The 56888-nt window shown below is 72.0% G+C and carries 49 protein-coding genes, 3 pseudogenes and 1 riboswitch (2 of these 53 running past the window's edge); of the genes and pseudogenes, 27 read left to right on the top strand and 25 right to left on the bottom strand.

The genetic code is table 11. The features are described 5' to 3' along the window. Positions 1 to 896, bottom strand: the 5' portion of a protein-coding gene (locus tag PV419_RS16920; RefSeq protein WP_319689452.1) for an SMP-30/gluconolactonase/LRE family protein. 40 nt of this gene lie to the left of the window's left edge; 896 of the gene's 936 nt are visible here — the first part of the coding sequence; its start codon is at positions 894 to 896; its stop codon lies beyond the left edge, outside the window. A 134-nt stretch (positions 897 to 1030) separates the two neighbouring features. After that, positions 1031 to 2035: a 2-hydroxyacid dehydrogenase gene (locus PV419_RS16925; protein WP_319689455.1), complete on the bottom strand. Its 1005-nt coding sequence runs from the start codon at positions 2033 to 2035 to the stop codon at positions 1031 to 1033. A 195-nt stretch (positions 2036 to 2230) separates the two neighbouring features. Then, a riboswitch (ZMP/ZTP riboswitch) is annotated at positions 2231 to 2317 on the top strand. 29 nt (positions 2318 to 2346) lie between these two features. Between PV419_RS16925 and PV419_RS16930 the strand changes: the two genes are divergently transcribed. Further along, positions 2347 to 3507 (top strand): phosphoribosylaminoimidazolecarboxamide formyltransferase, encoded by a 1161-nt coding sequence (locus tag PV419_RS16930; RefSeq protein WP_319689457.1) that lies wholly within the window; start codon positions 2347 to 2349, stop codon positions 3505 to 3507. A 173-nt stretch (positions 3508 to 3680) separates the two neighbouring features. On the opposite strand, the gene PV419_RS16935 is transcribed toward PV419_RS16930, so the two are convergent. Both PV419_RS16935 and PV419_RS16940 read right to left on the bottom strand, forming a co-directional pair. Continuing rightward, positions 3681 to 4604: an RNA polymerase sigma-70 factor gene (locus tag PV419_RS16935; protein ID WP_319689459.1), complete on the bottom strand. Its 924-nt coding sequence runs from the start codon at positions 4602 to 4604 to the stop codon at positions 3681 to 3683. Between the two features lie 28 nt (positions 4605 to 4632). After that, a complete protein-coding gene (locus PV419_RS16940; RefSeq protein WP_319689460.1) occupies positions 4633 to 5106 on the bottom strand; it encodes a carboxymuconolactone decarboxylase family protein in 474 nt (157 codons plus the stop codon). Between the two features lie 199 nt (positions 5107 to 5305). Between PV419_RS16940 and PV419_RS16945 the strand changes: the two are divergent. The 8 genes and pseudogenes from PV419_RS16945 to PV419_RS16980 all read left to right on the top strand — a co-directional run. Next, positions 5306 to 6088 (top strand): annotated as a pseudogene (locus tag PV419_RS16945) (TIGR03084 family metal-binding protein); the annotation flags it as partial. A 284-nt stretch (positions 6089 to 6372) separates the two neighbouring features. Then, a complete protein-coding gene (locus PV419_RS16950; RefSeq protein WP_319689985.1) occupies positions 6373 to 8001 on the top strand; it encodes an acyclic terpene utilization AtuA family protein in 1629 nt (542 codons plus the stop codon). Then, positions 7998 to 9608 carry an acyl-CoA carboxylase subunit beta gene (locus PV419_RS16955; protein ID WP_319689463.1) on the top strand — a complete coding sequence of 537 codons (1611 nt, stop codon included), beginning with the start codon at positions 7998 to 8000 and terminating at the stop codon, positions 9606 to 9608. The genes PV419_RS16950 and PV419_RS16955 overlap by 4 nt, the downstream gene beginning before the upstream one ends. Positions 9609 to 9623: 15 nt before the next feature. Continuing rightward, a complete protein-coding gene (locus PV419_RS16960) occupies positions 9624 to 11552 on the top strand; it encodes an acetyl/propionyl/methylcrotonyl-CoA carboxylase subunit alpha (protein ID WP_319689465.1) in 1929 nt (642 codons plus the stop codon). A 211-nt stretch (positions 11553 to 11763) separates the two neighbouring features. Further along, entirely contained in the window at positions 11764 to 12891 is a 1128-nt protein-coding gene (locus PV419_RS16965) for an acyl-CoA dehydrogenase family protein (RefSeq protein WP_319689988.1), read from the top strand. 39 nt (positions 12892 to 12930) lie between these two features. Then, positions 12931 to 14529, top strand: coding sequence for a 4-coumarate--CoA ligase family protein (locus PV419_RS16970; protein WP_319689467.1), 1599 nt, complete (start codon positions 12931 to 12933; stop codon positions 14527 to 14529). Next, positions 14526 to 15419: an enoyl-CoA hydratase family protein gene (locus PV419_RS16975; protein ID WP_319689469.1), complete on the top strand. Its 894-nt coding sequence runs from the start codon at positions 14526 to 14528 to the stop codon at positions 15417 to 15419. The genes PV419_RS16970 and PV419_RS16975 overlap by 4 nt, the downstream gene beginning before the upstream one ends. Further along, entirely contained in the window at positions 15416 to 16027 is a 612-nt protein-coding gene (locus PV419_RS16980; RefSeq protein WP_319689471.1) for a TetR/AcrR family transcriptional regulator, read from the top strand. Before PV419_RS16975 ends, PV419_RS16980 begins: the two co-directional genes overlap by 4 nt. 13 nt (positions 16028 to 16040) lie before the next feature. Here the strand turns inward: PV419_RS16980 and PV419_RS16985 are convergent, their stop codons facing one another. Further along, positions 16041 to 17141: a citrate synthase 2 gene (locus PV419_RS16985; RefSeq protein WP_319689474.1), complete on the bottom strand. Its 1101-nt coding sequence runs from the start codon at positions 17139 to 17141 to the stop codon at positions 16041 to 16043. A gap of 402 nt (positions 17142 to 17543) precedes the next feature. On the opposite strand from PV419_RS16985, the gene pdxH reads away from it, so the two are divergent. Both pdxH and PV419_RS16995 read left to right on the top strand, forming a co-directional pair. After that, positions 17544 to 18242 carry a pyridoxamine 5'-phosphate oxidase gene (gene pdxH / locus PV419_RS16990; RefSeq protein ID WP_319689478.1) on the top strand — a complete coding sequence of 233 codons (699 nt, stop codon included), beginning with the start codon at positions 17544 to 17546 and terminating at the stop codon, positions 18240 to 18242. Positions 18243 to 18626: 384 nt separating this feature from the next. Next, entirely contained in the window at positions 18627 to 20063 is a 1437-nt protein-coding gene (locus PV419_RS16995) for a PAS domain-containing protein (protein ID WP_319689479.1), read from the top strand. A gap of 16 nt (positions 20064 to 20079) precedes the next feature. Here the strand turns inward: PV419_RS16995 and PV419_RS17000 are convergent, their stop codons facing one another. After that, positions 20080 to 20835, bottom strand: coding sequence for an SIS domain-containing protein (locus tag PV419_RS17000; RefSeq protein ID WP_319689480.1), 756 nt, complete (start codon positions 20833 to 20835; stop codon positions 20080 to 20082). Positions 20836 to 21113: 278 nt separating this feature from the next. Between PV419_RS17000 and PV419_RS17005 the strand changes: the two genes are divergently transcribed. Together PV419_RS17005 and PV419_RS17010 are read left to right on the top strand one after the other, a co-directional pair. Next, on the top strand, positions 21114 to 21806 hold the full coding sequence (locus PV419_RS17005; RefSeq protein ID WP_319689481.1) for a metal-dependent transcriptional regulator: 693 nt from the start codon (positions 21114 to 21116) through the stop codon (positions 21804 to 21806). Between the two features lie 679 nt (positions 21807 to 22485). After that, complete coding sequence (locus PV419_RS17010) at positions 22486 to 23355, top strand: alpha/beta hydrolase (protein WP_319689991.1); 870 nt, start codon at positions 22486 to 22488, stop codon at positions 23353 to 23355. Positions 23356 to 23372: 17 nt separating this feature from the next. Here PV419_RS17010 and PV419_RS17015 read toward each other — a convergent pair whose 3' ends face one another. Next, a complete protein-coding gene (locus PV419_RS17015) occupies positions 23373 to 23999 on the bottom strand; it encodes an SRPBCC family protein (protein WP_319689482.1) in 627 nt (208 codons plus the stop codon). Between the two features lie 72 nt (positions 24000 to 24071). Continuing rightward, complete coding sequence (locus PV419_RS17020; RefSeq protein WP_319689483.1) at positions 24072 to 25103, bottom strand: medium chain dehydrogenase/reductase family protein; 1032 nt, start codon at positions 25101 to 25103, stop codon at positions 24072 to 24074. A gap of 152 nt (positions 25104 to 25255) precedes the next feature. On the opposite strand from PV419_RS17020, the gene PV419_RS17025 reads away from it, so the two are divergent. The 4 genes and pseudogenes from PV419_RS17025 (at position 25256) to PV419_RS17040 (ending at position 28184) form a co-directional block, all read left to right on the top strand. Then, the gene (locus PV419_RS17025) at positions 25256 to 25954 is read left to right on the top strand and encodes a TetR/AcrR family transcriptional regulator (protein WP_319689484.1); all 699 of its coding nucleotides are present in this window, start codon (positions 25256 to 25258) and stop codon (positions 25952 to 25954) included. 8 nt (positions 25955 to 25962) lie between these two features. Beyond that, positions 25963 to 26135: pseudogene (locus PV419_RS17030) on the top strand (GNAT family N-acetyltransferase); the annotation flags it as partial. A 292-nt stretch (positions 26136 to 26427) separates the two neighbouring features. Continuing rightward, positions 26428 to 26592 (top strand): NAD(P)-binding protein, encoded by a 165-nt coding sequence (locus PV419_RS17035; RefSeq protein ID WP_319689485.1) that lies wholly within the window; start codon positions 26428 to 26430, stop codon positions 26590 to 26592. Then, positions 26589 to 28184, top strand: a complete 1596-nt coding sequence (locus PV419_RS17040; RefSeq protein WP_319689486.1) for a sensor histidine kinase — start codon at positions 26589 to 26591, stop codon at positions 28182 to 28184. The genes PV419_RS17035 and PV419_RS17040 overlap by 4 nt, the downstream gene beginning before the upstream one ends. Before the next feature lie 4 nt (positions 28185 to 28188). Here the strand turns inward: PV419_RS17040 and PV419_RS17045 are convergent, their stop codons facing one another. Beyond that, the gene (locus PV419_RS17045; RefSeq protein ID WP_319689487.1) at positions 28189 to 28947 is read right to left on the bottom strand and encodes an ABC transporter permease; all 759 of its coding nucleotides are present in this window, start codon (positions 28945 to 28947) and stop codon (positions 28189 to 28191) included. Further along, a complete protein-coding gene (locus tag PV419_RS17050; protein ID WP_319689488.1) occupies positions 28944 to 29867 on the bottom strand; it encodes an ABC transporter ATP-binding protein in 924 nt (307 codons plus the stop codon). The genes PV419_RS17045 and PV419_RS17050 overlap by 4 nt, the downstream gene beginning before the upstream one ends. A 160-nt stretch (positions 29868 to 30027) precedes the next feature. Between PV419_RS17050 and PV419_RS17055 the strand changes: the two genes are divergently transcribed. After that, the gene (locus PV419_RS17055) at positions 30028 to 30708 is read left to right on the top strand and encodes a response regulator transcription factor (RefSeq protein ID WP_319689489.1); all 681 of its coding nucleotides are present in this window, start codon (positions 30028 to 30030) and stop codon (positions 30706 to 30708) included. Positions 30709 to 30805: 97 nt separating this feature from the next. Here the strand turns inward: PV419_RS17055 and PV419_RS17060 are convergent. Continuing rightward, positions 30806 to 31217: pseudogene (locus PV419_RS17060) on the bottom strand (nitroreductase family protein). 358 nt (positions 31218 to 31575) lie between these two features. On the opposite strand from PV419_RS17060, the gene PV419_RS17065 reads away from it, so the two are divergent. After that, entirely contained in the window at positions 31576 to 31926 is a 351-nt protein-coding gene (locus tag PV419_RS17065; protein ID WP_319689490.1) for an SH3 domain-containing protein, read from the top strand. A gap of 74 nt (positions 31927 to 32000) precedes the next feature. Here the strand turns inward: PV419_RS17065 and PV419_RS17070 are convergent, their stop codons facing one another. Beyond that, positions 32001 to 33146, bottom strand: a complete 1146-nt coding sequence (locus tag PV419_RS17070) for an epoxide hydrolase (RefSeq protein WP_319689492.1) — start codon at positions 33144 to 33146, stop codon at positions 32001 to 32003. Between the two features lie 52 nt (positions 33147 to 33198). Here PV419_RS17070 and PV419_RS17075 point away from each other — a divergent pair, with 52 nt between their 5' ends. Beyond that, complete coding sequence (locus PV419_RS17075; protein ID WP_319689494.1) at positions 33199 to 34149, top strand: helix-turn-helix transcriptional regulator; 951 nt, start codon at positions 33199 to 33201, stop codon at positions 34147 to 34149. A 249-nt stretch (positions 34150 to 34398) separates the two neighbouring features. Here the strand turns inward: PV419_RS17075 and PV419_RS17080 are convergent, their stop codons facing one another. From PV419_RS17080 to PV419_RS17090, 3 genes are all read right to left on the bottom strand, one after another. Continuing rightward, a complete protein-coding gene (locus tag PV419_RS17080; RefSeq protein WP_319689496.1) occupies positions 34399 to 36009 on the bottom strand; it encodes a transporter in 1611 nt (536 codons plus the stop codon). Next, positions 36006 to 36809, bottom strand: coding sequence for an ABC transporter ATP-binding protein (locus PV419_RS17085; RefSeq protein ID WP_319689498.1), 804 nt, complete (start codon positions 36807 to 36809; stop codon positions 36006 to 36008). The genes PV419_RS17080 and PV419_RS17085 overlap by 4 nt, the downstream gene beginning before the upstream one ends. 120 nt (positions 36810 to 36929) lie before the next feature. Next, positions 36930 to 37580: a bifunctional DNA primase/polymerase gene (locus tag PV419_RS17090; RefSeq protein ID WP_319689500.1), complete on the bottom strand. Its 651-nt coding sequence runs from the start codon at positions 37578 to 37580 to the stop codon at positions 36930 to 36932. 470 nt (positions 37581 to 38050) lie between these two features. Between PV419_RS17090 and PV419_RS17095 the strand changes: the two genes are divergently transcribed. Together PV419_RS17095 and PV419_RS17100 are read left to right on the top strand one after the other, a co-directional pair. Continuing rightward, positions 38051 to 39442, top strand: coding sequence for a transcriptional regulator (locus tag PV419_RS17095; protein ID WP_319689502.1), 1392 nt, complete (start codon positions 38051 to 38053; stop codon positions 39440 to 39442). Positions 39443 to 39552: 110 nt separating this feature from the next. Next, positions 39553 to 41562 (top strand): hypothetical protein, encoded by a 2010-nt coding sequence (locus tag PV419_RS17100; protein WP_319689503.1) that lies wholly within the window; start codon positions 39553 to 39555, stop codon positions 41560 to 41562. Positions 41563 to 41605: 43 nt separating this feature from the next. On the opposite strand, the gene PV419_RS17105 is transcribed toward PV419_RS17100, so the two are convergent. Beyond that, positions 41606 to 42907, bottom strand: coding sequence for an ABC transporter substrate-binding protein (locus PV419_RS17105; RefSeq protein ID WP_319689505.1), 1302 nt, complete (start codon positions 42905 to 42907; stop codon positions 41606 to 41608). A gap of 117 nt (positions 42908 to 43024) precedes the next feature. On the opposite strand from PV419_RS17105, the gene PV419_RS17110 reads away from it, so the two are divergent. Both PV419_RS17110 and purU read left to right on the top strand, forming a co-directional pair. Further along, positions 43025 to 43525 (top strand): SCO4402 family protein, encoded by a 501-nt coding sequence (locus PV419_RS17110; protein ID WP_415925322.1) that lies wholly within the window; start codon positions 43025 to 43027, stop codon positions 43523 to 43525. A 32-nt stretch (positions 43526 to 43557) separates the two neighbouring features. Beyond that, positions 43558 to 44430, top strand: coding sequence for a formyltetrahydrofolate deformylase (gene purU, locus PV419_RS17115; RefSeq protein WP_319689509.1), 873 nt, complete (start codon positions 43558 to 43560; stop codon positions 44428 to 44430). A 64-nt stretch (positions 44431 to 44494) separates the two neighbouring features. Here the strand turns inward: purU and PV419_RS17120 are convergent, their stop codons facing one another. Together PV419_RS17120 and PV419_RS17125 are read right to left on the bottom strand one after the other, a co-directional pair. Then, positions 44495 to 45853, bottom strand: coding sequence for a maleylpyruvate isomerase N-terminal domain-containing protein (locus tag PV419_RS17120; RefSeq protein WP_319689511.1), 1359 nt, complete (start codon positions 45851 to 45853; stop codon positions 44495 to 44497). Further along, entirely contained in the window at positions 45850 to 46503 is a 654-nt protein-coding gene (locus PV419_RS17125) for a sigma-70 family RNA polymerase sigma factor (RefSeq protein ID WP_319689513.1), read from the bottom strand. The genes PV419_RS17120 and PV419_RS17125 overlap by 4 nt, the downstream gene beginning before the upstream one ends. A gap of 324 nt (positions 46504 to 46827) precedes the next feature. Here PV419_RS17125 and PV419_RS17130 point away from each other — a divergent pair, with 324 nt between their 5' ends. After that, the gene (locus PV419_RS17130) at positions 46828 to 47187 is read left to right on the top strand and encodes an STAS domain-containing protein (RefSeq protein WP_319689995.1); all 360 of its coding nucleotides are present in this window, start codon (positions 46828 to 46830) and stop codon (positions 47185 to 47187) included. Between the two features lie 44 nt (positions 47188 to 47231). Here PV419_RS17130 and PV419_RS17135 read toward each other — a convergent pair whose 3' ends face one another. From PV419_RS17135 to PV419_RS17160, 6 genes are all read right to left on the bottom strand, one after another. After that, on the bottom strand, positions 47232 to 48626 hold the full coding sequence (locus PV419_RS17135; protein ID WP_415925323.1) for a type VI secretion protein: 1395 nt from the start codon (positions 48624 to 48626) through the stop codon (positions 47232 to 47234). Between the two features lie 161 nt (positions 48627 to 48787). Further along, a complete protein-coding gene (locus PV419_RS17140) occupies positions 48788 to 50314 on the bottom strand; it encodes an SCO6880 family protein (protein ID WP_319689517.1) in 1527 nt (508 codons plus the stop codon). 3 nt (positions 50315 to 50317) lie between these two features. After that, a complete protein-coding gene (locus PV419_RS17145) occupies positions 50318 to 52261 on the bottom strand; it encodes a hypothetical protein (protein WP_319689519.1) in 1944 nt (647 codons plus the stop codon). Next, complete coding sequence (locus tag PV419_RS17150; RefSeq protein WP_319689520.1) at positions 52251 to 53015, bottom strand: hypothetical protein; 765 nt, start codon at positions 53013 to 53015, stop codon at positions 52251 to 52253. Before PV419_RS17150 ends, PV419_RS17145 begins: the two co-directional genes overlap by 11 nt. A 7-nt stretch (positions 53016 to 53022) precedes the next feature. Further along, complete coding sequence (locus PV419_RS17155; protein ID WP_319689521.1) at positions 53023 to 53373, bottom strand: hypothetical protein; 351 nt, start codon at positions 53371 to 53373, stop codon at positions 53023 to 53025. Next, positions 53370 to 54239 (bottom strand): hypothetical protein, encoded by an 870-nt coding sequence (locus PV419_RS17160; protein ID WP_319689523.1) that lies wholly within the window; start codon positions 54237 to 54239, stop codon positions 53370 to 53372. Before PV419_RS17160 ends, PV419_RS17155 begins: the two co-directional genes overlap by 4 nt. Before the next feature lie 494 nt (positions 54240 to 54733). Here PV419_RS17160 and PV419_RS17165 point away from each other — a divergent pair, with 494 nt between their 5' ends. Continuing rightward, entirely contained in the window at positions 54734 to 55747 is a 1014-nt protein-coding gene (locus PV419_RS17165) for a peptidoglycan DD-metalloendopeptidase family protein (protein WP_319689526.1), read from the top strand. Positions 55748 to 56057: 310 nt separating this feature from the next. Beyond that, positions 56058 to 56477 (top strand): hypothetical protein, encoded by a 420-nt coding sequence (locus PV419_RS17170; RefSeq protein ID WP_319689528.1) that lies wholly within the window; start codon positions 56058 to 56060, stop codon positions 56475 to 56477. A gap of 80 nt (positions 56478 to 56557) precedes the next feature. Here PV419_RS17170 and PV419_RS17175 read toward each other — a convergent pair whose 3' ends face one another. Further along, on the bottom strand, positions 56558 to 56888 hold the 3' end of the coding sequence (locus PV419_RS17175) for a type IV secretory system conjugative DNA transfer family protein (protein WP_319689529.1). The gene runs 1646 nt beyond the window's last position; 331 of the gene's 1977 nt are visible here — the last part of the coding sequence; the start codon falls outside the window, past its right edge; its stop codon occupies positions 56558 to 56560.

Raw genomic sequence — 56888 nt, forward strand, 5'->3', positions numbered from 1 at the left:
CCGGTGACAGACATGACGAGAGAGTAGAGCGCGGTGTCGGCGGCGATGAACATGCGGTTCCGTTTGGCGCCGCCGAAGCGGACGTTGGCGACGGTGCCGGGGACCAGGAGGCGGCCGAGGAGCGTGCCGTCCGGGTCGTAGCAGTGCACGCCGCCGTGCATGGCGCCGGCCCAGAGCCGGCCGTCGTCGTCGAAGCGGATGTTGTCGAAGTTGCCGATCTCGCACTCGGTGAAGATCTCGCCGCCGGTGAGGGTGCCGTTCTCGTGGACGTCGAAGACGCGGATGTGGTTGGCCCGGCTGTCCGAGACGTACAGCCGGCGCTCGTCGAGGGAGAAGACGAGGCCGTTGGGGCCGCGGAAGCCGTCGGCGACCAGCCGTACTTCGCCGCTGGCCGCATCCACGCGGTAGACGTTGCAGGCGCCGATCTCGCTCTCGGCACGGTGGCCCTCGTAGTCGCTGGCGATCCCGAAGTCGGGGTCGGAGAACCAGATCGAGCCGTCGGACTTCACGGCGGCGTCGTTCGGGCTGTTGAACCTTTTGCCCTGGAAGCGGTCGGCGATGACGGTGATCGAGCCGTCGTGTTCGGTGCGGGTGACGCGGCGGTTGCCCTGCTCACAGGTGACGAGGCGGCCCTCGTTGTCCAGGGTGTTGCCGTTGGGGTGACCGGCGGGTGAGCGGAAGACGCCGACCGTCCCGGTGGTCTCGTCCCAGCGGAGCAGGCGGTCGTTGGGGATGTCGCTCCACACCAGATACCGCCCGGCCGGGACGTAGACGGGACCTTCGGCCCAGCGGCAGCCCTCAAAGAGGGTCTCCAGCTTCGAGTCGCCCGCATGGCACCTGCCCGTGCGGAAGCGCTCATCGCGGATCTCGTACAACTGCGGTTGCTCGCCGGGCATGTCGCCACCCTCACCGTCGCCTCGAATATTGATCCAACGCATCCAAACTATGCAGCAGCCCGGGGGCAGCCCCCGACCGGGCGGGGACCGGGCCCGGCGCCGGAGCCGCCGGGCCCGGGTGCCACGGCACACCGTCACCCCTTCCGCGCCGCCGGGATGGGCTGGGCGCGGTTGACGATGACGCCGTTGACGACGTTGCGGGGGGCCTCGCCCGACAGCACCCGGTCCAGGCTCTCGATCAGCCGCGCCCTGATCGCGTGGTACGCCTCGTGGGTGACGCCCGCGGTGTGCGGGTTGAGCAGTACGTCGGACCGGCCGCGCAGCGGGGAGCCGGCGGGCAGCGGCTCCTCTGTGAACACATCGAGCGCGGCCCCCGCCAACCGCCCGCTGTTCAGCGCCCGTACCAGCGCGTCCTCGTCGAGGACCCCGCCGCGCCCGGCGTTGACCACATACGAGCCCTGATCCATACGGGCCAGCAGGGCGTCGCCGACGAGGCCGCGGGTGGCGTCGCTCAGCGGCATGTGCAGGGTCAGCACATCGGAGCGGGACGCGAGTTCGTCCAGGCTCACGTACTCCCGCTCCGGCTCGGACGGCCTGGGGTCATGGACCAGCACACGGCTGCCGAACGCGTCGAGGCGGCGCGCCACGGCCCGGCCGATGTTGCCGAACCCGGCGATGCCCACGGTCAGCGCGGCCAGATCGCGCCCGCGCAGCCCCTCGGGCCCCCAGCCGCCCTCGGCGATCTTGGTGTGGCCGGCCGCGTGGTGCCGCACCAGATACAGCAGCGCGCCGACCGTCCAGTCGGCGACGGCGTCGGTGTTGAACCCGGGGAGGTTGGCGACCGGGATGCCCAGCTCGGCGGCGGCGCGGTGGTCGACCCCGTCGAAGCCGACGGCCACGGACTGCACGAGGCGGCACCGCTCCATCCCCGCCAGCAGCTCCGCGGTGATGCGGCGCTCCTTCTCCAGCGGGGCGAGGACGACGGTCGCGTCGGCCAGGGCCTCTTGGTGGTCGTGCGGGTCCTCGTCAGGGCCGATCTCGGTGATGCGCAGGTCCGGGTGGCCGGGCAGCAGCCGCCGCAGCTCATCGGAGCCCAGGTCATTGAGGTGATACAGGGTCACGAGGTGGTGGTCGGACATGGCAGACGGCTCCAGGGAGGGGCGGGTCGGGGCGCTGCGGCAGCGGCCCTGAGGACGCCATGAGTTTTCGTCACCCCCTGAGATCGTGTCAACGGTTAACCGATAACGGTTGGCTGGGCTGACTCCTGGCCGAGGCGGGCCGCCGTGGGCGGCCGGAGGGCGACCGGTCACCTGCCCTCGCCCGCGGATAGGGTGGGGCCTGGCCGCGACTGGCGAGGGTGGACGACCACCGGGGAGCGGCCCTGCCCGGATGGGTGAGCGTCGACCGCCTGGGCGCCTCCGTCAGCGATGCCCGCTGAGGAGGCCAGGACGTGGAACTGCGCTATGGAACCAACCCGCACCAGGCGGCGGCGCACGCCGCACCCGTGACGCCCGGCAGGTGGCCGGTGCGGGTTCTGCACGGACAACCGTCCTTCATCAACATGCTCGACGCGCTCAACGGGTGGCAGTTGGTTCACCAGGCGAGCCAGGCTGTCGGCCGGCCCGCAGCCGCGTCCTTCAAGCACGTCTCACCCGCCGGGGCGGCCATGTCCGGGCCCGTCGACGAGGTCACCGCAGAGCTCTACGGCATCGCCGGCGACAGTCCCGGCGCTGTGACGAGCGCCTATCTGCGCGCTCGGGATGCCGACCCGAAATCCTCCTACGGTGACTTCGCCGCCGTCTCGCACCCGGTCGACGCCGAGCTCTCCGAGCTGCTGACCGGCGTGGTCTGTGACGGCATCATCGCCCCTGGCTACGCCCCGGGCACGATCGAGCGGCTCAGCAGGAAGAAGGGCGGCCGCTTCCTGGTCATGGAGGCCGACGAGGCGTTCGTCGCCCCGGCCTGCGAGGAGCGGGAGGTTTTCGGCCTGCGCCTGGCCCAGGACCACGACGACGTGCGGCTCTCCGCTGCCCTGCTGGAGCGCACCACAGGTGGGGGTGCGCTGCCGGAGGGGGCCGTGGCGGATCTGCTGTTGGGGCTGACGGTCCTGCGCTTCACCCAGTCCAATTCCGTGTGCTACCTGCGCGACGGGATGACGCTGGGTATCGGCGCCGGCCAGCAGTCCCGGGTGGACTGCACCCGGCTGGCCGGTGCCAAGGTCGACACCTGGTGGCTGCGACGCCACCCGGTGGTTCGCGCCCTCGCCTTCCGGCCCGGCATCCGGCGCCAGGACCGGATCAACTGGCAGATCCGCTTCATCGAGGGCGACCTCACCGGGGACGAGAGCGAGCGCCTGGCGCGGGCCCTTGCCGAACCGGCCGAGGAGCTGACCTCCGATGAGCGCACTCGATGGATCGAATCGCTGGACGGTGTCGCCTTCGCCTCCGACGGCGCCTTGCCGTTCCGCGACAATGTCGACCACGCCCGCCGCCACGGCGTGCGGTACATCGCAGAGCCGGGCGGATCCATCAGGTCGGATGAGGTCGAGACTGCCTGCCGCGAGCACCGGATCGCCCTCACGCGCACCGGCCTGAGACTGTTCCACCACTGACGGCGCCCGGCGCGCCGAACGAGGCGCCGGCGCCGCCTCCTCGGGATCGCGGTGGCGGTAGCGCCCGGTCCGGGGGAGCCGCTACGGCGGCGTGCGCAGTCCGCGCATGATCATGGTGAGCCCGGCCTCGAACCCGGGGTCCAGGTCGGCGCGGAGCCGGCCCACAGTCGAGGTCAGTTCCTCTGCCGGCGGGCCCGCTTCACCTCCCGGTCGATGGCCCAGGCGTCGGCGACCGGCCCGAGGTGGCCGAGCTTGTCGGGATTGATCACCGTGCGGATGGTCTGAACCTGCCCGTCGAGCACATCGAGGACCAGGGTGTGCAGGATCTTGCCGTCCCGGTCGTGGAAGATCGCGCCGGGCTGGCCGTTGACCTCGTGCGGCTCGAACGTCACGTCGATCCGGATCATCCAGGGGAAGACCGTGCCCAGCATCCGGGCCACGTTCTCCGCGCCCATGACGGCCTTGGCCAGCTGCGGGGCCTTGCCGCCGCCGTCCCCGACCAACTGCGCGTCGGCGGCCAGCAGATTCCGCAGCCCGTCCACATCGCCGTTCTTCAGCGCGTCGAAGAACCGCGTCGCCAGCTCCTTCCGCTCCTGACGGTCCGCTGCGAACCGGGGCCGCCCGACCTCCATATGCCGCCGCGCCCGCACCACCAGCTGCCGGCACGCCGCCTCCGAACGCCCCACCGCCGCGGCGACCTCGTCGAACCCGAAGCCGAACACCTCCCGCAGCACGAACACCGCCCGCTCCAGCGGGCTGAGCCGCTCCAGCAGCAGCAGCGCCGCCATCGACACCGAGTCGGCCAGCTCCACCGACCGCGCCGGATCCTGATACGGATCGCTCAGCAGCGGCTCGGGAAACCACGGGCCCACGTACTCTTCCCGGCGCACCCGCGCGGAGCGCAGCACATCGATCGAGATCCGCGTCACCGCGGCCGACAGAAAAGCCTTGGTCGACGTGGGCCGGGTCGCGGAGCCGTCGAAGCGCAGCCACGTCTCCTGTACCGCGTCCTCGGCCTCGCCCACACTGCCCAGAATCCGATAGGCGATCGAGAACAGCAGCGGCCGCAGCTCCTCGAACTCCTCGACCTTGCTCACGCCGCGTCCCCTCTCCTTGATCCCCGTCTCAGTGGAACTGCCCGGGCTCGTAGTCACCGGCGGGCTGCTGGGTGATGATGTTCAGCCGGTTCGCCGCGTTCATGAAGGAAACCATGATCACCAGGGCGGTGAGCTGCTCCTCGTCGTAGTGCTTGGCGGCGTACGCCCACACCTCGTCGCTGACCCCGCCGGCCCCGTCCGCGACCCGGGTCCCCTCCTCCGCCAGCGCCAGCGCGGCACGCTCGGCCTCGGTGAAGACCGTGGCCTCCCGCCACGCCGCGACCAGGTTCAGCCGTACCGACGTCTCGCCGGCGGCGGCGGCCTCCTTGGTGTGCATGTCGATGCAGACGGCGCAGCCGTTGATCTGGCTCACGCGCAGCGCCACCAGCTCCTGCGTCGCGGCCGGCAGCGGCGACTCCTTGAGCGCCTTGCCCGCCGACATGAAGTACTTGAGGGCCTTGCCGGCGGTCGGGCTGGCGAAGTAGTTCAGTCGCGCGTCCATGATGTGCTCCTCCGTGGTCGTCAGTGGCTACACCCCCGAGACGAGGCAGCCCGCCACCCTGTGACATGGACGGATGTGACCTGCGTCTCCCCGCCGTCGGCGCGCATGAATGATGCAAGCACGCTTGATTGTTTCTTGCCGCGCTGCCACGCTCCCTTCCCGGGACGCACGACAAGGACCCCGACGACGGGAGCGCAGCGTGTCCGATACGGATGTCGTGCTCGGCGATCTGCTGGCCGAGGGCGAGGAGTTGGACGGCCTGGTGGCCGGGCTCGCGGCGGAGGAGTGGGCCGCGCCGACGCCCGCCGAGGGCTGGACCATCGCGCATCAGATCGCCCATCTCGCCTGGACCGACGAGCGGGCGGCGCAGGCGGCCACGGATCCGGTGGGATTCGCGGCCGAGGTGCGCACGGCCGCCGCCGAGCCGGACACCTTCGTGGACGAGGCCGCCCGGCTCGGCGCGGCGCAGCCGCCCGCCGAGTTGCTGCGGCGCTGGCGGGAGGGGCGGGAGCGGCTGCGGCGGGTGCTGGCCGGACAGCCCGCCGGGGCGCGGCTGCCCTGGTACGGGCCGTCGATGAGCGTGGCGTCCATGGCCACCGCCCGGCTGATGGAGACCTGGGCACACGGGCAGGACGTCGCCGACGCGCTGGGCGTGCGCCGCGCGCCCACCGCCCGGTTGCGGCATGTGGCCCGGATCGGCGTGCGGGCGCGGGGCTTCGCGTACGCGGTGCGCGGCCTTGAGCCGCCCGCCGAGGAGTTCCGGGTCGAACTGCGCGCCCCGGACGGGGAGCTGTGGACGTACGGGCCAAAGGACGCGGCCCAGCGAGTCACCGGGCCCGCGCTGGACTTCTGCCTGCTGGTCACCCAGCGCGCGCACCGTGAGGATGTGGCGGTGCGCGCCGAAGGGCCGGACGCGGAGCGGTGGCTGGAGATCGCGCAGGCCTTCGCGGGCCCGCCCGGCAAGGGCCGCGCCCCGGGCGGGGGGCGTCCCACCCGCGGCCCCGCCCGACCCGGCGGCGTCGCGAAACGCACCGCCGACGCCCCGCCCGCCCCGCCCGCGACGCCCGCGCCCTCCGGGCGAGGCGCCGCCGGGGGCGCCGGGGACGTCGGGGGCGCCGGGGCTGCCAGGGGCCGCGACTCGGGCCGGGCTGAGGGTCACGACCCGGGCCCCAGCGCCGGGGGCGGCGCGTGACCCCGGCGCCGACCACCCCACCACCCCTCCGCATCGGCAACTGCTCCGGTTTCTACGGCGACCGCTTCGACGCCATGCGCGAGATGCTCACCGGCGGCCCCCTCGACGTGCTGACCGGCGACTATCTCGCTGAGCTGACCATGCTCATCCTCGGCCGGGAGCGTCAGAAGGACCCGGCACGCGGCTACGCGACCACCTTTCTGCGCCAGCTCGACGACACACTCCGCCTCGCCTTGGAGCGCGGCGTGCGGATCGTCAGCAACGCGGGCGGGCTCAATCCGGCCGGGCTCGCCGACGCGATACGTACCGCCGCCGAGAAGCAGGGCCTCGCCGCCCGCGTCGCCCATGTCACCGGGGACGACCTGCGCACCGCCCGCGACTGGCCGGTCCAGACCCTCACCGCCAACGCCTACCTCGGCGGCGGCGGGATCGCCGAGTGCCTCCGGGTCGGCGCCGACATCGTCGTCACCGGGCGGGTCACCGACGCCGCGCTGGTCACCGGGCCCGCCGCCGCGCACTTCGGGTGGCGGGCGGACGACTGGGACGCGCTCGCCGGGGCGGTGGTGGCCGGGCACATCCTGGAGTGCGGTGCCCAGGCCACCGGGGGCAATTACGCCTTCTTCACCGAGCACGACGTACGCCGCCCCGGCTTCCCGCTGGCCGAGATCCACCCCGACGGCTCATGCGTGATCACCAAACACCCGGGCACCGGCGGCGCGGTGACCGTCGGCACCGTGACCGCCCAGCTCCTCTACGAGACGGCGGGCGCCCGCTACGCCGGGCCCGACGTGACCGCCCGGCTCGACACCGTACGGCTCACCCAGGACGGCCCGGACCGGGTGCGGGTGCACGGCGTGAAGGGCGAGCCGCCCCCGCCGACGCTCAAGGTGGGCCTCACCCGCCTCGGCGGCTGGCGCAACGAGGTCGTCTACGTACTCACCGGCCTCGATATCCACCCCAAAGCCGCCCTCGTACGCGACCAGATGGAGGCGGCCTTGAGCAAGCGCCGCCCTGCCGAGGTGCGCTGGACCCTGGCCCGTACCGACCACGCGGACGCCGACACCGAAGAGGCCGCCAGCGCCCTCCTCCGCCTCACCGTCCGCGATCCGGACCCGGAAAAGATCGGCCGGGCGGTCAGCGGCGCCGCCGTCGAGCTGGCGCTGGCCGGATACCCCGGCTTCCATGTCACGGCCCCGCCCGGGAAGGGCTCCCCGTACGGCGTGTTCGAGGCCGTGTACGTGCCCGCCGCCGAGGTCCCGCACACCGCCGTACTCCCCGACGGCACCCCCGTCACGGTCCCCCCACCGGCCACGGCCACCCACCTCGCCCCCGTCCCCGAACCGCCCCTGCCGCCCCCGCTCCCGCCAGGCCCCACCCGCCGCGCCCCGCTCGGCCTGGTCGCCGGGGCCCGCAGCGGGGACAAGGGCGGGGCCGCGAACGTCGGCGTGTGGGCCCGGAACGACGACGCCTGGCGCTGGCTGGCCCACACCCTCACCGTCGACCGCTTCCGCGCGCTGCTCCCGGAGACGGCCGGCCCGCCCGTCACCCGCCACGCGCTCCCCGCCCTGCGCGCCCTCAACTTCGTCGTCGACGGCCTCCTCGGCGAGGGCGTCGCCGCCCAGGCCCGCTTCGACCCGCAGGCGAAGGCCGTCGGCGAGTGGCTGCGCTCGCGTCACCTCGCCATACCGGAGGAACTCCTTTGACCCGGCTCGCCTCCGCCCTCGACCCGCACGGCGCCGGCTACTCCCCTGACTACACAGCCCACCGCGAGGCGATGCTCACCAAACTCGCCGAGTTGGAGACCGAGCACGCGAAGGCGCTCGCCGGGGGCGGCGAGAAGTACGTCGCCCGCCACCGCAAGCGCGGCAAGCTCCTCGCCCGCGAGCGCATCGAGCTGCTCCTCGACCCCGACACCCCCTTCCTCGAACTCTCCCCGCTGGCCGCCTGGGGCAGCGACTACCCGGTCGGCGCCTCCGTCGTCACCGGAATCGGAACAGTGGAAGGCGTCGAGTGCCTGATCAGCGCCAACGACCCGACCGTACGGGGCGGGGCCAGCAACCCCTGGACCCTCAAGAAGTCCCTGCGCGCCCACGAGATCGCCCGCGCCAACCGCCTCCCCGTCATCAGCCTCGTCGAGTCCGGCGGCGCCGACCTCCCCAGCCAGAAGGAGATCTTCATCCCCGGCGGCGCCATGTTCCGGGACCTGACCCGGCTGTCCGCCGCCGGAATCCCCACCATCGCCGTGGTCTTCGGCAACTCCACCGCCGGAGGCGCGTACGTCCCCGGGATGTCCGACCACGTGATCATGGTCAAGGAGCGGTCCAAGGTCTTCCTCGGTGGGCCGCCCCTGGTCAAGATGGCCACCGGCGAGGAGAGCGACGACGAATCCCTCGGCGGAGCCGAGATGCACGCCCGCACCTCCGGCCTCGCCGACTACTTCGCCCTCGACGAGCCCGACGCCATCCGCCAGGCCCGCCGCGTCGTCGCCCGCCTCAACTGGCGCAAGGCGCACCCCGACCCGGGCCCCGCCGAACCCCCGAAGTACGACCCGGACGAACTCCTCGGCATCGTCCCCGGCGACCTCAAGGCCCCCTTCGACCCCCGCGAGGTCATCGCCCGCGTCGTCGACGCCTCCGACTTCGACGAGTTCAAGCCGCTTTACGGCCCCAGCCTCGCCACCGGCTGGGCCACCCTCCACGGCTATCCGATCGGGATCCTGGCCAACGCCCAAGGGGTGCTGTTCTCCGCCGAGTCCCAGAAGGCCGCCCAGTTCATCCAGCTCGCCAACCAGCGCGACATCCCGCTCCTCTTCCTCCACAACACCACCGGCTACATGGTGGGCCGCGAGTACGAGCAGGGCGGGATCATCAAACACGGCGCCATGATGATCAACGCGGTCTCCAACTCCCGCGTCCCCCACCTCTCCGTCCTCATCGGCGCCTCCTACGGCGCCGGCCACTACGGCATGTGCGGCCGCGCCTACGACCCCCGCTTCCTCTTCGCCTGGCCCAGCGCCAAGTCCGCCGTCATGGGTCCCCAGCAGCTCGCCGGCGTCCTGTCGATCGTCGCCCGGCAGTCCGCGGCCGCCAAAGGCCAGCCGTACGACGAGGACGCCGACGCCGCCCTCCGGGCCATGGTGGAACAGCAGATCGAGGCCGAGTCGTTTCCCCTGTTCCTCTCCGGGCGGCTGTACGACGACGGCGTCATCGACCCCCGCGACACCCGCACCGTCCTCGGCCTGTGCCTCTCCGCCCTCCACACAGCGCCCATCGAGGGCGCGCGCGGCGGCTTCGGCGTCTTCCGGATGTGAGATGTGAGGAACCCCGTGATCCGATCCCTCCTCGTCGCCAACCGGGCCGAAATCGCCCGCCGCGTCTTCCGCACCTGCCGCGAACTCGGCATCGCCACCGTCGCCGTCCACTCCGACCCCGACGCCGCCGCACCCCACGTACGCGAGGCCGACGCGGCCGTACGGCTCCCCGGCGCCGCGCCCGCCGACACCTACCTGCGCGCCGACCTCCTCGTCAAAGCCGCCCTCACGGCCGGCGCCGACGCCGTCCACCCCGGCTACGGCTTCCTCTCGGAGAACGCCGACTTCGCCCGCGCGGTCACCGACGCGGGCCTCACGTGGATCGGGCCGCCACCCGAGGCGATCGAGGCCATGGCCTCCAAGACCCGCGCCAAGGACCTCATGCGCGCCGCCGGCGTCCCCCTCCTCGCCCCCGTCGACCCCGGCCAGGCCACGCCCGACGACCTCCCTCTCCTCGTCAAGGCGGCGGCGGGCGGCGGCGGGCGCGGCATGCGCGTGGTCCGCGACCTCGCGGCCCTCCCGGCCGAGCTGACCTCCGCCCGCGCGGAGGCGCTGTCCGCCTTCGGCGACGCGGAGGTCTTCCTCGAGCCGTACGCCGAGGGCGCCCGCCACGTCGAGGTGCAGATCCTCGCCGACGCGCACGGCACGGTGTGGGCGCTGGGCACCCGCGACTGCTCCCTCCAGCGCCGCCACCAGAAGGTCATCGAGGAGGCCCCGGCCCCCGGGCTTCCCGACGAGCTGCGCCACGCCCTCGACGAGGCGGCGATCGGCGCGGCCCGCGCGATCGGGTACCGGGGCGCGGGGACGGTGGAGTTCCTCGTAGGGCAGAACAGGCAACCGCACTTCCTGGAGATGAACACGCGGCTCCAGGTGGAGCACCCGGTGACGGAGTGCGTGTACGGAGTCGACCTCGTCGCCCTCCAGCTACGGGTCGCCGAAGGCGAACCCCTGCCCCCGGAACCACCCCAGACCCACGGCCACGCGGTGGAGGCCCGGCTGTACGCGGAGGACCCGGCGCGGGGATGGCGCCCGGAGACAGGGACGATGCATCAGCTGTCCATGGCGGAGGGCCCAGGCCTGCGGGTCGACTCGGGGCTCGCCGACGGCGACGACATCACCGTCCACTACGACCCGATGCTCGCCAAGGTCATCGCCTGGGCCCCCACCCGGGCCGAGGCCGTACGCAGGCTCGCGCACGCTCTGGAGCGGGCCCGGCTGCACGGGCCGGTCACCAACCGGAATCTGCTCGTACGCGCCCTCCGCCACCCCGAGTTCCAGGACGCCCGCATGGACACGGGCTTCCTCGAACGGCACCTCGACGAACTCAGCCCCACCACCGCCGACACCACCGCCCCCCTCGCCGCCCTCGCCGCCGCCCTGGCCGACGCGGCACGGCGCCCCACGACCACGTCCGTGGCCGGGCGGCTGGGCGGCTGGCGCAACGTACCGTCGCAGCCGCAGCTCAAGACCTACCGCTCCGAACCCGACGGCACCGAGCACGAGGTCCGCTACCGCCTGAGCCGCGACGGCCTCATGGCCGACGACCACCCGAACACCCGGCTGTTTGAAGCGAGCCCCCACCACGTGGTCCTGGAAGTGGACGGCGTACGACGCCCGTTCGACATCGCCGTCTACGGCACACAGGTTTACGTCGACTCACCCCTCGGCGCCCACGCCTTCACCGCCCTGCCCCGCTTCCCCGACCCCACCGCCCGTACGGAACCGGGCTCGCTGCTGGCCCCCATGCCGGGCACGGTCGTCCGGCTCGCCGAGGTGGCGGTCGGCGACCGGGTCGAGGCCGGGCAACCCATCTTGTGGCTGGAGGCCATGAAGATGGAACACCGGGTCACGGCACCCGCCGCCGGTGTGCTCTCCGCCCTGCACGCCGCCCCGGGCGGTCAGGTCGAGGTCGGGGCGGTCCTGGCGGTGGTGAACGAGACGTGAGGGGACGGGGGTGCAGGGGTGGCGCCCTGGACGCTTACGCATATGTGTGGCGCCAAGTTCCGGCCCGCTCCGCGCTTCGGAGCACCGACGCCGTAAATATGCGGTCCAGGGTGACAGCCCCGGAGGCCCCGGCCCCGCCCCGTACAGCGCACAGCGACCACAAGCCCGCACCCGGGAGGAGCCGCACGTGAAACCCGACACCAGCCCGCTCATGGACGGCCCCGAACGCACCGCCCTCCGCTCCGCCGTAGCGGCCTTCGCCAAGCGCCACAGCAGCGGCGAAACGGCCCCCGACGTCCTCTGGGCCGAGGCCGGCAAGCTCGGCTATCTCGGCGTGAACCTGCCCGAGGAGTACGGCGGCGGAGGCGGCGGCATCGCCGAGCTGTCCATCGTGCTGGAGGAGCTGGGCGCGGCGGGCTGCCCGCTGCTCATGCTCGTCGTCTCGCCCGCGATCTGCGGCACGGTGATCGCCCGCTTCGGCACCGAGGAGCAGAAGCGCACCTGGCTGCCGGGCCTGGCGGACGGCAGCAGGACGATGGCGTTCGGCATCACGGAACCGGACGCCGGATCCAACTCGCACCGCATCACGACGACGGCCCGCCGCGCCCCCGGCGGCGGTTGGCTGCTGACCGGCCGGAAGGTGTTCATCTCGGGGGTGGACATCGCGGACGCGACGCTGATCGTGGGCCGCACGGAGGACGCGCGGACGGGCCGGCTCAAGCCGTGTCTGTTCATCGTGGAGCGCGGGGCGCCCGGCTTCTCGTACCGCCACATCCCGATGGAGCTCGCGGCGGCGGAGAAGCAGTTCGAGGTGGTGCTCGACGAGGTGCCGCTGCCCGCCGAGGCGCTGGTGGGGGACGAGGACGCGGGGCTGCTGCAGCTGTTCGCGGGGCTCAACCCGGAGCGGATCATGACGGCGGCGTTCGCGCTGGGGATGGGCCGGCACGCGCTCGCGAAGGCCGTGGAGTACGCGCGCGTCCGCCAGGTGTGGAAGGAGCCGATCGGCGCGCACCAGGCCGTGGCGCATCCGCTCGCGCAGGCCCATATCGAACTGGAGCTGGCGCGGTTGATGATGGCCAAGGCGGCCCACCTCTACGACGCGGGCGACGACGCGGGCGCGGGGGAGGCGGCGAACATGGCGAAGTACGCGGCGGCGGAGGCGGCGGTGAAGGCGGTCGACCAGGCGGTGCACACGTTGGGCGGGAACGGCCTGACGGCGGAGTACGGGCTGGCGAAGCTGATCACGGCCGCGCGGGTGGCGCGGATCGCGCCGGTCAGCCGGGAGATGATCCTCAACTTCGTCTCGCACCAGACGCTGGGGCTGCCCAAGTCGTACTGACGGCACGAAGCCCCCGGACGAACAACGGAGGGATCCGACATGGCGTGGCGCAGTGAGTACCCCGATGTCCCGCTCCTGGACCTGCCCATCCACGAGGCCGTGCTGGGACGGGCGAGCGCCGAGTTCGGCGATCTGCCCGCGCTGGTGGACGGGGTGGCCGGCACGGCGCTGAGCTACGCGGAGCTGGACTGCGCCACGCGGCGGTTCGCGGCGGCTCTCGCGGAGGCGGGGGTGCGCCAGGGGGATGTGGTGGCGCTGCACAGCCCCAACTCGGTGCTGTATCCGGTGGTGTTCTACGGCGTGACGCGCGCGGGCGCGGCGGTGACCACGGTGCATCCGCTGGCGACGGCGGACGAGTTCGCGGCGCAGCTGCACGATGCGAAGGCGGAGTGGATCGTCACCACCTCGGCGCTGCTGGGCGTGGCCCGGCGCGCCGGGGAGCTGGCGGGCGGGGTGCGCGAGGTGTTCGTATGCGACGCGGCGGAGGGGTCCCGGCCCCGGCACCGATCGGTCGTGGACATGCTGGAGTGCACGGCGCCGGAGCCGGTGGTGGAGATCGACCCGGGCGAGGACATCGCGGTGCTGCCGTACTCGTCGGGGACGACGGGGACCCCGAAGGGCGTGATGCTGACGCATCGCAACCTGGCCACGAATCTGGCGCAGCTGCATCCGGTGGTGCCGACGGGGCCCGAGGACCGGATCCTGGCGGTGCTGCCGTTCTTCCACATCTACGGTTTGACGGCCCTGGTGAACGCGCCGCTGCGGGAGGGCGCGACGGTGATCGTGCTGCCGCGCTTCGATGTGGAGCGGTTTCTCGCGGCGATCGAGGAGCACCGGGCGACCGCGCTGTACGTGGCGCCGCCGATCGTGCTGGCGCTCGCCAAGCACCCGGGGGTCGCCGGATACGACCTGTCGTCGCTGCGGTATGTGATGAGCGCGGCGGCGCCGCTGGACGCGGAGCTGGCTCAGGCGTGCGCGCGGCGGCTGGGGATTCCGCCGCTGCTGCAGGCGTTCGGGATGACGGAGCTGTCGCCGGGCTGCCACATGGTGCCGCGCCATGCGCGGAACGTGCCGCCGGGCACGGTCGGCAAGCTGCTGCCGAGCACCGAGATGCGCATCGTGGAGACGGCGGCGGCGCGGCGGGATCTCGGCGTCGGGGAGGACGGCGAGATCCTGATCCGGGGGCCGCAGGTGATGAAGGGGTATCTGGGCCGGGCGGCGGAGTCGGACGCGATGGTCGACGCGGACGGCTGGCTGCGCACCGGCGACGTGGGGCATGTGGACGCCGACGGCTGGCTGTATGTGGTGGACCGGGTCAAGGAACTGATCAAGTACAAGGGGTACCAGGTCGCCCCGGCCGAGCTGGAGGCCGTGCTGCTCAGCCACGAGGCGATCGTGGACGCGGCGGTGGTCGGGGTCCCGGACGCGGACGGCAATGAGATCCCCAAGGCGTATGCGGTGCTCAGACCCGGGGCCGAGCTGTCGGCGGACGAAGTGATCCATTACGTTGCCGGGCGGGTGGCCCCGTACAAGAAGGTGCGCCGTGTGGAATTCACGGACGCCGTGCCGCGCTCGGCCACCGGCAAGATCCTCAGGCGTGAGCTGCGCGCCAGGGAAGGGAGTACGACGGCCCCATGACGGACGCGCCACAACCCCTCGTACGGCACGCGTACGCGCGCGGCATCACCACGCTGACCCTCGACTCGCCGCACAACCGCAACGCGCTCTCCGCGCGGCTGGTCGCCGAGCTGGGCGACGCGCTGGCGGCGGCCGGGCGGCACGCGGGCACGCGGGCGGTGCTGCTGACCCACACCGGCACCACGTTCTGCGCGGGTGCGGACCTGAGCGAGCCGCCCACACGGTCGGCGGCGCTGAACCTGGTCGCGCTGTTGCGGTCGATCGTGGAGCTGCCGAAGCCGGTGGTGGCCCGGGTGACCGGGCATGTCCGGGCGGGCGGTCTGGGGCTGCTGGGCGCGTGCGACATCGCGGCGGCGGGCGGGGGCGCGAGCTTCGCCTTCACCGAGGCCCGGCTGGGGCTCGCCCCAGCGATGATCTCCATACCGCTGCTGCCCCGACTGGACCCGCGCGCGGCGGCCCGCTACTACCTGACGGGGGAGCGGTTCGACGCGGCCGAGGCGGCGCGGATCGGCCTGGTGACCCTGGGGGGTCCGGTGGCGGACGTCGACGAGCTGCTGGCGCCGGTCCTCGACGGGCTGCGGCGCGGGTCCCCGCAGGGGCTCGCCGAGTCCAAGCGGCTGGTCACGGCGGAGGTGCTGAGGGCCTTCACCCGGGAGACGGACCGGCTGGCGGAGCGGTCCGCGGCGCTGTTCGCCTCGGCCGAGGCCCGCGAGGGCATGACGGCCTTCCTGGAACGGCGGGACCCGGCGTGGGTCGACCTGACGGCGGGCGACCCGGCGGGGAAAGAACCGGCGGCGGGCGACCCGGCGAGGGAAGCCCCGGCCGGGCAAGCCCCGGCCGGGCAAGCCCCGGCCGGGCAAGCCCCGGCCGGCGACGGGGAGGCGCGGTGACCCCGCCGCGTGGCGCGCTGCGCGACCCCAAGCAGGACCGCAGCCGTGCGACCCGCCAGCGGCTGCTGGAGGCCGCCGTGGCCTGCCTGGCCGAGCGCGGCTGGGCCCGGTCCACGGTGGCGGTGGTGGCCGAGCGGGCCGGGGTGTCGCGGGGCGCGGCCCAGCACCACTTCCCGACCCGCGAGGACCTGTTCACGGCCGCGGTCCAACACGTCGCCGAGGAGCGCTCGGCGGCCCTGCGCGCGCTGCTCTCCCAGGAGCGCCCGGCCCAGGTGCGGGCCGTGGTCGAGGAGCTGGTCGACCTGTACACCGGCCCGCTGTTCCGGGCCGCGCTCCAGCTGTGGGTGGTGGCCTCGTACGAGGAGCAGCTCGGCGCGCGCGTGGCCGCCCTGGAGACGCGGATCGGCAGGGAGACCCACCGGATGGCGGTGGAGCTCCTGGGCGCCGACGAGACCGTGCCGGGCGTACGGGAGTCCGTCCAGGGCTTCCTGGACATGGCCCGCGGCCTTGGCCTCGCCAACCTCCTGACCGACGACCGCGCCCGCCGCGACCGGGTGGTGGCGCAGTGGGCGCGGATCCTCGACGACGTGCTGCGCCCGCCGGGCTGAGACAACCAGCTGCTCAGCGGGTGATGTCCCCGAAGCCCTCGATGTCGTGCGGGCTGCGCGGGCCGGGGCCGGTGTAGCGGGCGGAGGGGCGTACGAGGCGGCCGGTGCGGTGCTGCTCCAGGATGTGCGCGCTCCACCCGGCGGTGCGGGCGCAGGTGAACATGGAGGTGAACATGTGCGCCGGGACCTCCGCGAAGTCCAGGACGATGGCCGCCCAGAACTCGACGTTGGTGGCCAGCACCCGGTCCGGCCGCCGGTTGTGCAGCTCGTCCAGGGCCGCCCGCTCCAGCGCCTCGGCGACCTCGAAGCGCGGCGCGCCCAGCTCCCTGGCGGTGCGCCGCAGCACGCGGGCGCGCGGGTCCTCGGCGCGGTAGACGCGGTGCCCGAAGCCCATGAGCCGCTCGCCGCGGTCGAGGGCCTGCTTGACGTACGCGGTGGCGTCGCCGGTGCGCTCGATCTCCTCGATCATGTGGAGCACGCGGGAGGGCGCGCCCCCGTGCAGCGGGCCCGACATGGCGCCCACGGCCCCGGAGAGCGCGGCGGCGACGTCGGCGCCGGTGGAGGCGATGACGCGGGCGGTGAAGGTGGAGGCGTTCATGCCGTGTTCGGCGGCCGAGGTCCAGTAGGCGTCGACGGCGGCGATGTGCTTGGGGTCGGGATCGCCGCGCCAGCGCCGCATGAAGCGCTCCACGACGGTCTCCGCCTTGTCGATCTCCCGCTGCGGGACCATCGGCAGGCCCTGGCCGCGGGCCGACTGGGCGACGTACGACAGGGCCATCACGGCGGCGCGGGCCAGGTCCTCGCGGGCCTGCGCCTCGTCGATGTCCAGGAGCGGTTTGAGGCCCCAGACGGGCGCGAGCATGGCCAGCGCGGACTGCACGTCGACGCGGATGTCGCCGGAGTGGACCGGGATGGGGAACGGCTCGGCCGCGGGCAGGCCGGGGTTGAACGCGCCGTCGACCAGCAGGCCCCACACGTTCCCGAAGGAGACATGGCCCACCAGGTCCTCGATGTCCACGCCTCGGTAGCGGAGCGCGCCGCCCGCCTTGTCGGGTTCGGCGATCTCCGTTTCGAACGCGATGACTCCTTCGAGTCCGGGTACGAAGTCGGACATCAGGCGGCTCCTCGTGATGTGGTCGACGGTGGACGAGCGGCGGGTGGGGACTCGGACCGTACGGCGGAACTGATGCGGATCCCGGTACTGGGTGGGCCGGGATGTCGTGCGGCTCTCGGCGCCGGGACGGCTCCACGGCCGCGCGCGGCTCGTGGTCCGTACCGGTTACCCCGGTGATGCCCCGTGCGGGCGGGTGTCATCCGGTCGCGCCGGGCGTGTACGGCCCTACACGCCCGGCGGGCGCATGGTCCGCCACAGTCTGGTCTCTGAGGTACCCCCGGGGAAGCGTGAGAAGCGGCACACCCCCCACGACCCGCGGAAAGGGTTACGACGTGGCTGGAAGGGGGAGGGGAATCGCTCGTTCGGGGCAGTACCCGAGGCGCGGCGTTGATGTTGCAAGATATGCGCGTGCCTCACGTTGACCCGCAATTCTCGGCGCGTCCCGCCGCGCGCACATACGACCCGGCCGCCATGCGCGAGCACTACCGCGCGGAGGGGATCGCCGAGCGCGAGTTCGCGGCCGACCCGTACGAGCAGTTCACGCGGTGGTTCGAGCAGGCCGTGGCGAGCGGCCTGTTCGAACCCAACGCGATGGTGGTCTCGACGGCGGACGCCGCCGGGCGGCCCAGCTCCCGCACCGTGCTGATGAAGAGCTTCGACACGCGCGGGTTCGTCTTCTACACCAACTACACCTCGCGCAAGGGCCGTGAGCTGGCCGAGAACCCGTACGTCTCGCTGCTCTTCCCCTGGCACCCGATCGCCCGCCAGGTCCTGATCACGGGCACGGCGCGGCGGACCGGCCGGGACGAGACGGCGGCGTACTTCAGGACCCGTCCGCACGCGTCGCAGCTGGGGGCGTGGGCGAGCGCGCAGTCCTCGGTGGTGGGCTCGCGGGACGAGCTGGACCGGGCGTACGGGGAGCTGGCGGACCGCTATCCGCCGGGGGAGCAGGTGCCGGTGCCGCCGGAGTGGGGCGGCTTCCGGGTGGTGCCGGACGCGGTGGAGTTCTGGCAGGGGCGGGAGAACCGGCTGCACGACCGGCTGCGGTACGTCCCGGGCCCGGGCGGCGAGGGCTGGCGGATCGAGCGCCTGAGCCCGTAATAACGCAGGGCGGGAAAACGCAAACGACCCGTGGGTCTGTTCCCCTGCGCCCTGAGGCGCGAGGGGGCCGGTCGGACGTACCGGCGACCCACGGGTCGGGTGACTGCTTGGGATTGGCCGGCCGCGCACCTGCCTTCAGTGCGCTTGTCCGGCGAATGCGCTGAGCGCGACGACGGACTGCTAGCCCGCAGTCACCTCACGCGTCCGGATTTGATACATCTGCCGAACCACCTCCCTTCTCGTGTGCTCCACACCTTAAGAAGCGCTTCGCTGAGCCACAAGTGAATTTCTGGGAAGCATCGGTTTCGCCGAATCCGGCGTGGCGCGTGTCACGTTCGAGTTGAATGTCACAGAGGTCCCAGCAGGTCCATCAGGGGGTGTCCGGTGAGCGCTTCGGAGGTCCGGCCGCCGCGGCCCGCGTCCGACCGGGAGGACGACTCAGGGCTGCTCGCCGCCCTGCTGGACGGCATGGACGCGGCCCTGTGCGCCTTCGATGCCAAGGGCACCGTCACCCACTGGAACCGCGAGGCCGAGCGCATCCTCGGCTGGTCGGCGCGGGAGGCCGTCGGCCGCAAGGGGCTCGCGGGGTGGGCGGTGCGGGCGGCCGACGCGCGCGAGGTGGAGGCGCGGCTGATGGCGGCGATGGACGCCCCGGGGCGTCACGTGTACGAGTTCGCGCTGCTGACCAAGGACGGCGGCCGGGTCCTGGTGCGTACCCAGTCCTCGGCGGTGCCGCGGGCGGACGGGAGGCCGGGCGGGGTGTACTGCGCGTTCAGCGAGGTGCATACGCAGATCGACCTGGAGCGGTCGATAGCGCTCAGCGAGGCGCTGCTCGACGACGCCTCGTGGAGCGTGGTCCTGGTCGACGCCGATCTGCGCCCCGCGGTCGTGAACAAGAACGCGGCGCGCGCGCTGCGCACGGGCCGTACGGCGGCGCTGGGGCGCCCGCTGGGGGAGCTGCTCGACCAGGGCCTGGAGGAGCTGGAAAGCGCGCTCCAGCACGTCCTGGCGGAAGGCGCGCCCCCGGCGCCCACGGAGCTGTGGGTGAGCCTGCGGGAGACCGGTGAGGGCCTCAGGGGTTTACGGGGCGGCGGAGTCGGCGGCGGGGCCGGTGACGGCGGCGCGCCCGCGCGGCGCTGCTGGCGCAGCGGCTTTCTGCGGCTGGCCTCGCCGCTGGCGGAGGAGCCGGTGCCGCTCGGTGTGGCCTGGATCTTCCAGGACGTGACGGAGCTCAAGCGCCACGAGATGGACGGCTCGCGGCTGCGCTTCCGCGGCAATCAGCTGCACCGGGCGGCGCGGGCGGCGGCCGAGTGCGAGAACCCCGCCGAGGCGGCCACCGTCCATCTGGACTTCGCGCTCGCGGGCTTCGCCGACCACGCCCTGATCGACCTGGTTCTTGACGCCCCGCCGGCCGACCGGCCCGGCGGCCCCGGCTCGGACCGGGTCCGGCTGGTGCGGGCGGCGGCGACGCCGAGCGGCGCCCCGGGCCCCTGCCCGGCGATCGTCGCGGGAGGCATCCCACTGGCCTATACGGAGAGCCATCCGGCGCTCCAGGCGGCCGAGCGCTGCGGTTCGGTGCGGGTCAGCGCGACCCGCGCGGAGGAGGCGGCCGCCACGGGGTGGGCGGCGGCCCGCAAATGGCCGGATGGCACGGTCCACGGCCTGTGCACCGCGCTCCGCAGCCGCGGCCGCACGCTCGGTGTGGTCACCTTCCTGCGCGCATCTGGCCGCCGCCCCTTCGACCGGGCGGACATCGCGTACGCCGAGGACGTCTCCGCGCGGGTCGCGGCCGCCCTCGACCTCGCGCAGCTGCTGGGCTAGCGCCTCCGCGCGGTGCTCAGCGCTGGTAGAAGATCCGGTCGCCGTATTCGGTCATGATCCGCCTGTTCCACTCGTGGCCCCCGTCCACGTTGCCCGAGCGCAGCATCGGCGGGTCGATGCCGCGCGCGGCCAGCTCGCCCGCCGCCGTGGCCATCACGGCCTGCATCAGGGCGGAGGTGACGACCGTGGAGGCGGGGGCGAAGGGCGCCCCGACGCCGTCGGCGGTCAGCTCGGCGTCGCCGACCGCGATCTTGTTGTCGAGGACCAGGTCGCAGTGGTCCTTCAGGAAGTCTCCGGAGCGGTGCCGTGAGGTGGTGGCGGTGGTGTACGCGACGGAGGTCACGCCGATCACCTTGAGGCCGAGCGCCCGCGCGCTCATGGCCATCTCCACGGGCAGCGGGTTGCGCCCGGACAGCGAGATGATGAAGAGCAGGTCGCCCGCCCGCGCCGGGCTGTTGTCCAGGACGACGCCGGCCAGCCCGTCGACGCGCTCCAGGGCGCTGCCGAGCGTCGCGGGCATCACGTCCACGCCGACCATTCCCGGGACCGGGAGCAGGTTCATCAGGGCCAGGCCGCCCGCGCGGTAGACGACGTCCTGGGCGGGCAGCGAGGAGTGGCCGGCGCCGAAGGCGAAGAGTCGGCCGCCCGCGGCGACGGTCTCGGCGACCAGGGTGCCCGCCGCGCCGATGGCCTCGGCCTCCTCGTCGCGTACCCGCCGCAGCAGGCCGATGGCGGCGTCGAAGTACTGCCCGGCCGGCTTGCTCTCACTCATCCCCGAGTGGCCCTTCCCGTCGGTGTGGGTCGTGATGGTCTGGTGTGGCGGTCGGTGTCGTGGTCGGTGCCGCGGTCGGTGTCCGCGTGGCGGGGATCACGTTGGGTCGTCGGTCAGGGCGCTGTCAACTCCGCGTCGATTCCGGGTCGACGTGGGACCGCACCGACGGGTACGGCGGGGCACGGCCGGGGACGGCGACGCCGGACTTGGCCCCGTTGTCGGTGGGATGCGTCAGAATTGGGGTCAGGGCCACCGCACGACACATCCGAGGGGCACGCATGTCCGGACTGATCGACACTACGGAGATGTATCTCCGCACCATCCTCGAGCTGGAGGAGGAGGGTGTCGTCCCGATGCGCGCCCGTATCGCGGAGCGCCTCGACCAAAGCGGCCCGACGGTCAGCCAGACCGTGGCGCGCATGGAGCGGGACGGCCTGGTGAGGGTCGCCGGCGACCGTCACCTGGAGTTCACGGAGGAGGGCCGCCGCCTGGCGACCCGCGTGATGCGCAAGCACCGGCTCGCGGAGTGTCTGCTGGTCGACGTGATCGGGCTGGAGTGGGAGCAGGTGCACGCCGAGGCCTGCCGCTGGGAGCATGTGATGAGCGAGGCGGTGGAGCGGCGGGTGCTGGAGCTGCTGCGCCACCCCACCGAGTCGCCGTACGGGAACCCGATCCCGGGCCTGGAGGAGCTGGGCGAGAAGGCGGAGGTCGACCCGTTCCTGGACGACAGCATGGTGAGCCTGCGCGAGCTGGAGCCGGGGAGCGAGGGCAAGACGGTGGTCGTGCGCCGGATCGGCGAGCCGATCCAGATGGACGCCCAGCTGATGTACACGCTGCGCCGGGCGGGTGTGCAGCCGGGCTCGGTGGTGAGCGTGACGGAGTCGCCCGGCGGCGTGCTGGTGGGCAGCAGCGGCGAGGCCGCCGAGCTGGACCCGGAGATCGCCTCCCACGTCTTCGTCGCCAAGCGCTGAGCGCCGCGCTCGTAACACAGCGCCCGCTCGCCCGACCCTCGCGACACACTGACCGAATCGACCGGTTCGGCTAATTGAGCAGCTTCGATGGCCGTGAACTGCGGCGACTGCTTTTTGTGATGTTTTCCTGACACCGGAGTTGGTGGAATCCGAGCGGTCGGGCCCGCCGCGTGCGACTCTGTCGCGAAGGCATATGCACGGGCGCGCTCGTGCGCCGAGGTGTGCAGGGGATCTCGTGCAGGGGGACCTGGGGCTGGGGCATTCGAGGTCTGCTCGTCTGTCCCCCCGGGTCGGGGGAGGGGGCTCTCATGGGCCTGACGGGCGGTGTCGCCCCGCGGGCGATCGACAGCGAGGAGAGCGAGGGCCCCGGCGCCTTGAGCCGCCGGGGCCCTGCTTCCCCATGTCCCCCCTCTGGGCCCCCGGCCGTACGGCCCGCTGTGACGCGGCCCGTACGGCCGGAGGCCCTGGCGACCCGGAGCCCCGAGCTCTCAGGGTCGGCCCCCGCGGACTCCCTTCCCCGAGCAGTCCGCCTCCCGCTAGCTGTCTCCCCTCGGTGTGGACGATCAACCCCCTGGCGCGGTCACTCGAACGAGGGGTGTTGTCCGGTCGTCACGGCGTGTTCGAATAAGAGTTCGATATCCTGGGGCTGGTCGAGGGAGGGATGGGGGTGCCAGAACACATGGTGCGGCGCATCGACGTGACGGGAGCCGGCGGCCTGCGGCTCGCCGCCTGGGAGTTCGCCGAGCCGCCCAAGGCGGGCGGCGGCGCGCGGGCCTCGCGCGGGCCGGGTGTTCTTCTGCTCCATGGCCTGATGGGCCGGGCGGCTCACTGGGCGCGGACCGCGCGCTGGCTGGCCACCCGCCATCGCGCCGTCGCCCTCGACCAGCGGGGCCACGGCCGCAGCGAGAAGCCCGCCGACGGCCCGTTCGACCGCGCCGCCTATGTGGCCGACGCGGCGGCCGCGGTCGAGCAGCTGGGCCTGGCCCCCGTCACCCTCATCGGCCATTCCATGGGCGCGCTGACCGCCTGGCAGCTCGCCGCCCGCCGCCCCGACCTGGTCCGGGCCCTGGTGATCTGCGATATGCGGGCCTCCGCACTGGGCGCCGCCTCACAGGCGGAGTGGGTCGAGTGGTTCGGGTCCTGGCCGCTGCCGTTCGCGACCCTCGCCGATGTGCGCAAGTGGTTCGGCGAGGACGACCCGAGGCTGGAGCGGCCCAATCCGGCGCGGGGCGACTTCTTCGCCGAGGTCATGGCCGAGCGCTCGGACGGCTGGCGCCCGGTCTTCTCCCGCCGCCAGATGCTCAAGGCCCGTGAGACCTGGGTCCATGACGCCCATTGGGAGGAGCTGGCGCTCGTGGGGTGCCCCACCCTCGTGGTGCGCGGCCTGGACGGCGAGCTGGGCCGGGCGGAGGCGCAGGAGATGGTCCGCGTCCTGCCGCGCGGGCAGTACGCGGAGGTGACGGACGCGGGCCATCTCGTCCACTACGACCAGCCGGAGGGCTGGCGCCGGGCCGTGGAGCCCTTCCTGGCCTCGGCGCTGCCCGCGTAGCCGTTTCGTAGCCGCTTTCACTGTGCGCGGGTGCGGGCTTCGGCGGTGGTCTTCAGGTCGCGCAGCCAGGCTTCGAGGCCCGCGCCGAGGGCCGCGGTCGCGGTGGGGACGTCGGCTTCGACCTGGGCGCCGGTCCAGGTCTCCTCGGTGTGGACGCGGACGCCGCCCTTGACCTTGGTGAAGGTCCACAGGTGGACACCCTCGTCGATGCGCAGCCCTTCGCCGATCGCGGGCCCGCGCCACAGAACGCAGTGGTTGCCCTGGAGTTGCCGGACGGTGGAGGTGATCTCCAGGGTGGTGGCGGGCATCGATGGGGTGGCGGGCGCGGGGGTGGTCCACCGGAACCGCGACCCCTTCCGCAGGGGGCCGGGGTCGAGGCGCTTCATGGTGAGGACGGGGGCCTGCCAGGCCGGCCAGCGCTCCACGTCGGTCTGCAGCTTGAAGATGGTGCTCAGCGGCGCGTTGATCACGATGTCCGACTGGTAGCGGATACGAGCGTCGGCGTCGACGCCTTCCCCGCGGCACTGGGAGGGACCGTTGTGGTGGGCGGCCTGGGCCTCAGCGGGGGCGACCCCGACGACGCCGGCGCCGGCGACGGCGAGCGAGACCGTGAGGACGGCGGCGCGCACGCCGGTCCTGAACATGTTGCTGAGCATGGTGTGCCTCTCGTCGTGGGTGGGCGGGATCGAACGTTCGGGTGGGATCGGCGTCGTGCGCTACGGGGTCAGGACGACCTTTCCGGCGACGGTGCCGGATTCGGCCAGCCGCAGCGCGTCGGCGACACGGGTGAGCGGCAGTTGGGCGGCGATCTTGGCGGTGATGTCACCGCGCTGGAGGGCGGCGAAGACCTGCGTGAGGTCGGCGCGCAGCCGGGCCCGGAACCGGTTCTTGGCCAGGGTCCGTCCGGCCCAGGCGTTGTAGAAGTAGGCGTGGCGGCGGTTGGGCAGCGCGTTCCACAGCCAGACGCGGCTGAGGAGTTTGAGCACGGGCCACTGCTTGGAGCCCTGGTCGTCACGGGTGGAGGCGCTGCCGTAGGAGACGAGCGTGCCGCCGGGTGCGAGGAGGCGCCAGGAGTCGACGATGCCCCGGCCGCCGACGTGGTCGAAGACGGCGTCCACTCCGCCGGGGGCGAGTTCGCGGATCCGCGCGGCGACGTCCCCGGCGCGGTAGTCGACGGGGGCGACTCCCTGCTCGCGCAGGGCGGCGTGGTGGCGGGTGGACGCCGTGCCGATCACCTTCGCGCCCGCGGCGTGGGCGAGTTGGACCAGGACGGAGCCGACGCCGCCGTTGGCGCCGTGCACCACGACGGTCTGCCCTGCGCGGACGCGTGCCTTGCGGTGGAGCATCTGCCAGGCGGTGATGCCGTTGACGACCAAGGTCTCCGCCTCCGCCGCGCCGATCCCGTCGGGGACCTCCACCACGTCCGCCGCGTCGACCACCACATGACTGGCCCAGCCGCCGACCTTGACCAGTGCGGCCACCCGGGCGCCGGCCAACCCCGGTTCGACGCCCTCGCCGGTCGCCGTGACGGTGCCGACCAGGTCGTAGCCGGGCACGAAGGGGAACGCCGGCTGGTCGTAGTAGCGACCGCGGCGCATCTGCTGCTCCGCGAAGGAGACGCCGGTCGCTTCCATCCTGATCACGACCTGCCCGGGGCCCGCGGCGGGCACGGCGCCGTGCCGGATCTGCAGTCCTTCCGGCTCGACCGTGCCCGGCAGGACAACCTCGACGAGTCCTTCGCTGTCCATGACGACCTCCGCTGCGCTTCGCCTTTCGCTAGATGTTCTCGTGTTCGTTAGAAGTTATAACTGTATGACGCGGAGGGTGTCAACGGCTCCCGTGATAGCTTCTAACTAAACCTTGAAGCTGTAGTCGCGCAGGCGTGGAAGGGCGGCAGGTCATGGCGGAAACGGGCACCACGACCCCGCGAGAGCGCTACCGCGCCCAGGTGCGTGCGGAGATCAAGAAGCGCGCGTGGGAGCAGATCGCCACGGCGGGGGCGTCCGCGCTCTCCCTCAACGCGATCGCCAAACAGATGGGCATGAGCGGGCCCGCGCTCTACCGGTACTTCGCCAGCCGCGACGAGCTGATCACCGAGCTCATCAGGGACGCGTACCGAAGCCTCGCCGACACCTTCCGCGCGGCGTCCGAGACGTCTGGCGCCGACGTGGCCGCGCTGGCGCACGCCCTGCGCGGATGGGCCCTGGCCGACCCCCAGCGGTACTTCCTCATCTACGGCACGCCCGTCCCGGGCTACCACGCGCCCGACGACATCACCGCCATCGCGTCCGAGAACATGGCGGTCCTGCTCGACGCCTGGACCGCGCGGCCCCCGGACGCTCCGGCGACGCCATTCGCCGAGCACCTGGAGGGCCTCGGCCGCCAGTGGACGGACGGCCACCCCGCCCCGCCGGCGGCTCTCCACCAGGCACTGACCTTCTGGACCCGGCTGCACGGCGTCCTGTCCCTGGAACTCGCGGGCCACTTCACCGGGATGGGATTCGACCCCGCGCAGCTCTTCGCGGCCGAACTGGACGCATTGCTCGATTCATCGGGCGGCGCGGAATCGGATGACACGGCTCGGCACGGTGACCGATGATCTCCGGCATGATCCGGGCCGCCACCGTGAACGACGTCGCGGAAATCCGCGCGATGATCCGCGAACTCGCCGAGTACGAACGCGCCGCTGAGCAGGCTCAGGCGAGGCGCTGTTCGACGACCATCCCGCTGCCTTCGCACTGATCGCCGAGGACGACGAGACGGGCGAGACCGTGGGCTGGAAGACCTGATCACGGGTGGCGACACGGAGCAGGGCACGGAGGGCGACGGCGCTGTGGCAAAGGGCGGACGGTCGCACTTCACCGAGTTGAAGACGGACCCCGGCGTCCACGGGCTTCGCCGTCGACGGTACTCAGGAGGACTACCGCGCGGCCGGCCGCCAGTTGCCCCTTCGTACGCCTCAGCCCACGCAAACCGTGAAGAACCGTCCTGTCACTTCCACCTCCACATCCACTGACGTGCCTGTCGACGAGGCGCTGGCTGTGCTGGGCGAGTTGATCGGGGAACCACTGCATGAAGATCCTCACCTCCGGCGGCGGCATCGCCGGTCTGACCTGCGCATTCTGGTTGCACCTCGAGGGGCACACCCCAGTGGTGGTGGAGCGCGCGCCGACCGGCCCCCTCGGCGGCTACGGCATCGACTTTCCCGGCTCTCCTGTCGCTACCGTGGAGCGGTGATCACAACCGAGAGTGGCCGCGGCGGGTTCCGTACGTACGGGGCCGACGCCTTCCTGTGGGCGCTGCTCAGCGCGGTCGGTGTCCTCGCCTGGGTCGAACACGCCGAACCCGACTGGCCGTTGGGGCTCCTCCTGCCACCGCTGGCCCTCGCCTACGCGATCCCGGCCGGACGCCGCCGCCCCGGGCTCGCCGTCCTTTTCGCCGGTGTCCTGTGCGTGCTCGGTCTGACCGGCCATTCCACCCCGGGCAACGGCTACCTCCTCGCCCTCGCTGTGACGGCCTTCCTGCTCGGTATCCGGTCCGGCGACATCCGCCGGGACACGGCCGTCCTGGGTGCGGTGTTCGCGCTCGGCCTCGCGCTCTGTGCGGTGCTGCGGGTCGGCCCGGTCTGGTGGCTCTACTCGCTGACGATGATCCCGGCCGCACTCCTGCTGCCCTGGCTGGCCGGACGCTACTGGCAGGCCCGCCGCGAGCTGGTGCGCGGCGGCTGGCATCGCGCCCGCGTCCTGGAGGAGAACCAGGCGCACATCGCGGAACAGGCCCGGCTCCGTGAACGCGCCCGCATCGCCGCCGACATGCACGACTCCCTCGGTCACGAACTGAGCCTGGTAGCCCTCCGCGCCGGCGCCCTCGAACTCTCCCCCGACCTCACCCCCCGCGACCGGGAGGACCTGACCCACCTCCTCACCCTCGTCTCCGACGCCGTCGACCACCTCCGCGACACGATCGGCGTCCTGGCGGAGGGGCGAACCGCCGGGCGGGGCCCGGAGGACAGCTCCCCGGCCGTCGCTCCCGCCGAGACCGTGTCCCAACTCGTCGACCGGGTGCGGGAATCCGGCGTCGACGTCACGATCGCGTGGTCGGGCGCCCCGGCTCCCGAGACGCTTCCGCCGCTGGCGGACCGGGCGGTCCACCGGGTCGTCCAGGAGTCACTGACCAACACGATCAAGCACGCGCCGGGCTCCGCGGTACAGGTCCGGCTCGTCCGGCTCGGCGACGCCACCGAGGTCGGCGTCCGTAACACGGGAGGCGGATTTGTGCCCCCGCACCCCACCTCGGGTCACTATGGCCTGACCGGCCTGCGCGAACGCGTCCGCCTCCTGGGCGGCACCTTCCACGCCGCCCCCACCCCGGACGGCGACGGCTTCGAGGTCCGCGCCCGCATCCCCGACACCCCGATCCCCGACCACGCGCGCCCGCCCGCCGCCTCCGCGCCGGAGACCGCCCGCGCCCACACCACCGCCCGCCGCCGCGCCCGCCTCCGGCTCACCACGGTGGCCGTGCTCCCCGTCGCAACCGGCCTGATAGCGCTCGCCTCGGCAACCCTCCTCGCGTATCAGCTCCTGACCTGCGTGCTCACGCCCGCCGCCTACGCGACGATCGAAGTAGGTCAGGAGCGGACGGAGTTCGACCACCTCCTCCCGGACCGGGCCTACCCCTACGCGCCCACCCCCGATCCCGCCGGCTGCGTCTCCTACCGCTCCAACAGCAACCTCCTCCAGCAGGTCGACCTCTACCGCCTCTGCTTCTCCCCGGAAGGCCGCCTGACCAGCAAGGAAACCATCCCAGGGACCGGCACCGAAGCCGGGTAGGGAATCAGGCGTCCCGCACCCGCAGCACCTGCCGCCCGGCCAGATGCGCCACCGCCGCCCACCCCGCCACCACGGCCAGCCACCCCACACCGCCCGCCACCGCCATGAACGCCCCGCCCGCCGTCTGCGGCAGATAGTCGTTCACGGCCAGGAGCAGCGGCCCCCCGAGCCCGACACAGATCGTCGGCCCGGCCGTGAGCAGCACGAACAGCACACTCAGCGCACCCGCCGCGTTCCGCGTCGCGAACGACACCCCCACCGTGAGGACGGCGACCAGCGCGCAGTACAGCCCCGCCCCCATCACCTGCCAGGCCGCCTCACCCACCCCGAACGTCGCCCGCCCGCCGAAGGACGGCCATGCCACCGCCGTCCCGAGCACCCCGTAGACCAGCCCGGCGGCGAACGCCGTCACCCCTGCCACCACCGCCTTCGCCACCTGCATCCGGTGCCGCACCGGTACCCAGGTCAGCGACGTCCGCATGCTCCCGGTGACGTACTCGCCGGTCACCATCAGCATCGCAAGCACGACGACCGCGTACTGCGTGAGAGTGACCGACGCCGTCGCCGCGTTCCCCACCGGCTGCACCGGATGGTCGTTGAGCCGGGCGATCGCCCCGTAATAGAAGCCGAAGACGCCGGTGACCAGCGCCCCGGCCCCCAGACACAGATACGGCGCCCGCACCGACCACAACTTCGTCCACTCCGCCCGCGCCGCGTTCCCCAGCCCGCCGCGCCCGTACTTCCCGCCGTCCACGACGCTCATGCCGCCACCGCCGCCTCGTACTCCACGCTGTCCTCCGTAAGTTCGGTGTACGCCTGCTCCAAGGAGGCGGACACCAGGGTCAGTTCATGCAGCCGTACGCCCGCCCGGTGCGCGAGATCGCCGACCTCCGCCGTGCTCGCGCCACCGACGTCGAGGACGTCCGGCCGGTCGCCGCACGTGACGTCGTACGCGTACGGGTCCAGCTCCGCGACCAGCCGTCGCCGTCCCTCCTCGTCCGGTACCCGCACCCGTACCGACGACCGTGACGCCTTCGCGAGCAGCTCCGCCATCGGCAGATCCGCGAGGAGCCGGCCGCGCCCGATGACGACCAGATGGTCGGCGGTCAGCTGCATCTCGCTCATCAGATGGCTGGAGAGGAAGACCGTGCAGCCGGCGGCGGCCCGTGACCGTACGAGATCACGGATCCAGCGCACGCCGTCCGGGTCGAGCCCGTTGACCGGCTCGTCGAGGATCAGCACGCGCGGATCCCCGAGCAGCGCGCTCGCCACTCCGAGCCGCTGATGCATGCCAAGGGAGTACGAACCGGCCCGCCGCCGCGCCACCTTCGCGAGCCCGACCTCCTCCAGGACCTCGTCCACCCGGCGGGCCGGAAGCCCGGTCGCATGGGCCTGCGCCAGCAGATGCGCACGGGCCGAACGCGCCGGATGCAGCGCCTTCGCGTCGAGGAGCGCGCCCACCTCGCGGCAGGGGTACGGGATCCCGGTGTACGAACGGCCGGCGATCAGGGCCGTCCCGGCGGTGGGGTGGTCCAGGCCCAGGATCATGCGCAACGTGGTGGACTTCCCGGCGCCGTTGGGGCCGAGGAAGCCGGTGACGCGGCCCTCGGCGATGTCGAGGGTGAGCCCGTCGACGGCGGTGGTCTCCCCGTACCGCTTGGTCAGGTCTCTGAGTGTGATCATGCCGCTCCTTGGCCGGGCAGACGGATGGGCGCACGGGTGCGTCCCGGGCACGGCTCGACCGTAGGAAGCGGACCGGGGTCCGGGCGTCGCCCGGCGGCAGGAGATCGGACCCCCTCCTTCCGTCGGGGGTACGGCGCCCCACCGTCGCTACGCTGGCCAGGTGGCCGACCCCGCAACCCCGAAGACCGCCGTCCTGATCGCCGACGACGAGGCGATGGTCCGCGCCGGCGTCCGCGCCGTCCTGGACCGCGACCCCGCCCTGGAAACGGTCGCCGAGGCCGCCGACGGACAACAGGCCCTCGACGCCGTCGCCGCCCACCGCCCCGCCGTCGCCCTCCTCGACATCCGGATGCCGCACCTCGACGGCATCACCGCCGCCGCCCGCATCCACCGCGACCACCCCACCACCGCCGTGATCATGCTGACCACGTTCGCCGAGGACGCCTTCATCGCCCACGCCCTCCAGGCAGGCGCGGCCGGCTTCCTCCGCAAGGCCGACGACCCGCGCGAACTCCTCCGCGCTGCCCACGCGGTCGCCGCCGGCGGCGCCTACCTCTCACCCAGGGTCGCCGCCCGCGTCGTCACCGGCCTGCGCACCGGACAACTGACCACCGGCGCCCCGCCCCGCCACCCCGTCGACCGCCTCACCACCCGCGAACACGACGTCCTCGCCCTCCTCGGCGCGGGCCTCTCCAACGCGGAGATCGCCACCCGCCTCGACCTCGTCGAGTCCACCGTCAAGGCCCACGTGAGCGCCATCCTCACCAAACTCGGCGTCCGCAACCGCGTCGAAGCCGCCGTCGCCGCCTACGCGGCCGGCCTCGTCGGAACAAACCTGTAGCAAACGCTTGCGTCACAGCCGGCCTGAAGGGACGCGATCCGCGCCAAGCGGTGCTGCGCGGCGTCGCAGGCTGGCCTGTGACCTTGCCCCCTAGCGGTCACACTCCGAGGAAGCTCACTGTTTCCGTCATGTCCGCCCGCCCGGTGCCCAGCCGTGGCACGCCTTCCTTCTCGAATCCCACCGAGAACCACAGAACGGCACGAGCCCGTCATCGGCCCCGACTATCTGGCTGACGGTCTCGCGATACGTCGTCCACATCACCTGGGGGCAGCTGTGCAACCCTTCCACCCACAGCAGCAGCATGAAAAGCGGTCCAGATATGGCGAGGTCAGTTCAGCCGGGTACATCGGATACTCCCGCTCATCACCCACATGCCATGGCTGGAGGTTTCGACTCGGTGGGGCCCGTGTCGCTGCGGCCAGTACTCGTTCGAGTACCTCCTTGGGTACTGGCTCATCGCTGAACGCCCGCACGGTTCGGCGACTGTTCACGGCTTCATACACATTCACGTTCTCGTCCTCTCACCCTCTCTCTGGGGCACTCGCTTCAACCGCCCCGCCGACCCCGGCGACACCGGCTTCAACCACTCACCCGTGCAGGCCGCGGCCTTCCTGAGCCCACCCGTCGACATCCTGCTCGCATACCAGGACCCGACCCATGCACGCGTGGCGAGGCTGCTGAAGCACTGGGCAAAGAGGGTGAGGACGCGCCTACTTACCGGATTGGTTCCATCCGGTCTGCCAACCTCAGCAAGTACTAGGGGAGTTGTTGCACCGCGTTCGCAGGGGCGTCACATCGCGAATGCCCGGTGCTACTCTCTTCTGCGCGATGCCGAAAGTATTCCTGATCATTGGGGGGTGAGATCGTATGAAGGCCAAGTATGGGGTTACCCTCACATTGGCGGTGTCATTGCTGCTGGGGGGCTCGATGGTACTGGCGCCGACGGCGTCCGCGGTGGGGTCGTCGGCGTGCCGGTTCGATTCGCCTAATGTAAATTTCAAGGTCCGCACCAGCGGCGCCACATTCCGCACCGGACCCGGAAAGCGTTATCACGTGATTGGGACGCTTTACCGGGGGGATTCATTCCGCTACTACTGCCGGACGGGCGGCCTTCCGGACTTCAAGAAGAGCTGGTCGTACGGAAAGATCACCAAGCGGACCCGTGCGGGAATTCCGGCCGCCACGAAGGGCTGGGTTTACAGCAAGTATCTCGAGTAACGGGTTCCCGGCCCACCTCGGCTGGACGGGGACGGCGCGTCATCTCGACGGCGCCGCACCGCAACGTCCGGGCCTCAGCGCACCGTGCGGAAGAAGGATCGGATGTCCTCGATGAGCAGGTCGGGTGCCTCCATGGCGGCGAAGTGGCCGCCCCGGTCGAATTCCGACCAGTGCACGACCTTGTGCTCGCGTTCGGCGATCCGCCGGACGCCGGGGTCACCGGGGAAGACGGCGACGCCGTGCGGCAGCGCCGAGTACTCGGCGGCGGCGCCCCATGCTTTCTGGGTCTCCTTGTACAGGCGGGCCGACGATGCGGCGGTCCCGGTGAACCAGTAGATGCTGATATCGGTGAGCAACTGGTCGACGTCCACCGCGTCTTCGGGCAGTTCCCGCGCCGGGTCGGTCCACTCCTTGAACTTCTCGGCGATCCACGCCAGCTGCGCGGCGGGCGAGTCGTGCAGGCCGAACGCCAGGGTCTGCGGCCGGGTCGCCTGGATCACGGCGTAGCCCGCGCGGTCCTGGTCCTGGTACTGGCCGAGTCGGGCGAGCTCGGCCTCGGTGAGCCCCTCGAACTCGGCCGGGTCGCCGGTGGGGAAACCGAGGCCGCCGTTGACGTGTACGCCTACGACGTGCTCGGCGTCAGCGCGGCCGAGCATCGGTGAGATGACCGCGCCACTGTCGCCGCCCTGCGCGCCGTAGCGGTCGTAGCCGAGGCGACGCATCAGCTCGGCCCACGCCCCGGCGACCCGGTTCAGGTCCCAGCCGGGCTCGGTGGTCGGGCCGGAGAAGCCGAATCCGGGGATCGACGGGACGACGACGTCGAACGCGTCGGCCGACTCGCCGCCATGCGCGGCCGGGTCGGTGAGCGGCCCGATGACCTCCAAGAACTCCGCGACCGAGCCGGGCCAGCCGTGCGTCATGATCAGCGGGAGCGCGTCCGGCTCGGGCGAGCGGGCGTGCAGGAAGTGGATGTTCTGTCCGTCGATACGGGTCGTGAACTGCGGGAACGCGTTCAACCGCGCCTCGGCGGCGCGCCAGTCGAATCCGGTGCGCCAGTACTCGGCCAGCCGCCTCGCGTAGTCGACCGGGACGCCGTAGGACCAGCCGACCCCGGGCAGTTCGTCCGGCCAGCGGGTCGCGGCCAGCCGGTCGCGCAGGCCGTCGAGCTGCGCCTGCGGGACCTCGATACGGAACGGGTGGATCTTCGTGTCGTCGTTCATGTCTCCCAAGATAGGAGACGGTTAGGACAGTTTCGGTCCTAGGATGGCTGCCATGTTGGAGACATCGGCGCGGCTGCTGCGGCTGCTGTCGCTTCTGCAGATGCCGAGAGACTGGCCGGGCGCGGAGCTCGCCGAGCGGCTGGGCGTCTCGGCCCGGACCATCCGCCGCGATGTGGATCGGCTGCGTGAGCTCGGGTACACCGTGCACGCCACTGCCGGGACGCCCGGGTACCGCCTGGGCGCCGGTACAGGGGTCCCGCCGCTGCTGCTCGACGACGACGAGGCCGTCGCGGTCGCTGTCGGACTCGGTACCGCCGCAGTCTCCGGCGTGGCCGGGATCGAGGAGACCTCGGTCCGCGCCCTCGTCAAACTCGAGCAGGTTCTCCCGCCCCGGCTCCGGCATCGCGTCGGCGCCCTGCGCTCGGCCACGGTCCCGCTGGCATCCCCGGCCGGCGCGGTGGACGCGGCCGTGCTCACCGCGATCGCCACGGCCGTTCGCGACCGGGAGAGTCTGCGGTTCGACTACCGCGCCCGCGACGGAGCCGAGGGCCGCCGTACCGCCGAGCCGCACCGGCTGGTGAGCTCGGGACGCCGCTGGTACCTGGTCGCATGGGACACCGGGCGGGGTGACTGGCGCACCTTCCGCGTCGACCGAATGCGGCTGCGCACGCCGAACGGACCGCGCTTCACTCCCCGCGAGCCGCCCGGCGGAGACCTCACCCGCTACGTGTCGGAGCAGATCTCGGTCCATCCGTACCGCTACCGCGGCCGGTTCACGGTGCACGCACCCGCGGACGTCATCGCCGCCCGGATGCCGCCGACCGTCGCGGCGGTCGAACCGGTCGCAGACGCCGCGTGTGTGGTCAGCGCCGGCTCGAACTCCCTCGATGAGCTTGCGATATGGATCGCACAGCTCGGCGTCACCTTCGAAGTGCACGAGCCGCCCGAGCTCGTCGAGCACTTCCGCGCACTCGGCACCCGCCTCCTCGACGCGGCGCGTTAGCCACTTATGCGCCGGATCCGAGGCGCGCAGCCGGGAAACCTGCCGCCCGGGGAGCGGGGGCTGTTGTCTCGGACGATCGAGTTGAGGAGGTCTCGCGAGTACATCGCGTGGCCGGAGCCGATGGGCTCTTCCGCTGTGAAGGGGATTACCCGCACGGTGACGTTCGGCCGCTCGCATAGTTCTTGGGCGGGACGGGCGGCAAAGGCGTGTGGTTCCCCCTCGCGACGGGAGGCTCGTAACGGCGCGGGCTCAGCCCTTGGTGACCGCCGCCAGGATCTCCGGCAGCCGGGTCACCACTCGCGGGGCGGCCAGCCTCAGGCCGCCCAGGGCGACCCCGGCGCCGTACGCCGCGCCCAGCGGAAGCAGCAGCCACAGCTGGTCGTCCGCGCCCGCCTCATGCATCCAGATCGTCGCCGCCAGCACCGGGGCGCACAGCACCGCGCCGGTGACCATCCCGCCGAGGATGCCGATCCACGCCAGGCCCGCCTGCCCCGGCGCCACGTTCTTGTAGCCGTTGTCCTGCGGAATGGAGTACGGGTACAGGGCCGAGGTCATGGCGCCGGTCGCCACGAGCGCGCCGAACAGCGCCAGGGCGAGGCCGAGCGCGTCGGGGACCGCCGCCCACTCGTCCATGAGCGCGGCCGAGACCAGCACCGCCAGCGTGACGTAGGGGACGCCGACCAGCGCGAGGGCCAGCGCGCGCCCGCGCAGCTCCAGATAGGCGTCGCGCGGCGAGGAGATGGTCTGCGCCACCATCCAGAAGGCCGAGGAGTCCTGGCCGAACTGGTTGTACATCTGCATGCCGAGCAGCCCCGCGGCCCAGCAGGAGGCGTAAACGCTGCCCGCGCCCTGGACGGTGGTGACGACCGGCACCAGCAGGCCGACGGCCAGCGAGGTCACCCACGCGGACTTGGTCTTCGGGTCCCGCCACGCGTAGCGCAGGGTGCGCAGCACGACCGTGCCGGTGCGGTTCTCGGGCAGCAGCCGGTGCAGTGCGGGCCGCGCGGCAGCCGAGCCGGAGGGCTTGCGACTCGGCTCGGCGGCCTGGATGGTCGACGAGTCCGGCGAGGTCATCAGGTGCGTCAGCCCGCGCTGCCACCACCACAGCAGCAGGATCAGCAGGCCCGCCGACAGGGCGAACTGGGCGGCCGCGGTCCCGTACGAGCCGTCGCCGACGCCCTGGACGGCGTCGATGGCCGCGGCGGGCGGCACCCAGCGCAGCACGTCCGCCACCGGCTCCAGGGAGGACAGCCCGTTCTTGCCGGACAGCTGCCCCACCCCCACGTTGACCAGCTGTGCGCCCACCGCCACGAACAGGCCGCTGAGCAGCGCCAGATCGCGGCCCCGGCGGCTGGTGAGCAGCCGGGTGTTGGCGGTCGCGACGGCCCGCGACAGCGCCACGCACAGCAGCATCGTCATCACGACGGCGAGTACACCCGCCGCCACGGCCGCCGCGCCGTGCGCCACGGCGATCACCGAGCCCGCCATGAGGGTGAGGGTGAACAGCGGGCCGATGCCGATCAGCGAGGACGCCAGCAGGGCGACCACCAGCGGGCGGGGCCGCAGCGGCAGCATCACCAGCCGCGTGGGGTCGAGGGTTTCGTCGCCGCCGGGGAAGAACAGCGGCATCACGGCCCAGCCGAGGGCGAAGACCGCGGCGAGGAGGATGACCAGCGCGGCGGCGTGGTCATTGCCGCGCAGCGCGATCAGGCCGAGCAGCTGGAGCGCCGCGATGAGCAGCGTGACCACGACGGAGCTGACATACGCGGCGCGGCGCCCGGCGGACTGCCGCAGCCCGTTGCGCAGCAGGGACAGCTTGAGCTGGACGAACAGCGCGGTGAGCGGGCCGGTGGCGGTCATCGGGCGCCGCCGCCCAGCCAGTCGAGGTCATGGCCGGCCGCCCGGTCGTTCGCGCCGACCAGCTCCAGGAAGGCGTCCTGCAGCGACGGAGCCGCGCCCCGCACCTCGACCAGCGGGCCGTGGGCCCGGATCCGCCCGGCGGCCAGCACCGCGACCCAGTCGCACAGCGACTCCACCAGCTCCATCACATGGCTGGAGAAGACGACGGTGGCGCCGGAGCGGGTGTAGCGCTCCAGCACCCCGCGGATCGTCTGCGCGGACACCGGGTCCACGCCCTCGAAGGGCTCGTCCAGGAAAAGGACTTCCGGATTGTGCAGGAGCGCGGCGGCCAGGCCGATCTTCTTCCGCATGCCGGTCGAGTAGTCGACGACCAGCTTGTGCTGAGCCCCCGCGAGGTCGAGCACATCCAGCAGCTGGGTGGCGCGCTTGTGGACCTCGTCGGCGGGCAGCCCGCGCAGCCGCCCGGTGTAGTCGAGGAGTTCGCGGCCCGACAGCCGCTCGAACAGCCGCAGCCCCTCGGGCAGCACCCCGATCCGCGCCTTCACCGCGACCGGGTCCCGCCATACGTCGTGCCCGCCGACCTCGACCGTGCCGGAGTCGGGCCGCAGCAGCCCGGTCACCATCGACAAGGTGGTCGTCTTGCCCGCGCCGTTGGGCCCGACCAGTCCGATGAACCGCCCGGCGGGCACCTCCAGATCGATCCCGGCGACGGCGACCTGCTCCCCGTAGCGCTTCCACAGCCCCCGTATGAGCACGGCTGGTACGGCCGGCTTCCCCTTCTCCTCCGGCTCCTTCGGCACCCGGTCCCCCTTCTGAACGCGCGGAGGCCCGGTCAACGCCCCCGTCCACCGTCCACGATAGGGGCCCACGATAGGGGCACGCCCCGCGCGGCCGCCGGTATGGGGCGTCGTCGGCGCGCCTCAGCGCCCCTCGCGGCCGCAGGCGTAGGCGAGGGCGCTGACCAACTCCTCGGCGTCCGGGAGCCAGCGGTTGGCGGCGGTCGGCCGGCGCGCCCACTGCACCGAGCCGTGCCGGCCCACGCGCGTGGGCGGCGCGACCACGTAGTCGCCCTCGCCGCGCGCCACGAGGTCGATCGAGGAGGGCGGCCAGCCCTGGTTCCGTACCAGGTGCGGGATCTTGGCGGCGGCGCCCGGCAGGACGAAGAAGAGCATCCTGCGCCCCGGGGTGGAGGTGACCGGGCCGAGTTCGACGTCCCTGCGCTCCATCCGGGCCAGCGCCAAACAGCCCGCCGTCTCCGGCACGTCCAGGGCGTCGAAGGTGCGCCCGGTCGGCAGCAGGATCGAGGCGCGCGGCGTCCTGGCCCATGTGCGGCGCGCCACGACGGCGCTGCCGGTCGCCTGGTCCGCCCAGTCGGCGCGGGTCGGATGGGCGCCGGGGGAGGGGCAGTCGGCCGCGCCGCAGCAGCATTGCTCCCAGCACTGGCCCGCGTCGGCCACGGACTCCAGCCAGGTGCCGGGGAGCACGTCCCAGTGCCGCTCCTCCGCATAGCGCACCGCGGCGTCCCGCAGCCGGTCGCCGCGCTGCTCGGGGATATGTGGTGCTCCTGTCATGTGATCCGTCACGTCGCTTGTCACGTCCATGGTCTCGTCCACGACCAGCACAACTCCGGGGGTCTGTCGGGGTTACGCCCCGGCCCGGCCCGGGCCCGTTCTGCCGGCCGGGGGCGCCCCCGGCTACCGCTGGGAGGTGCCCCCGCCCAGCGGTAGCCGGGGGAGAGCGGAGCCACAAAAGAAACGACATGCGGGGCGCATGGGAGCACGGCCGGGGGCGCGCACGAGGACCCGACTGCGTGAGCGGGTAGCCACCATGCGTGACGGGCGTACGAGTGTCCGGTAGGCCGTGCCCGTGTTTCGGGGCGCGGTCCCGGACTCCTGCCGGCGCCGTACGCGCACGATCGCGGTCAATTCGGGCAAGTCCTGCATTCTCCGCACATGCCTGGCGTATCCGCGATATCTGCGGGGCACTGATCAACAGGGACGGCATCCGCCGTAAACGCACAGCAGTCACTGGGGGTAAATCCATGGCCGCTAGGCCGCTTGTGGCGCGACAGCCGAACGAGAGGCTGCAGGCGCTCATCCAGGAAGCCGCGTGTTCCAACGCCGGCTTGGCGCGCAGGGTCAACATGTGCGGCGCCGAGCACGGCCTCGATCTGCGCTACGACAAGACCTCGGTCGCCCGCTGGCTGCGCGGCCAGCAGCCGAGGGGCCGGGCCCCGGGCATCATCGCCGAGGCGCTCGGCCGCAAGCTCGGCCGTACGGTCACGATCGACGAGATCGGCATGGCCAACGGCAAGAACCTCGCCTCGGGCGTGGGGCTGCAGTTCTCGCCCACCGTCCTCGGCGCGATAGAGCAGGTCTGCGAGTTGTGGCGGAGCGACGTCGGGCGCCGGGACTTCCTGAGTGGTTCGACGGTCGCCGCCTCGGCGCTGGTGGAGCCCAGCCGCGACTGGCTGATCACCGGTGCGGACTCCCAGGTCGCGCGGACGGCCGGGGCGAAGGTCGGCAGGTCCGACGTGGCGGCGGTGCGGGCGACCACCGACGCGCTCACCGAGCTCGACCACCGGTACGGGAGCGGCCATGTGCGCCCCGTCGTCGTGCACTACCTCAACAGCGTGGTCTCCGGGCTGCTGGCCGGCTCCTACCGCGAGTCGGTCGGGCGCGACCTGTTCGCCGCCGTCGCCAGGCTGACCGAGCTGGCCGGTTATATGGCGGTCGACACCGGCCAGTCCGGGCTCGCCCAGCGCTACTACATCCAGGCGCTGCGGCTGGCCCAGGCCGCCGGGGACCGGGGGTACGGCGGGTATGTGCTCGCCGCGAGCATGAGCCACCTCGCGGCCCAGCTCGGGAATCCGCGGGAGATCGCCCAGTTGGCGAAGGCCGCGCAGGAAGGCGCGCGAGGACAGGTCCCGCCGCGCGCCGAATCGCTGTTCCTGGCCGCCGAGGCCCGCGGCCACGCCCTGCTCGGCGACGCGCGCGCCTGCCAGGCCGCGGCGGGCCGCGCGCTCGACGCCATGGAGCGGGCGGCGGGCAGCGGGGGCGAGTCCGGCGACGAGCCCGCCTGGATCCGCCACTTCGACCACGCCTACCTGGCGGACGAGTTGGCCCACTGCCATCGCGACCTCGGCCAGGCCGAGCCCGCCAGGCGCCGCGCGGAGGAGGCCCTGGAGGGCCACCCGGAGAGCCGGGTGCGGCGGCGGGCGATCGGGCTGTTGCTGCTGGCCACGGCGCATGTGCAGCAGCGCGACGTGGAACAGGCCTGCCACACCGGGACCCAGGCGGTCGACCTGCTCGGATCCCTGCGCTCCAACCGGGGGATGGAGTATCTGGACGACTTCCAGCAGCGGCTCGAGCCCTTTCGGGACGAGCCGGTGGTCCGGGAATTCGGGGCGCGGCTGGAGGTGCAGGCGGCCTGAGACGGTGACCAGTGTCTCGTTGTCCCGCGGGTCCGCCGGGCACCGCACTGTCCGGGGACCCGGTAGCGTGAGCCGTTGATTCCGTAAGTCGTATAAGCCAAGGAGTCCCGGTGACGCAGAGCGGACAGGGGAACGAGCCGCAGCTGCCTGCGGTCCCGCCCGCGCAGCCCTCGCAGCCCGTGCGTGAGGGTGTCGTGCTGCCCGCTCAGGGCGATCAGCGGGCCCACGAGCAGCACCAGGCGGCCCCGGCCGGCGGCCAGGCTTGGGGACAGCCATGGGGTCCGCAGGGCGCCCCGCAGTCCGCCGGGCAGCCCGGCGCGCCCATGCCGCCGCAGCCGCTGCCCCAGGACGGCGCCGCGGCCCACGCCCAGCCGGGCTGGCCGCAGAACGGCGCGCAGAACGGCTTCCAGGGCGCTCCGCAGGACGGCTTCGCTCCGCAGAACGGCTTCGCTCCGCAGAACGGCTTTCAGAACGCCCCGCTGAGCCCGCCCCCCGGTGCGCCGCAGAACGGACCGCCTGCCGGTCCCGGTGGCCCCGCCGGTCCTGCCGCGCCGCACGGCGTGCCGCCCGGCGCCCCGTACGGCGGCGGGCCGCAGGGTGCTCCGCTGCCCGCCCAGGGGCAGCCGTACGCCCAGCAGGGCTGGCCCGCGCAAGAGCAGCAGCAGGGGCAGCCGCCGCAGTCGCAGGGTCAGCCGCCGGTGCCGCCTCAGCCGCAAGGGGGGCCGCCGGTGCCGGAGAGACAGACGCAGCCCTTCGCCGGAGCCGCCGACCAGACCCAGATGCTGACGCCGCAGCCCGGCTTCTCCGGGCCGCCCGTGGCCGACTCCGAGGCAACGCGGTACATACCGCCCGTTTCCGGGCAGGCGCCCGGCGCGATGCCGCTGCCGCCCGAGGGCACGGCCCCCGCGGGCCCCGCCGCTCCCCCCGCCCAGGCCGGTCCCGCCCAGGCCGCCCCCGGCCAGGCCGCCCCCGCGAGCACGCCGCTGCCGCCGGAGAACCGGTCTGCTCACCCCCAAACGCATCCCGAATCGGACAACGAGTCCACCACGCTTCTGCGGGCGGTCCGCCCCGGACGCGCTCGTCACGGCGCCCCGCAGGCCGCTCCGGGCCAGCCCGCCCCGGGCCAGGCGGCGCACGGCCAGCCGACCCCCGGCCAGCCCGCCCCCGGCGCCGCCGAGGAGACGCAGGTCCTGCCCGGGCCGATCCCGGCGGCCGGGCCGCCGCCCCAGCAGCTGGGCCACCGCGCCGCCCAGGCTGGCGGCCCGCCGCGGCCCGGCTCCGCGCCGTACGCGATCCGTCCCGGCATGCCGGGGGACCGGCCGCCGCCGTCGGAGTTCGACGGCCTGTTCCGCGCCGACGGCGGGCCCGCCGAAGCGGCGGACTCGACCCAGCAACTGCCCCCGTTCAGCGACCAGGGCCCGCTGCCCGGCCCGGCCGCCCCCGCCCCCGCCCCCGACGGCGGTGGCCCGGGCAAGCGCGGAGGCGGTCGCCGCCGTATGTCACCCGCCGCCCTCATCGGCATCGTCGTCGCGGGCTGCGCCATCGCCGGCCTCGCCGCCGGAGCGGCGCTCAGCGCCGGAGGCGACGACGACAAGAAGGACACGAAGGCCTCCGAGAGCCAGACGCCGGACACCAGGACCGACGACCGGACCAAGGCGGCCGACCCCGCCGAGACGCAGGCCAAGGCGCTCGACACGCTGCTCGCGGACAGCAACAACAGCCGCGCCGCGGTGATCAAGGCCGTGGAGAACATCAAGTCCTGCAAGAACCTGTCCGACGCGGCCACGAACCTGCGCACCGCCGCCGGGCAGCGCACCGACCTGGTGACCCGGCTCGGCAAGATCTCCGTGGACGAGCTGCCCAACCACACCGAGCTGACCTCGTCCCTGACCAAGGCATGGCGGTCCTCCGCCACGGCTGACAACCAGTACGCGGCCTGGGCCGACCAGGTCGGCGGCAAGAAGGGCTGTCAAAAGGGCAAGGCCCGCAGGACCGGGCGGGTGGCCGCGGCCGAGCGGGCGAGCGGCGAGGCGACCATTGCGAAGAAGAAGGCGTCCGAGCTGTGGAACCCGATCGCCACGAAGTACGGGCTGACATCCCACCAGCCGACGGAGCTGTAGCAGCGGGTTGGGCTTCCCCGGGGGAATCACCCCCTGGGGTCGCTCAGTCCGCCGTGGCGTACCGCCGGAGCGTCGTCGAGACGTCCACGGCCCCCTTGCGGACCGCGACCAGCTGCCCGTCCCGCACCATCTGGTAGGTCACGTCCGCGTTCACGATGCGCGGGTAGCCGTGGATGGACAGCATGTCCTTGTAGCCCCAGCGGAGTTCCGGCGTGAGGCCGCCGGTGTCGACGGCGTGGCCGTCGTCCAGCGCGCGCCGGATGGAGCGGGCGCTGATGTCGTCGGCCTTCAGTGAGTTCAGGACGGACCGCAGCACGGTGTAGGCGATCCAGGTGGTCTGGGTGCCGGGGTCCTCCGCGTCGATGCGGGCGTCTTCGAAGGCGTAGTCCTTGATGACCTTCTTCATGGGCGCCCAGCGCGGATCGTCCGCGGCCGGGTACCAGCCGGTGGCGTACGCGCCCTCCAGCGGGCTCTCGCGGCCGCCGGTGCTGTCCACGAGGGACTGGCGGACACTGCCGAGCACGGAGGCGATCCGTACCTTCGGGTGGTCCTCCTGGAGCCGCCGGAAGGAGTCGAAGAAGGTGCCGGTGCGCTCTCCCAGTGCCGCGGTCACGCAGGAGCCGGGCAGCTCGGCGACGTGCGCGGCGCTGCCCAGGAAGGCCTTGGCGCCCACGCCGTCCAGGGCGGTGCGGGCCTGCCGGGTGTAGTCGCCGGCGTCCTCGGGGGCCCGTATGTCGGTGGCGGCGCGGCGCTTGCCGGCCGCGAGGCCCGCGTCGAGGAGCTCGGGCAGCTCGTCGCCCGCGATGGTGTCGGGGCGGACGAGGGAGACGCGGTGGCACACGGAGGCCAGCTGCCGTCCGTTGCCGGCCAGCAGGGCGGCCTGGCCGCCGTTGACCGGGTAGGAGTACGGGCTGTCGAACTCCTCCTCGGTCAGCCCGTACCCGCCGATGTAGGGGATGCCCGAGCCCTCCAGGGCGGAGATGAAGTAGCGGCCGAACTGGCTGTACGAGCCGACGACCGCGACGACGTTCTCGGTGGCGGCGCGCCGGGCGCAGCGGGCGGCCTCCGAGGGGTCGTTGCGCTCGTTGCAGGTGAGGACCTTCAGCTTGCGGCCGTGGATGCCGCCCTTGTCGTTCACCCAGCGGGCGTACACCTTCGCCATCGCGGGCATCCCGGGCATATTGGTCGCTTTGGTGTTCTCGGGCGCCCAGGTCATGACGGTGATGGGGTCCTTGGACCCCGCCCCGGGCAGGGCGCCGCAGCCGGTCAGCGACGCCGCCCCGACCGCCGCGCAGAGCGCGGCCGTCAGCCACGGTCGAGGGGAGAAACGTCGCCATCCGGTCATGGCATGTGAGCGTGGCGTTCCGCTCGTAACGGGGCGGCTATCACAATTGACGAAAAGGTGACGAGAGGGTGAATTGCGGGGGTCGGCGCGCGTCCGTCTGTGAAGAACGTACGATCGATTACCGTGCAAGGTTCGGAGAAGTCTTCCCGTCGCGGCCGTCGCTCGACCACCATGGGCGGTATGCCTGTCAACGACATGCCGTGGTGGCGCTGGCGCAGCAATGTGCGCTCGGCGCTGCATATGCTCTCCGACCCCGTCTTCCAGCAGGAGTGCTGGCTGGCGGGCCGGGACGGATACGGGGACGTCACCGACGCCGTGTACCGGCTGGTGGAGGACACCTGGCTGGACAACTGGTCGGCCGAGAAGTACGTCGGCACGATCTTCCGCGACTCGCAGGAGGCGGCGCTCGTCGACGTCGCCGTCCTCAGAGTGCTGCGGATCATGCACCAGGTGGGTGCCGACGCCGCGGTCCCGGCCTACCTGGAGCACCACGCCTGGCCGGAGGCCGTCCGGGCGGCGCGTGAGGCGCATGTGCGGCTTGCGGCCAACGACGGCGAGGACCCGGATCTGCCCCCGCAGACCCTCGAAGTGCTGGCGATCGTGACACGCTCGGTCTAGGGACCGTCGCGGGTGTGCGACGCTATGGAGTCATGAGCCAGTCGCATTCCGCCGCCGCCGACCAGTACATCCTGACGCTGTCCTGCCCGGACAAGCAGGGCATCGTGCACGCCGTGTCGAGTTACCTCTTCATGACCGGCTGCAACATCGAGGACAGTCAGCAGTTCGGCGACCGCGACACCGGGCTCTTCTTCATGCGGGTGCACTTCCGGGCGGTCTCGCCGGTGCGGGTGGAGGACCTGCGGGCGAGCTTCGCGGCGGTCGGCGAGTCCTTCCAGATGGACTGGCAGATCCACCCGGCCGGCGAGAAGATGCGCGTCGTGCTGATGGTCAGCAAGTTCGGCCACTGCCTGAACGACCTGCTCTTCCGCTCGCGGATCGGGGCGCTGCCCGTGGAGATCGCGGCGGTGGTCTCCAACCACACCGACTTCGCGGAGCTGGTCGGCTCGTACGGGGTCCCCTTCCGGCACATCCCGGTGACCAAGGAGACCAAGGCCCAGGCGGAGGCGGAGCTGCTGGAGCTGGTGGAGGCGGAGAAGGTGGAGCTGGTCGTCCTGGCCCGCTATATGCAGGTCCTCTCGGACGACCTGTGCAAGCGGCTGGCGGGGCGCATCATCAACATCCACCACTCCTTCCTGCCGAGCTTCAAGGGCGCCAAGCCGTACCACCAGGCGCACGCCCGCGGGGTGAAGCTGATCGGCGCGACGGCTCACTACGTGACGGCGGACCTGGACGAGGGCCCGATCATCGAGCAGGAGGTCGAGCGGGTGGGCCATCAGCTCACCCCGGACCAGCTGGTGGCGGCGGGGCGCGATGTGGAGTGCCAGGCGCTGGCGCGGGCGGTGAAGTGGCACAGTGAGCGGCGGGTGCTCCTCAACGGCCACCGGACGGTCATCTTCGCCTGAGGCCTGAGGGGGCCTGAGGGCTGGGCGCCTGAGGGGGCTGAGGGGGCCTAAGGAGCCTGAGGGCTCACAACCGCGACAGGGACGCCGTCGCGAAGAGGACGTCGCGGATCGCCTCCGTGTCGCCGAGCTGCCCCGCGGCCGCCTCCTGAGGCGGCACATGCCCGGCCGCCAGCTGGTAGAAGGCCTCGCGGTCGAGCGCGATATGGGCCACCGCCTCCTCCGGGGAGGGCCGCGCGGCGGGAGAGTCCAGCGGGATGTACCAGTCGCCGCTGCCCTCGACCTCCAGATGGAGCGTACGGCCCGGCGCGCCCGCCTCGACCAGCCGCCGGGGCGGCCCCGCGAGCCCGGCCCGGCGGCGCTCCGCGAGGGCGTCGGGCAGCAGCCGGGCGCACAGGTCGACCATGCGCGTGAGATGGGCCGAGGCGGGCGGCTCGTACGGGTAGTCGATCGCCTCGGCGATGTCCCCGGCGTGTACCCAGCACTCGAAGGCGCGGTCGACGAACGAGTCGCCTAGGGGCAGGGAGAAGTCCCCGTACGGCACGGACAGATCGCGCACCCCGCGCCCGGCGAAGGACACCGTCCGCACCAGGGCGTGGCCCTGCTCCCGCCACGGCTCGCGCACCGCCCCCGGCTCTCCCGCGGCCTCGGGCCGCCGCGCGGGCTCGCCGTGCCAGTACGCCTCCGTACGGTCCGCCGGGGCGCCCGGCGCGCGGGCGCCGAGCGGATCGGGCAGCCCGAGGGAGGAGGCGAGGATGCCGTCGACCACCAGCAGGTGGCCTATCACCCCGGCGACGGTGGTGTCCCGTCCGACCAGCCGCTTCCCGTCGAACCATCTGAGCCGCACCGGCGCCCGCCACTCCGCCTCGCCCATGTCGCGCAGCAGCGCGTCCAGCCGGGCGGCCTCCGCGTCGTACACCCCGGCCCAGTCGGGCACCGGGATACGGGCCGGGCGGCGGCCCAGACAGCCCGCCAGCACGCGGGAGCGCAGCAGCGGGTCGAGGTCCAGGCTCTGCTCGGTGTGCAGCAGACCGACCGCGTCGCGCAGCCGCAGGGCCTCCTCGGCGCACGGGGTGCAGTGGTTGAGGTGCGCCTCCACGGCGGCGGTCTCCTCGGGCGAGCAGGCGGTCAGGGCCCAGGCGCCCAGCAGCGACTTCAGCACCGCGTGGGAGAGAGGCGGTGAGGGCGGCGAGGGCAGTGGCTCGGGCGGCGCCAGCACGTCGTCCGCCGGGGGAGCCGGGCGGGCGTCCGGGGCGGACGCCGGGTCGGGCGCGGGGTGCCACTGGGCGGGCCAGTGGCCGCTGTCCTCGGCGGCCGGCCGCGGCGGGGGTATGCGCGGCGCCTCGGCGGGCTCGGGCGCGAAGGGAGACTCGTCGCCCCGCCCGGGGCCGCCGGTCCCGCCGGCGCCGTCACCGGGGGTGTTCACAGGGCCCGCCCGTAGCCGGGAGGCGGAGCGGCGTCCGGTGGTGGGACGTTGGCCGTGGACAGCAGCTGCAGGCCCAGCCGGAGGCGGCGTCTGGCCTCGTCCTCCGTCACGCCCAGCTCGGCCGCGGTCTGGCGGTAGTCGCGGCGGTCGAAGTAGGCCAACTCCAGGGCGGCGCGCAGCGGGGCGGGCATGGACGTGACGATGTAGTCGGCGCGGGCGGCCACGGAGGCTTCGCGGATCTTCTCCTCGATGTCCTCCTGAGTGCGCCGCGCCCGGCCTCCGGCGAGGTCGTCTCCGGTCGCGGCGTCTTCGGCCGGGCCGTCTCCGGTCGGGTTGTCTCCGGCCGGGTCGGCGGCGGCCCGCGCCTCGGCCTCGCGGAGCCGGTGCACCGCCTGGCGGTGGGCGAGCGTGGCGATCCAGGAGCGCAGCGTGCCCTGCTTGGGGTCGTACGCGTCCGGGTTCTCCCAGGCGTAGCCGAACACTTCGCGGGTGACGCGGTCGGCTGCCTCCTCGTCATCGAGGACGCGGTGGGCCAGATTATGGACGAGGGAGGCGAACCGGTCGTACAACTCGCCCAGCGCGGCGGCCTCGCCGCGCGCCAGGCGCTGCTGCATCCTGCGGTCCCAGCGGGGCGGTGCGTCGTTCGCCATGCGGCCCCCATCCCTCGTGCTCGAGTCGTCCGGGCGTGGCTCCAAACCTTCGGGCCCGATGCCACCGTCATATCGAATGTAGTGCGGGGGGTGGCACAACACGCCCCCATGCGGCAAAGTGCGGCACGGTGGGGCTGCGGATGGTATTGGGCCCGTCACTTTGCGCAGGAATTCCGCGACGAAACGCTTCCGCACGGCATAAGGTCGTCATCTCTGGCTTGTGCCGGGGGTGTTTGGTGGGGCATCGGGCGGGCAGCCGCTGGGGAACAGGCAATTCCGGTTAGCGGGCGAGCGAAGGGCTTCGGGCGCGTGACGTTGAAGGTGATGGAGGACCGGCGGGGGGAGTGGGTCGTCCTCCAGGTCTCAGGAGAGATGGACCTGGTGACCTCCCCCGCGGTCCGGCAGCACGTCCACGACGCGGTGGCCGAGGGCCGCCACTGGCTGGTGCTCGACCTCCAGGAGGTCCGCTTCTGCGACTCCAGCGGGGTCGGCGTCCTCATCGCGGCACGGCGGCTGATGCGGTCGTGTTCCGGGCGGCTGAGGATGATCCTGCCCCCGCAGGACGAGGCCCACGGCTCACACGTCCACCGGGTGTTGGCGGCGCTGGGCGTCCGGCGGCTCTTCGACGTCTACCCCGACCTCATCGCCGCGACCGAGACGGCCGTGGACCCGCTGAGCGCGTAGCGTCCCGGGAATGCCGACGGTCCGGCACCGTTACGGATCTCCGCTCACACGACCATCTTCTCGTCGGTCTCGAACAGTTGCTTCTCGATGGCGGAGAGCATCAGCTGAACGGCGTGCGAACCGCCGCCGCGGCCGACCTTCCACAGTGCCCGGCCGCGCTGGCCCGCGCCCCAGGACGCGATCAGCTCGCACTCGGCATCGGTCAGACCGATGGCCTCGCGGGTGAGGTTGAGCGGCTTGGTGTCCTGCGCGAGTTGGACGCGGGTCTCACAGGAGGCGATCAAGTCCTTGGCGATGGCGACGGCCTCCGAGCCGGCCGCGCCGACCGCTTCGAGGTCGCTGAGGCGGTGGGTGGCGAGCACCTGGATGGTGCCCGTCGCCCGGGACAGCCTGAGGTCGGCGTCGATCTTTCGGACCATGGCGGCGCCCCCGCTGCGCATCTGCCGCCACAGCTCGTCCCGCACCACGATCCAGGGCCGGCCGGGACGGTCGATGGCGGCCTGAGCCCAGGAGGAAACACAGGTCAGCACCATCGCCACGGTCTCGTCCCCGTACTGCTCCAGAGCGGAGATGTCGACGGACTGGATGGGCGCGTCCCAGTCCAGGGAGACGGAGGTGTGCTCGTCGAACAGGCCGCCCAGATGGCCGTGGATCATGCCGCCGAGGGCGGAGCGGATGGAGGCCATCTGCTCCCGGGCGGTCTGCACGTCATCGCCGCGTACCCGCAGTTCACGCGCCATGCGATCGGTGGGGTCCTTGAGCACCAGGTAGACGCGCGGCAGGGTGGGGGTTTCCCGGCGTTGTTCGTCGGCTTGTGCCAGCTCGCCCGTCACCTCCCGTACCGCGATGTCCAGGCACTCCTCCTCCTGGGGCAGGAGGTTGCGCCGCAGCTGGAGCTCCAGCAGGGCCTTCAGCAAGGTGAGGCGTCGGCGGTGGATCTCCTTCAGCCGGGCCCGGAGCATCTCCCGGTCGGTGATCTTGTGGAGGTCCTGGCCCAGTGGTCCGGCGTCCAAGGGGTTGAGACGGCCGGGCAGTCCGGGGCCCAGCCGGACCGGCTCCACGCCCAGATGACGGCAGAGCCGCTGGTACTCGCCCTTGACATCGCCCGCGATCAGTGTGCGGTGGCCGAAGGCCATCAGCCGGAAGCAGAGAGCCTTGATATGGGCGCTCTTACCGCTGCCGGGAATGCCCGTGATCATGACATTGGGGTTGGTGCACAGACCGTGGCTCACCCAGGCCGCAGGGTGGGCGGAGAACGCCTGTGTGGTCAGGGTGTTCCAGCCCATGTAGGCGCCGAGCGGAGGTAGGCCGCCGGCGTGCAGAAAGGGATAGATGCCCGCGGCCCGCGCGGTGTCGGCGCGGAAGGCCTCCGGCCGTACGAGCGAGGCTGCCCGTCCGGCGTACGGCTGTCGCCACCCCTTCTTGGGGGCCACGCGCATGGCGCTGTCGGGGTCCTCCAGCAGGCGGGCGCGCCTCAGTTCGCGTGCGCTGGGCGGGGAGGCGGACGGTGCTGTCCCGGTGTCGGTCTCGATCAGGTTGGCCACCGGGGCGGCTTCGAGCGTGGTGTCGTCGAACCGGCGGCGGTTGAGGGAGAGGCGCATCAGATGCCCACCCGCCGATCCGTCAGCCCCTGGCCCAGCGGCAGCGCGGCGGCCGCGAAGCCCGCGTCCTGGGCACCCCACATCCGCCGCATCTCCAGACCGGCGGCCGAGGCATCGGCCTGGAGCTCCGCGCAGGCGATCTCCAGTTCCTCCTCGTCCATCACGGTGACGGCCAGCAGGCAGCTCAGCCGGACCACGCCTTCGCCGGACGCCCGCGCCACGTCCTGCGCGCGGGCGGTCATCGACTCGCGGCGTTCGTCCTCGGACTCCACCCGGCCGGTCTTGGACCGCAGCTGCCGCGCGGCGTCCCGCTTGGCCTTCTCCCGCGCGAGCTCCTGGCGCGCCTTGGCGGGGCCGATCGGCTCGTACACCAGCGACAGCGAACGGCGGGCGTTGCGGCGGGGCCGCAGCAGGGGCTGGAGGAAGGTGGCGTACACCTCGGACTGGGGCAGCCCGCGCACCTGGTAGGACACGGTCCATGCCCCGTCGTGCCGGTACACGCCCCAGCCGGTCTCCGCCGCGGCGGGTCCGGCCACCGTCGGATCGACGCCGGACGGGGCGCCCTTCCACTCGGGGTCGTGTGCGGCGGCGCTGCGGGCGGCGAGCATCAGCTGCGCCTCCGGGTCGTAGGCCGTGCGGATGGCCTGGGCGACCTTTCGGGGCGTCAGCAGCTCCTCGATCTGCAGACCGGCGCTGCTCAACACCCCCTGCATGGCGTGGATCTCGCGGACCAGCACGGCGGCGGCGCCGATCTGGCCACCGCCGGCTCCCTTGACCGCCAGGCGTGCGCGTGCGGCGGAGAAGGTGATGGACAGATAGGTCTCGCGGATGGTGGCCACCGGCCCCGCGGTGACCATGAGTTCATCCAGGGCCTGTACCGCGGCGGGCGGGGCATCGGGGGCGGTGTGGCGTTCGACCCATGACCTCAGCTCGGTCCCGTCGTCGGGGAGGGAGCGCTGGTGTACGGAGATCCTGGTGATCGCCCCGTCTTCCTTGCACTGCGAGCGCAGGAAGGCGGCCCAGGCGCCGACGCGGGCGTTCTGCTTGTCCGTGTCGACCAGCGCCAGGCCGGGGAAGGCGATACGGGCGATGGCGGTGTAGGTGCCGGCAACCGGGTCGTGGACGACTCCGAGTTCGCCGCCCAGCCCGTCGGACGCGTTGAGGATGCGCAGGCGGGCGAGGACTCCGGGCAGGTCCATCGGCTGCTCCCCGGACTTGGTGCGGGGAGCGAAGGCGCCGGAGAGAAAGAGGTTCTTCTTGGTGGCCACGGCGATCTGATGCCTCACTGCGAGAATGATCCATTGATCCGCCGACAGCCCCATGACTCGTCCGAGGGCGAGCAGGAGCAGCAGCAGGGCGAGGGGGAGACAGACGAGTGTCGCGGACCAGCTCCGCTGGTAGAGCGGGAGAAGCGCGACCGCGGTCGCGGCCGCCACCAGGGCGAAGCCGGGGCCGGACAAGTTGCCCATGAATCCGCTGCGCTCGGACTGCCAGCCGCCGTAGGTGGCGGGCTCTGAGATCGACACGGGCTAGTCCCTCCTCGTGTAGGAGTCCGGCGGAGCGGCGATGGTGTGACCCCCTCCTGGCGGGGGTGGCGGAGTCGAGGTGTCCGGGGGGACATCCCGCTCCAGGTTCGCGGAGTACCCACCCGTGGTGGGCGGCGGCGGTGTCGACTCGTCGTCTCCCGCGCCGCCCGCCGCGTCACCGCCCCGCTGACCGCGGCGAGCGATGATCACATGGCGGTCGGCATCGGACGGCGGACCGAGGCCGGCGTGGGCCGCGGTGTTGGCCGCGGTGTTCTCCAGGATGTCTTTGCCGACGGCCGCGGCTTGCAGGCCCAGGCTCACGACACCGCCGAGCTTGTGCCCGAAGCCGCCGGAACCGCTGCCCTTCATGAATTTGGACCAGAAGCCGCCGCCGGAGTTGGAACCGCTGGAGGCGGTAATGGCGTTGTCGTCCTCCAGCCCCATGGTGAAGCCGGCGCCCCCGCCCATCATGCCCGCGCCTCCCCCCTGCGGCCGGTACTTGGAGGCATTCACCGACGCGTTCGATCCCAGCGCGCCGATGAGCGCGGAGCCGGTGCTGTTGCCGTCGCCGTTGGTGGTGAAGGTCATGAACCTGGCGATCACCGGCCAGGCGAAGCACGCCAAGACGAAGATCATCAGGCCGACCAGGACGTTGCGGGCGCCCTTGCCCTCGCTCATGGCGTTGAAGCCGATGGAGAAGCAGACCACGATGACCGGCTTCATCAGGATCAGCGCGATCACCGCGTTACGGGCCTTGGGCCACCAGTCACGCGTCGAGTCCGCCATCTGACCCGCCAGGACGATGGGCATCACGGCGACCAGGATCATGAGCCCTGCCTGACGCATCAGCATCTCGATCCACAGCGCTCCGATAGCCAGGATGCAGAGGATGCCGACGACGATGACAAAGCCGACCGAGGAGGCCAGCATGCCGCTGCCGGTGATCAGCGCGCCGCCTGCGGCAGCCGCCCCGCCGGCGGTGCCCAGCCCGGCGAACAGCTCGCCGAGCTGTGTCTGCATCGCCTTGGTGGCGTCCTTGTCGCCCGAGCCGCCGCCCTTGAACGTCTCATTGATGATCGCGGTGCTCAGCTGGTCGGACCAGTCGAGCGCGGTCTGGATGGCGACCACGTAGACGGCGAGGATGACCGCCCATTTGGCCAGTCCGGTGAGCGCGGTGGCGAGCGGGGCACCTTGCTGGCTGATGGCCAACTTGCCGAACTGCAGCAGCAGCAGAAAGGCCGCGAGCAGCACGGACAGGCCGGTCATGATGCTCATCGTGGAACCGATACCGGTCTGGCCCAGCTTGATGGTGGACCAACTGTTGAACGCGTCGGCGAACTGCTTGAGCACCCATACGACCGACTTGCCGATGTACTCCGCCGCCTTGGTGAGCATGTCGGTCGCCAGACTCGCGACCGCGTCGCCGACCCAGTCCATTGGCGTTTTGACGTTGATCATCGGGTAGTTCGGGCCGTACTCGTTCGCACAGTCCTGGAACATCCTCCCCTTGTTCACGCACTTGGTGAGGAGCTCATTGAGCTTCTTGTAGTTCTTGTGGTTGTGGTCGGCCTTCTCCTGCCACTCCTTGAGTTCCTTGAGCTCGTGCTTCTTCAGCTCATCCTTGGAGCAGTCGTCCATGATGTCGCTGCAGGGCTCATAGGTGCCGGGGATCTCACCGATGGCCTTCTCGGTGTCGCAACGTTTGACATCGGCCCCCAGCGAGGTGTTGCACCAGTGGTTCTGGTCATCGAGGCCGATGCCCGGAGACCAGCCGTTGCCCTCGCCGTCGTCGCTCCACTCCTTGGGCGGGTCCTTCGGAGGGCCGTAGTCGACATAGCCCTTGGGATCGTCCGCGGAGGCCACGGGCGCGCTCGCCACTCCGAGGCCGAGACAGAACGCCAAGGCCAGCAGCACGGACAGAGCTCGCCGGAACCGGTCACGCCACATGCGCCACCTGCCACCAGCCGTTCTGCCAGGAGATGGGGCTGTCGGGGTCGTAGGACGCCGGGAAAGTCCGCAACTTGCGGTAGCGCGGCTCGTCGGTGATCTTCCAGTCGCCGTCCTCCCAGATGAGGAGGAGGTCGGTCGTCTCGTCCTTGATCGGCTCGTTGGCCGGGGTGCCGTCGGGCTTGGTCGCGTAGCGGTCGTAGTTCAGCCAGACCTGGATGAGACGCCGGCTCATCAGCGGCGTCGCCCTGATCGCGTTGACGTTCGTGGTGAAGGTCAGACCCCCGGGCACGCCGCCGGAAGGCGGCAGTCCCGCGGCCTCGCGCACCTTGCGGACCTCGGAGACCTGCTTGTCGATGTAGGCGGAAGAGTCCTCGGAGGTGATGGCCGCCAGCTGCTGCCGGGTCCTGACATCGTCGAGAAAGGGTGACTCCTCCAGGTAGTGAACGGCCGCTGAGACGGCGCCGGGCCCGGTGCGGGGGAAACCGACGGAGAAGCCGTCCTTGCCGCTCTCAGGTTTCAGGAGGTGCATGGGCTTGGCCTTCGCGGGAGTCATCTTGCCCCGCGAAGACGCCGACGGGGTCGGATGGGGTGTGCCGGCCCTGCGCTCGCCGGAGGGCGCGGCCGATGAGTCCTGGCCGCTTACGGCGTTGGTCAGCAGAACGCCACCGCCGACGAGAAGGGCGAGCGCCAGTCCCCCGATGGCGACCAGGCGGACGCGGGCCCGGCGGGCCGCGCGGTCTTGGTCTTCCATATCCGCCTCAGCTCGACATGTTGTAGAAGCCCATGACCAGACCAGAGGTGACACCGATGCCCACCCCGGAAATCAGGCTCCAGAGGATCGAGGATTTACCCCGGGCAGCGAGACTCGCCCGCTCGGTGTTGTGTCCGATGGCCACCAAACCCCAGCCGACGAGCCCGCCCAGTACCGCCAGAGACAGACCGCCGCCCGCGGTCCAGGCGAGGATCGTGCTGGTGGGCGTCCGGATCTCGCCGGGCAGCTTGGGCTTGTAATCGGGAACGATGGGCTTGTCGGTCGGGTCATCGGCGGCGAGGAACTGAAGGTGCGGGTCGCTGGCAATGGCATGCAGGGAGTGCAGAAACTGACTCATGCAGGAACCTTTTTCGAAGCGATGCGGGCGGTGTCGTGGACGCGGGCCTGGGCCGCTGCCCGGGTGCGCGGCACGGCGGCCGCGGGGAGCGGATCACCCCAGGCGGCCTCGGCCGAGGACACCACCGCGCGAGCGAGTTGTCGGCCCGCCTCGAGCGAGCGGGATTTCAGGCGGGATGTGTCGCGTATCCCGTGAGCGCGGATGCGAGGGTCATAGGGCACCTGGACGACTGCCCGGACCCGCGGTTCGAGCATCGTGGCGGCGGCCTTCACCGAAGCGGGAGACCTGCCCTCCCCGACGGCAGCCAGGGCGACGACCATCCGGTGAAGGGGAAGCCCTTCCGCCGAGGCGGCCTTGACGGCCGTCTGAAGGGCCAGAACACCGGATCCGGTGCTTGCCGCGCACAGAACCGGCACGGAGAAGGGCAGATGGCACCAACGGGCGGTCAGGCCGGTGGAGTCGGCCCAGCGTGCGGTGAGCACATCGTGAGCGACCGGATGAACAGTGTCCGCGATCACCGCCTGCCACCCGCCGATCGCGGACAACTGGTACCAAGCGGCCGGATCCGAGGGCAGGGGAAGGGGCGGGTGACTCCACTCCTGATGGTCGGTGAGCACCTGCCAGCTGCCGCCGTCGGGAGCCGGGAAACGGGACGCTGCCGCGTGGACCTGGCCGCGGGTGAGCGGGCGGTCCGGGGGGAGCGAGAGCAGGCCGGTGCCGGGCTCGGAGCTCCATGCGGGCCAGGGCGAGGACAGGCGTGGCCCCGTGTCCAGTACGACGGTTGAGCCCATCGCCGACAGGGCACAGGCCAGCAGTCCGGCTACGGTGGACCGTCCGCTGCCGCCGACCGTGCTCAACACGGGCACCACCAGACGGTTTTGCGCTGTGAGCGACGTCACAGGCCGTGTTTTCACCATGCCCCCCATGGACTCGCATTCATCGCAGCGATGCCTCTGAGTGAGCGCACGGCGAAATCGGCGACCGCGACGGACAGCGGCAGCGGCAAAGCGAGTGTTCAGACGACGGCCACAACGGGCAACGGTGGCCGTAATGGTGAGTGTTTAGCAGACAACATCAGGTCATGTCCACGCGCTACCAGTGGCGGCCGTTGTGATAGAAACACTCCCTCAATTCTTCCTCAACTCTGCGGCGACAGCCGCAAGTTGCGTAGAGGATCACTTCGGTCGGATGGAATGCGGTGCGTGGTGCCGCCGTGCCCCGACAGCGGCGTGAACTCTTCCTGACGCTCCCGCTCGTTCGGGTACGAACCGCGGGGAATTGGTGGCGGGCACGGTGCCACGTGGGGGCCTGATTGGATATCAAACAAACGCTGAAACGAGCGCTTGCGGTACTGCTCACTTTGCCGTTCGGCTTGGTGGTGGGCGTTTTCGTGCTGGCCTCCCTGTCCGATGACGGTTCGGCGCCCATGGAACCCGTGCTGGTCGGCCAGGCGCTGAAGGTCGGACCCGGTGGGGTACCCCGTCAGTACGAAGGGCTCATCATGACGGCCGCCAACGACTGCAAAGCCGGGCTGACCCCGTCCGTACTGGCCGCGCAGTTGAAGCAGGAGTCGGGCTTCAACCCCCAAGCCTCATCGCCCGCCGGGGCCCAGGGGATCGCCCAGTTCATGCCGGGCACCTGGAAGACCTGGGGCAAGGGCGGGAACGTCTGGGACCCCGACGATGCGATACCGGCACAGGGCAGGTTCATGTGCTCGCTGCTGAAGAGGGCGAAGAACCCAACCAAGTACAACGACTGCCCGACGGAAACCGTCACGGACCCCTCGCAGTACAACGGCTCCCCGACCGAGCTGGCGCTGGCGGGCTACAACGCGGGATGGTGCGCTGTTGAGCGTTACGCGGGCGTGCCCCCGGCGTCGTTCGCGAAGGGCCAGACGTATCACTACGTCAAGAACATCATGGCGATGTCGCGCCAGTTGACCCTCACCGACGACTCCGGCAGCTCCTCCGGCGGCTGGACGCGACCGACGAGCGGTGCACTCGGGACCGTTTACCACGCCACCGGCGCGAATTGGTCCAGTGGCTATCACACCGGCATCGACTTCCCCGTACCGACCGGCACGACCGTCAAGGCAGTCGGCCCCGGCACCGTCGTCACGGCCGGCCAGGGGGGAGCCTACGGAAACCAGATCGTCATCCGGCACGGCGACGGCAAGTACAGCCACTACGCCCATCTCTCGTCCCTGAGCGTCTCGAAGGGCGACACGGTCAAGGGCGGGCAGAAGATCGGCCTGTCGGGCGCCACGGGCAATGTCACCGGCCCGCACCTGCATTTCGAGATCCGTACCGGGCCGGAGTACGGCTCGGACATCAACCCGATCCCCTACCTGCGCCAGCACGGCGTGAGCATCTGAGGCAATGGGCCATGGCCCGGACCCGGGACAAGTGCCGAACGGACGACGTGAGGTAATCATGGACGAAGAGGAGACGTTCCTCCCATGGGGCACCGTCAGCCCCGCCTTCTGGGACTCCACCGCACTCCAGCCCTCGCCGTCACCGGCGGCTGAGCAAGCGACGCGATCAGCCCCGGCCGCCCTCGCGCCCTCCGGTCCCCGGGCAGCCTCCCGGCCGGCCGCCGCCGCGCCGGTGCCTGGCCCTGAGCCGCAGCCACGGCAACCCGCACAAGCAGCGCCCGAACCGCCTCCGGCGAAGTACCGCGAGCGCGTGGCGACCGTGACCACCGCGTTTCAGACAGGGGACCAGGCACACCTGGCCTGGGCCACCGTCGAAGCGGACCAACTGGACCAGCAGATCACCGCCGAGTTCGGCCCGGCGCACCCGCACACCATCAACATGCGCGAGCTGCGGGGCTGGCTCGCTCATCTGATGGGGCAACATGCGACCGCTGCCCGCTGGTATCTGCACACCACGGGCCTTCAGGCGGCGGTGGTGGGACACCACCACTCGCTCACCCGTGCCTCGGCGCGGCGGGCCCTCTTCACCTGGACATCCATCACGGACCCACAGGAGAAGCTCAGCGTCGGGGCGGATGTCCTGGACATGCTCGTCGCGACCGGTGGCGAGGACAGCAAGGCGGCCAGGAGCCTACGGGCCCGGCTGGACAAACTGCGCGCCCAGCAGTAGCCGGGGAGCGCCGTCGGGTCACCAAGGCCGCCGGGCTCGGGGGCAGGAAGCCGTTGCCCCCCCGACGTGCCGCATGTGTTCTACGACCGCGACCGTCTACGGCTCCGCAGGGAAACTCGCGCCGACATACGAGATGCCTCGACTGGTTTCGCAGCTACCGGCTTTGATTCGCCGAAGGCGCGGTCGTACTTCTCGCACATCTCCGGGCCGATGCGAGCGCGCATCTCCGCATCCTTGAACCACGGCGTCGCCGAGACCCTGAGCGGCGGAAGATTGCCGGACAGGACGACCGCGACGTCCTTGGGCAGAGTGCGCAGGTAGTCGATCGGGGCGAGCCGGATGTCCTCGACGCCTTCGTTGGCCGTGATCCTCTGGTGCCCTTCCTGGTGTGTGTATCCGAACCTGTGCTGT

It is taken from the genome of Streptomyces sp. ME19-01-6 (assembly GCF_033793745.1).
Taxonomy (GTDB): Bacteria; Actinomycetota; Actinomycetes; order Streptomycetales; family Streptomycetaceae; genus Streptomyces.

Excerpts from the sequence above, each read along its gene's own strand:
- PV419_RS17035 (WP_319689485.1), top strand. The coding sequence starts at position 26,428 with ATGAAGATCCTCACCTCCGGCGGCGGCATCGCCGGTCTGACCTGCGCA.
- PV419_RS16925 (WP_319689455.1), bottom strand. The coding sequence starts at position 2,035 with ATGTCCGACCACCACCTCGTGACCCTGTATCACCTCAATGACCTGGGC.
- PV419_RS17155 (WP_319689521.1), bottom strand. The coding sequence starts at position 53,373 with ATGAGTCAGTTTCTGCACTCCCTGCATGCCATTGCCAGCGACCCGCAC.
- purU (WP_319689509.1), top strand. The coding sequence starts at position 43,558 with ATGAGCCAGTCGCATTCCGCCGCCGCCGACCAGTACATCCTGACGCTG.
- PV419_RS17090 (WP_319689500.1), bottom strand. The coding sequence starts at position 37,580 with ATGACAGGAGCACCACATATCCCCGAGCAGCGCGGCGACCGGCTGCGG.
- PV419_RS16950 (WP_319689985.1), top strand. The coding sequence starts at position 6,373 with ATGCGCGAGATGCTCACCGGCGGCCCCCTCGACGTGCTGACCGGCGAC.
- PV419_RS16965 (WP_319689988.1), top strand. The coding sequence starts at position 11,764 with ATGGACGGCCCCGAACGCACCGCCCTCCGCTCCGCCGTAGCGGCCTTC.
- PV419_RS17020 (WP_319689483.1), bottom strand. The coding sequence starts at position 25,103 with ATGGACAGCGAAGGACTCGTCGAGGTTGTCCTGCCGGGCACGGTCGAG.
- PV419_RS17080 (WP_319689496.1), bottom strand. The coding sequence starts at position 36,009 with ATGACCGCCACCGGCCCGCTCACCGCGCTGTTCGTCCAGCTCAAGCTG.
- PV419_RS17150 (WP_319689520.1), bottom strand. The coding sequence starts at position 53,015 with ATGGAAGACCAAGACCGCGCGGCCCGCCGGGCCCGCGTCCGCCTGGTC.
- PV419_RS16940 (WP_319689460.1), bottom strand. The coding sequence starts at position 5,106 with ATGGACGCGCGACTGAACTACTTCGCCAGCCCGACCGCCGGCAAGGCC.
- PV419_RS17010 (WP_319689991.1), top strand. The coding sequence starts at position 22,486 with ATGGTGCGGCGCATCGACGTGACGGGAGCCGGCGGCCTGCGGCTCGCC.
- PV419_RS17130 (WP_319689995.1), top strand. The coding sequence starts at position 46,828 with ATGGAGGACCGGCGGGGGGAGTGGGTCGTCCTCCAGGTCTCAGGAGAG.
- PV419_RS17095 (WP_319689502.1), top strand. The coding sequence starts at position 38,051 with ATGGCCGCTAGGCCGCTTGTGGCGCGACAGCCGAACGAGAGGCTGCAG.
- PV419_RS17045 (WP_319689487.1), bottom strand. The coding sequence starts at position 28,947 with ATGAGCGTCGTGGACGGCGGGAAGTACGGGCGCGGCGGGCTGGGGAAC.
- PV419_RS17005 (WP_319689481.1), top strand. The coding sequence starts at position 21,114 with ATGTCCGGACTGATCGACACTACGGAGATGTATCTCCGCACCATCCTC.
- PV419_RS17105 (WP_319689505.1), bottom strand. The coding sequence starts at position 42,907 with ATGACCGGATGGCGACGTTTCTCCCCTCGACCGTGGCTGACGGCCGCG.
- PV419_RS16975 (WP_319689469.1), top strand. The coding sequence starts at position 14,526 with ATGACGGACGCGCCACAACCCCTCGTACGGCACGCGTACGCGCGCGGC.
- PV419_RS17050 (WP_319689488.1), bottom strand. The coding sequence starts at position 29,867 with ATGATCACACTCAGAGACCTGACCAAGCGGTACGGGGAGACCACCGCC.
- PV419_RS16985 (WP_319689474.1), bottom strand. The coding sequence starts at position 17,141 with ATGTCCGACTTCGTACCCGGACTCGAAGGAGTCATCGCGTTCGAAACG.
- PV419_RS17145 (WP_319689519.1), bottom strand. The coding sequence starts at position 52,261 with ATGTGGCGTGACCGGTTCCGGCGAGCTCTGTCCGTGCTGCTGGCCTTG.
- PV419_RS17125 (WP_319689513.1), bottom strand. The coding sequence starts at position 46,503 with ATGGCGAACGACGCACCGCCCCGCTGGGACCGCAGGATGCAGCAGCGC.
- PV419_RS17135 (WP_415925323.1), bottom strand. The coding sequence starts at position 48,626 with ATGCGCGTGGCCCCCAAGAAGGGGTGGCGACAGCCGTACGCCGGACGG.
- PV419_RS17015 (WP_319689482.1), bottom strand. The coding sequence starts at position 23,999 with ATGTTCAGGACCGGCGTGCGCGCCGCCGTCCTCACGGTCTCGCTCGCC.
- PV419_RS17075 (WP_319689494.1), top strand. The coding sequence starts at position 33,199 with ATGTTGGAGACATCGGCGCGGCTGCTGCGGCTGCTGTCGCTTCTGCAG.
- PV419_RS17000 (WP_319689480.1), bottom strand. The coding sequence starts at position 20,835 with ATGAGTGAGAGCAAGCCGGCCGGGCAGTACTTCGACGCCGCCATCGGC.
- PV419_RS16970 (WP_319689467.1), top strand. The coding sequence starts at position 12,931 with ATGGCGTGGCGCAGTGAGTACCCCGATGTCCCGCTCCTGGACCTGCCC.
- PV419_RS17070 (WP_319689492.1), bottom strand. The coding sequence starts at position 33,146 with ATGAACGACGACACGAAGATCCACCCGTTCCGTATCGAGGTCCCGCAG.
- PV419_RS17025 (WP_319689484.1), top strand. The coding sequence starts at position 25,256 with ATGGCGGAAACGGGCACCACGACCCCGCGAGAGCGCTACCGCGCCCAG.
- PV419_RS17065 (WP_319689490.1), top strand. The coding sequence starts at position 31,576 with ATGAAGGCCAAGTATGGGGTTACCCTCACATTGGCGGTGTCATTGCTG.
- pdxH (WP_319689478.1), top strand. The coding sequence starts at position 17,544 with ATGCGCGTGCCTCACGTTGACCCGCAATTCTCGGCGCGTCCCGCCGCG.